At 28.1% G+C, this 57,671-nt stretch carries 54 protein-coding genes and 1 riboswitch (1 of these 55 running past the window's edge); of the genes, 51 read left to right on the top strand and 3 right to left on the bottom strand.

Going from position 1 to position 57,671, the window contains the following annotated elements:
- The 4 genes from ACEXNK_RS15355 to ACEXNK_RS15340 all read left to right on the top strand — a co-directional run.
- Positions 1-172, top strand: the 3' portion of a protein-coding gene (locus ACEXNK_RS15355; protein WP_373600065.1) for a tyrosine-type recombinase/integrase. 737 nt of this gene lie to the left of the window's left edge; 172 of the gene's 909 nt are visible here — the last part of the coding sequence; its start codon lies beyond the left edge, outside the window; it ends in the stop codon at positions 170-172.
- A gap of 69 nt (positions 173-241) precedes the next feature.
- Positions 242-1,684 (top strand): adenylosuccinate lyase, encoded by a 1,443-nt coding sequence (purB, locus tag ACEXNK_RS15350; RefSeq protein ID WP_373599964.1) that lies wholly within the window; start codon positions 242-244, stop codon positions 1,682-1,684.
- A gap of 476 nt (positions 1,685-2,160) precedes the next feature.
- On the top strand, positions 2,161-3,702 hold the full coding sequence (yjeM, locus tag ACEXNK_RS15345; protein ID WP_373599965.1) for a glutamate/gamma-aminobutyrate family transporter YjeM: 1,542 nt from the start codon (positions 2,161-2,163) through the stop codon (positions 3,700-3,702).
- A 186-nt stretch (positions 3,703-3,888) separates the two neighbouring features.
- Positions 3,889-4,764 (top strand): hypothetical protein, encoded by an 876-nt coding sequence (locus ACEXNK_RS15340; RefSeq protein ID WP_373599966.1) that lies wholly within the window; start codon positions 3,889-3,891, stop codon positions 4,762-4,764.
- A gap of 34 nt (positions 4,765-4,798) precedes the next feature.
- Here ACEXNK_RS15340 and aspD read toward each other — a convergent pair whose 3' ends face one another.
- Positions 4,799-6,418 (bottom strand): aspartate 4-decarboxylase, encoded by a 1,620-nt coding sequence (aspD, locus tag ACEXNK_RS15335; protein ID WP_373599967.1) that lies wholly within the window; start codon positions 6,416-6,418, stop codon positions 4,799-4,801.
- Positions 6,419-6,736: 318 nt separating this feature from the next.
- Between aspD and ACEXNK_RS15330 the strand changes: the two genes are divergently transcribed.
- Together ACEXNK_RS15330 and ACEXNK_RS15325 are read left to right on the top strand one after the other, a co-directional pair.
- Positions 6,737-7,882: a sensor histidine kinase gene (locus ACEXNK_RS15330; RefSeq protein WP_373599968.1), complete on the top strand. Its 1,146-nt coding sequence runs from the start codon at positions 6,737-6,739 to the stop codon at positions 7,880-7,882.
- A gap of 99 nt (positions 7,883-7,981) precedes the next feature.
- Entirely contained in the window at positions 7,982-9,841 is a 1,860-nt protein-coding gene (locus ACEXNK_RS15325) for a sensor histidine kinase (RefSeq protein ID WP_373599969.1), read from the top strand.
- 30 nt (positions 9,842-9,871) lie between these two features.
- Here ACEXNK_RS15325 and ACEXNK_RS15320 read toward each other — a convergent pair whose 3' ends face one another.
- The gene (locus tag ACEXNK_RS15320) at positions 9,872-10,420 is read right to left on the bottom strand and encodes a metal-dependent hydrolase (RefSeq protein WP_373599970.1); all 549 of its coding nucleotides are present in this window, start codon (positions 10,418-10,420) and stop codon (positions 9,872-9,874) included.
- Between the two features lie 198 nt (positions 10,421-10,618).
- Here ACEXNK_RS15320 and ACEXNK_RS15315 point away from each other — a divergent pair, with 198 nt between their 5' ends.
- The 23 genes from ACEXNK_RS15315 (at position 10,619) to ACEXNK_RS15205 (ending at position 37,960) form a co-directional block, all read left to right on the top strand.
- Positions 10,619-12,187 (top strand): ClC family H(+)/Cl(-) exchange transporter, encoded by a 1,569-nt coding sequence (locus ACEXNK_RS15315; RefSeq protein ID WP_373599971.1) that lies wholly within the window; start codon positions 10,619-10,621, stop codon positions 12,185-12,187.
- Between the two features lie 73 nt (positions 12,188-12,260).
- Positions 12,261-13,820 (top strand): oligosaccharide flippase family protein, encoded by a 1,560-nt coding sequence (locus ACEXNK_RS15310; protein WP_373599972.1) that lies wholly within the window; start codon positions 12,261-12,263, stop codon positions 13,818-13,820.
- Positions 13,821-14,015: 195 nt separating this feature from the next.
- Entirely contained in the window at positions 14,016-15,641 is a 1,626-nt protein-coding gene (locus ACEXNK_RS15305) for an ABC transporter substrate-binding protein (protein WP_373599973.1), read from the top strand.
- 77 nt (positions 15,642-15,718) lie between these two features.
- Positions 15,719-16,711 (top strand): ABC transporter permease, encoded by a 993-nt coding sequence (locus tag ACEXNK_RS15300; protein ID WP_373599974.1) that lies wholly within the window; start codon positions 15,719-15,721, stop codon positions 16,709-16,711.
- Positions 16,711-17,580, top strand: a complete 870-nt coding sequence (locus ACEXNK_RS15295; protein ID WP_373599975.1) for an ABC transporter permease — start codon at positions 16,711-16,713, stop codon at positions 17,578-17,580. The genes ACEXNK_RS15300 and ACEXNK_RS15295 overlap by 1 nt, the downstream gene beginning before the upstream one ends.
- A gap of 10 nt (positions 17,581-17,590) precedes the next feature.
- Positions 17,591-18,523 carry an ABC transporter ATP-binding protein gene (locus ACEXNK_RS15290; RefSeq protein WP_373599976.1) on the top strand — a complete coding sequence of 311 codons (933 nt, stop codon included), beginning with the start codon at positions 17,591-17,593 and terminating at the stop codon, positions 18,521-18,523.
- Positions 18,513-19,133 (top strand): ABC transporter ATP-binding protein, encoded by a 621-nt coding sequence (locus ACEXNK_RS15285; RefSeq protein ID WP_373599977.1) that lies wholly within the window; start codon positions 18,513-18,515, stop codon positions 19,131-19,133. The genes ACEXNK_RS15290 and ACEXNK_RS15285 overlap by 11 nt, the downstream gene beginning before the upstream one ends.
- Before the next feature lie 180 nt (positions 19,134-19,313).
- Complete coding sequence (locus ACEXNK_RS15280) at positions 19,314-20,696, top strand: tryptophanase (RefSeq protein WP_373599978.1); 1,383 nt, start codon at positions 19,314-19,316, stop codon at positions 20,694-20,696.
- 134 nt (positions 20,697-20,830) lie between these two features.
- A complete protein-coding gene (locus ACEXNK_RS15275) occupies positions 20,831-22,207 on the top strand; it encodes an aldehyde dehydrogenase (protein WP_373599979.1) in 1,377 nt (458 codons plus the stop codon).
- Positions 22,208-22,297: 90 nt separating this feature from the next.
- Positions 22,298-22,486 (top strand): hypothetical protein, encoded by a 189-nt coding sequence (locus tag ACEXNK_RS15270; RefSeq protein WP_373599980.1) that lies wholly within the window; start codon positions 22,298-22,300, stop codon positions 22,484-22,486.
- A 288-nt stretch (positions 22,487-22,774) separates the two neighbouring features.
- Positions 22,775-24,400 carry a Na/Pi cotransporter family protein gene (locus tag ACEXNK_RS15265; RefSeq protein ID WP_373599981.1) on the top strand — a complete coding sequence of 542 codons (1,626 nt, stop codon included), beginning with the start codon at positions 22,775-22,777 and terminating at the stop codon, positions 24,398-24,400.
- 345 nt (positions 24,401-24,745) lie between these two features.
- The gene (gene deoD, locus ACEXNK_RS15260; RefSeq protein ID WP_373600066.1) at positions 24,746-25,456 is read left to right on the top strand and encodes a purine-nucleoside phosphorylase; all 711 of its coding nucleotides are present in this window, start codon (positions 24,746-24,748) and stop codon (positions 25,454-25,456) included.
- A 176-nt stretch (positions 25,457-25,632) separates the two neighbouring features.
- A riboswitch (cobalamin riboswitch) is annotated at positions 25,633-25,807 on the top strand.
- A 13-nt stretch (positions 25,808-25,820) separates the two neighbouring features.
- Positions 25,821-26,843 carry an ABC transporter substrate-binding protein gene (locus ACEXNK_RS15255; RefSeq protein WP_373599982.1) on the top strand — a complete coding sequence of 341 codons (1,023 nt, stop codon included), beginning with the start codon at positions 25,821-25,823 and terminating at the stop codon, positions 26,841-26,843.
- A gap of 18 nt (positions 26,844-26,861) precedes the next feature.
- Complete coding sequence (locus tag ACEXNK_RS15250) at positions 26,862-27,959, top strand: FecCD family ABC transporter permease (protein WP_373599983.1); 1,098 nt, start codon at positions 26,862-26,864, stop codon at positions 27,957-27,959.
- Complete coding sequence (locus tag ACEXNK_RS15245; protein WP_373599984.1) at positions 27,959-28,747, top strand: ABC transporter ATP-binding protein; 789 nt, start codon at positions 27,959-27,961, stop codon at positions 28,745-28,747. Before ACEXNK_RS15250 ends, ACEXNK_RS15245 begins: the two co-directional genes overlap by 1 nt.
- Positions 28,748-29,173: 426 nt before the next feature.
- Complete coding sequence (locus tag ACEXNK_RS15240) at positions 29,174-30,673, top strand: aminotransferase class I/II-fold pyridoxal phosphate-dependent enzyme (RefSeq protein WP_373599985.1); 1,500 nt, start codon at positions 29,174-29,176, stop codon at positions 30,671-30,673.
- A 30-nt stretch (positions 30,674-30,703) separates the two neighbouring features.
- Positions 30,704-31,129, top strand: a complete 426-nt coding sequence (speD, locus tag ACEXNK_RS15235; RefSeq protein WP_373599986.1) for an adenosylmethionine decarboxylase — start codon at positions 30,704-30,706, stop codon at positions 31,127-31,129.
- Positions 31,130-31,276: 147 nt separating this feature from the next.
- Complete coding sequence (speE, locus tag ACEXNK_RS15230) at positions 31,277-32,128, top strand: polyamine aminopropyltransferase (RefSeq protein ID WP_373599987.1); 852 nt, start codon at positions 31,277-31,279, stop codon at positions 32,126-32,128.
- Positions 32,118-32,999: an agmatinase gene (gene speB / locus ACEXNK_RS15225; protein ID WP_373599988.1), complete on the top strand. Its 882-nt coding sequence runs from the start codon at positions 32,118-32,120 to the stop codon at positions 32,997-32,999. Before speE ends, speB begins: the two co-directional genes overlap by 11 nt.
- Positions 33,000-33,017: 18 nt before the next feature.
- Positions 33,018-34,208 carry a methionine adenosyltransferase gene (metK, locus tag ACEXNK_RS15220; protein WP_373599989.1) on the top strand — a complete coding sequence of 397 codons (1,191 nt, stop codon included), beginning with the start codon at positions 33,018-33,020 and terminating at the stop codon, positions 34,206-34,208.
- A 278-nt stretch (positions 34,209-34,486) separates the two neighbouring features.
- Entirely contained in the window at positions 34,487-35,929 is a 1,443-nt protein-coding gene (locus tag ACEXNK_RS15215; protein WP_373599990.1) for a metallophosphoesterase, read from the top strand.
- A gap of 178 nt (positions 35,930-36,107) precedes the next feature.
- On the top strand, positions 36,108-37,001 hold the full coding sequence (locus ACEXNK_RS15210; RefSeq protein WP_373599991.1) for an FUSC family protein: 894 nt from the start codon (positions 36,108-36,110) through the stop codon (positions 36,999-37,001).
- Between the two features lie 26 nt (positions 37,002-37,027).
- Positions 37,028-37,960 (top strand): LCP family protein, encoded by a 933-nt coding sequence (locus ACEXNK_RS15205; RefSeq protein ID WP_373599992.1) that lies wholly within the window; start codon positions 37,028-37,030, stop codon positions 37,958-37,960.
- Between the two features lie 162 nt (positions 37,961-38,122).
- On the opposite strand, the gene ACEXNK_RS15200 is transcribed toward ACEXNK_RS15205, so the two are convergent.
- Positions 38,123-38,986, bottom strand: coding sequence for a potassium channel family protein (locus ACEXNK_RS15200; RefSeq protein ID WP_373601611.1), 864 nt, complete (start codon positions 38,984-38,986; stop codon positions 38,123-38,125).
- Between the two features lie 514 nt (positions 38,987-39,500).
- Here ACEXNK_RS15200 and ACEXNK_RS15195 point away from each other — a divergent pair.
- From ACEXNK_RS15195 to ACEXNK_RS15090, 22 genes are all read left to right on the top strand, one after another.
- A complete protein-coding gene (locus ACEXNK_RS15195) occupies positions 39,501-41,210 on the top strand; it encodes an AbgT family transporter (protein ID WP_373599994.1) in 1,710 nt (569 codons plus the stop codon).
- Positions 41,211-41,327: 117 nt separating this feature from the next.
- On the top strand, positions 41,328-42,851 hold the full coding sequence (locus tag ACEXNK_RS15190) for an FAD-dependent oxidoreductase (protein ID WP_373599995.1): 1,524 nt from the start codon (positions 41,328-41,330) through the stop codon (positions 42,849-42,851).
- Positions 42,852-42,993: 142 nt separating this feature from the next.
- Positions 42,994-44,010 (top strand): asparaginase, encoded by a 1,017-nt coding sequence (locus ACEXNK_RS15185; RefSeq protein WP_373599996.1) that lies wholly within the window; start codon positions 42,994-42,996, stop codon positions 44,008-44,010.
- 2 nt (positions 44,011-44,012) lie between these two features.
- On the top strand, positions 44,013-44,732 hold the full coding sequence (locus ACEXNK_RS15180; RefSeq protein ID WP_373599997.1) for a gamma-glutamyl-gamma-aminobutyrate hydrolase family protein: 720 nt from the start codon (positions 44,013-44,015) through the stop codon (positions 44,730-44,732).
- 320 nt (positions 44,733-45,052) lie between these two features.
- Positions 45,053-46,051: an aspartate-semialdehyde dehydrogenase gene (locus ACEXNK_RS15175; protein WP_373599998.1), complete on the top strand. Its 999-nt coding sequence runs from the start codon at positions 45,053-45,055 to the stop codon at positions 46,049-46,051.
- A gap of 18 nt (positions 46,052-46,069) precedes the next feature.
- A complete protein-coding gene (dapA, locus tag ACEXNK_RS15170) occupies positions 46,070-46,948 on the top strand; it encodes a 4-hydroxy-tetrahydrodipicolinate synthase (RefSeq protein ID WP_373599999.1) in 879 nt (292 codons plus the stop codon).
- 9 nt (positions 46,949-46,957) lie between these two features.
- The gene (dapB, locus tag ACEXNK_RS15165) at positions 46,958-47,704 is read left to right on the top strand and encodes a 4-hydroxy-tetrahydrodipicolinate reductase (protein WP_373600000.1); all 747 of its coding nucleotides are present in this window, start codon (positions 46,958-46,960) and stop codon (positions 47,702-47,704) included.
- A 13-nt stretch (positions 47,705-47,717) separates the two neighbouring features.
- Positions 47,718-48,431 carry a 2,3,4,5-tetrahydropyridine-2,6-dicarboxylate N-acetyltransferase gene (dapD, locus tag ACEXNK_RS15160; protein WP_373600001.1) on the top strand — a complete coding sequence of 238 codons (714 nt, stop codon included), beginning with the start codon at positions 47,718-47,720 and terminating at the stop codon, positions 48,429-48,431.
- A gap of 154 nt (positions 48,432-48,585) precedes the next feature.
- Positions 48,586-49,251: a lytic transglycosylase domain-containing protein gene (locus ACEXNK_RS15155; protein WP_373600002.1), complete on the top strand. Its 666-nt coding sequence runs from the start codon at positions 48,586-48,588 to the stop codon at positions 49,249-49,251.
- A gap of 49 nt (positions 49,252-49,300) precedes the next feature.
- The gene (locus ACEXNK_RS15150) at positions 49,301-50,605 is read left to right on the top strand and encodes an EAL domain-containing protein (RefSeq protein ID WP_373600003.1); all 1,305 of its coding nucleotides are present in this window, start codon (positions 49,301-49,303) and stop codon (positions 50,603-50,605) included.
- 20 nt (positions 50,606-50,625) lie between these two features.
- Positions 50,626-51,051, top strand: a complete 426-nt coding sequence (locus ACEXNK_RS15145; protein ID WP_373600004.1) for a YaaR family protein — start codon at positions 50,626-50,628, stop codon at positions 51,049-51,051.
- Between the two features lie 21 nt (positions 51,052-51,072).
- Entirely contained in the window at positions 51,073-51,396 is a 324-nt protein-coding gene (locus ACEXNK_RS15140) for a FliM/FliN family flagellar motor switch protein (protein WP_373600005.1), read from the top strand.
- A 23-nt stretch (positions 51,397-51,419) separates the two neighbouring features.
- A complete protein-coding gene (gene flgM, locus ACEXNK_RS15135; RefSeq protein ID WP_373600006.1) occupies positions 51,420-51,680 on the top strand; it encodes a flagellar biosynthesis anti-sigma factor FlgM in 261 nt (86 codons plus the stop codon).
- A 12-nt stretch (positions 51,681-51,692) separates the two neighbouring features.
- Positions 51,693-52,106 carry a flagellar protein FlgN gene (locus tag ACEXNK_RS15130; RefSeq protein ID WP_373600007.1) on the top strand — a complete coding sequence of 138 codons (414 nt, stop codon included), beginning with the start codon at positions 51,693-51,695 and terminating at the stop codon, positions 52,104-52,106.
- Between the two features lie 16 nt (positions 52,107-52,122).
- Positions 52,123-53,397 (top strand): flagellar hook-associated protein FlgK, encoded by a 1,275-nt coding sequence (gene flgK, locus ACEXNK_RS15125; RefSeq protein ID WP_373600008.1) that lies wholly within the window; start codon positions 52,123-52,125, stop codon positions 53,395-53,397.
- A 14-nt stretch (positions 53,398-53,411) separates the two neighbouring features.
- Positions 53,412-54,344: a flagellin N-terminal helical domain-containing protein gene (locus tag ACEXNK_RS15120; protein ID WP_373600009.1), complete on the top strand. Its 933-nt coding sequence runs from the start codon at positions 53,412-53,414 to the stop codon at positions 54,342-54,344.
- 14 nt (positions 54,345-54,358) lie between these two features.
- Entirely contained in the window at positions 54,359-54,757 is a 399-nt protein-coding gene (gene fliW, locus ACEXNK_RS15115) for a flagellar assembly protein FliW (protein WP_373600010.1), read from the top strand.
- Positions 54,741-54,953 (top strand): carbon storage regulator CsrA, encoded by a 213-nt coding sequence (csrA, locus tag ACEXNK_RS15110; protein ID WP_373600011.1) that lies wholly within the window; start codon positions 54,741-54,743, stop codon positions 54,951-54,953. Before fliW ends, csrA begins: the two co-directional genes overlap by 17 nt.
- 19 nt (positions 54,954-54,972) lie before the next feature.
- Positions 54,973-55,356: a flagellar export chaperone FliS gene (gene fliS, locus ACEXNK_RS15105; RefSeq protein ID WP_373600012.1), complete on the top strand. Its 384-nt coding sequence runs from the start codon at positions 54,973-54,975 to the stop codon at positions 55,354-55,356.
- 11 nt (positions 55,357-55,367) lie between these two features.
- Positions 55,368-56,942: a flagellar filament capping protein FliD gene (fliD, locus tag ACEXNK_RS15100; RefSeq protein ID WP_373600013.1), complete on the top strand. Its 1,575-nt coding sequence runs from the start codon at positions 55,368-55,370 to the stop codon at positions 56,940-56,942.
- Between the two features lie 16 nt (positions 56,943-56,958).
- The gene (locus tag ACEXNK_RS15095; RefSeq protein WP_373600014.1) at positions 56,959-57,279 is read left to right on the top strand and encodes a hypothetical protein; all 321 of its coding nucleotides are present in this window, start codon (positions 56,959-56,961) and stop codon (positions 57,277-57,279) included.
- Positions 57,280-57,389: 110 nt separating this feature from the next.
- Positions 57,390-57,671, top strand: a 282-nt coding sequence (locus tag ACEXNK_RS15090) for a flagellin N-terminal helical domain-containing protein (protein WP_445013624.1), incomplete at its 3' end; no start/stop codon positions are given.

Genomic DNA, 57,671 nt, shown 5'->3' with positions numbered 1-57,671 from the left:
ATTCGCAGCGATAAGTTTAAGGCTTGGAGCTAAGGATGAAGAAGTTAAAAATCAACTTGGATGGTGTGATAAATACTATGCAATTAGATATAAATATGTAGTAAATTTTGTAGATAGTGATAGTATAGATTATATTATAAGCAGTGATAAGATGAACATAAATAAAAAATAGCTTGTTATTGTTCGTTAAATTATATATAATTAATTTATAAAATAAAGACACAAGGAAGGTGCTAATTAAATGGAAAATAAATATAGTACATATGCAAATCCATTAATAGATAGATATTGCAGTAAAGATATGAGTTATGTATTTTCTCCACAATTTAAATTTTCAACTTGGAGAAAATTATGGGTTGCATTAGCAGAATCAGAAAAAGAATTAGGTCTAAATATAACTGATGAACAAATAAATGAATTAAAAGCTAACATAAATAATATAAACTTTGATGAAGCTAGAAAAATAGAAAAAGAAGTAAGACATGACGTTATGAGCCATGTAAAAGCTTATGGATTACAATGCGATAATGCAAAAGGGATAATACACTTAGGTGCAACTAGTGCTTATGTTGGTGACAATACTGATGTAATACAAATGACTGAAGCATTAAAACTTATAAGAGTTAAATTAGTTAACTTAATAAGTAATTTAAAAGAATTTGCAATTAAAAATAAAGATATACCAACTTTAGGATTTACACATTTCCAAGCGGCTCAATTGACTACTGTAGGAAAAAGAGCATGTTTATGGGCACAAGATTTAATAATAGATTTAGAAGATTTAAACTTTAGAATAGAAAATATGAAACTAAGAGGTGTTAAAGGTACAACTGGAACACAAGCTAGTTTCTTAAGTTTATTTGAAGATGATGATAAAAAGGTTAAAGAATTAGATAAATTAGTATGTGAGAAGATGGGATATAAAGCATCATATGCAGTAAGTGGACAAACATATACTAGAAAATTAGACTACCAAGTAATATCTATATTATCAGGAATAGCACAAAGCATGCATAAAATGACTAATGATATAAGATTATTACAAAGCTTAAAAGAAATAGAAGAGCCATTTGGTAAAAATCAAATAGGGTCATCTGCTATGGCATATAAGAGAAATCCTATGAGAAGTGAAAGAATTGCATCTTTATCTAAATTTGTTATAGCTGAAAGCTTAAGTCCAGCGCTTGTACAAGCAACTCAATGGTTAGAAAGAAGTCTAGATGACTCAGCTAATAAAAGACTTGCTATACCACAAGCATTTATGGCAGTAGATGCTATACTTGAAATAGGTATAAATGTTACTGATGGACTTGTAGTTTATGAAAATATAATAAATAAGCATATAAATGAAGAACTACCTTTTATGGCTACAGAAACAATACTTATGGAAGCTGTAAAAAGAGGTGGAGATAGACAAGAGTTACATGAAGTAATAAGAGAGTATTCTATGGAAGCTGCAAAAAGAGTAAAACAAGAAGGTAAAGATAATAACTTACTAGAATTAATTTTAATCGATTGTGATACGTTTAAAATGAGCAAAGAAGAAATATTATCAATAATGGACCCTAAAAACTTTGTTGGAAGAGCTCCACAACAAGTTGTTGAATTTGTTGAAGAAACAGTAAATGCAGCAATAGATGAATATAAAGATTTAATAGGAATGAAAATAGACTTAAATGTATAAAAAAGAGGCGAGAGCCTCTTTTTTTACGCTTAAGGGATTTATGCTTAACGAATATCTGTTGATAACTTATAAATTATAGTTATATCAATACTTTGCTGAAAGTAAAAAAGAACATTTTGAGCAACGGACGAAGTCGTTGGCGACAGGAGCGAAGCGACTTTTTTATTTGAAAAACCACAAATAATAATAAAACACAGAAAATAAATTAGATTTTAAATGTGAAAATTTTAAAAATAATTATTAAATTAAAATAGAGTTTTGATAAAATGCAATTTTAATTTCTACAAAATATTTCAAAAAATCATTTTTTTAAATTGTTTATAAAATCTAAAGATTTAATTAAATTTAAAATGTATTGGAAAATTTGTAGAAATATGATATTATGTGTAACGTGGAAAAGGTTAATCTTTTGTAATATGAATTAAATTAACCTTAAATGTAAAAAGTATTTATATACTTTAAGAGGAGGAAAACAAATGGCAGGTAATAACAACAATGCTAAAAAATTAACATTAGTTCCTTTAGTACTTATGATATTTACATCAGTATTTGGGTTCGCTAATATGCCAAGAGCCTTTTTCCTAATGGGATATGCAGCTATACCTTGGTATATATTAAGTGCAATTTTATTTTTCATACCATATGCATTCATGATGGCTGAATACGGAGCTGCATTTAAACATGAATCAGGAGGAATGTACTCTTGGATGGAAAAATCTGTAGGTCCTAAGTATGCATTCGTAGGAACTTTCATGTGGTATGCATCTTACATTGTTTGGATGGTAAACGTTGCTTCAAGTTTATGGATACCATTATCAAATGCAATATTTGGATATGATGCTACATCAACTTGGTCTTTATTTGGATTAACTTCAGTTCAAACACTAGGAATACTAGGTGCTTTATGGATAATATTAGTTACTTATGTATCTACTAAAGGTATAGAAAAGATAACTAAGGTTACATCTATAGGTGGTACTGCAGTTGCAGCATTAAACTTAGTTTTACTAATAGGTGGGGTTGCTGTTGTAGCTCTTAATAAAGGACAATTTGCAGAGCCTGTAAGCGATGTTGTAAAAGCGTTTACGAACTCTCCAAACCCAGCATATCAAACACCATTAACTGTATTATCATTCTTAACATTTGCAATATTTGCATTTGGTGGATTAGAAGTTTTAGGTGGATTAGTTGACCAAACTGAAAATGCTGAAAAAACTTTCCCTAAAGGACTTACTTTAGCAGCTATAGTAATATCTGTAGGATATGCTGTAGGTATATTTGCTTGTGGTATGTTTACTAACTGGGGTGATATATTATCATCAAGTGATGTAAATATGGCTAACGTTGCTTATGTATTAATGCAAAACTTAGGATACCAATTTGGAGTTGCTGTTGGAGCTAGTGAAGCTACTTCATTAGTAATGGGAGCTTGGGTTGCTAGATTCGTTGGATTATCAATGTTCTTAGCATTATCAGGAGCTTTCTTCACATTAACTTACTCTCCATTAAAAACTCTTATAGAAGGTGCACCTAAAGAGGTTTGGCCTGGTAAATTAGGAGAAATAAAAAATGGAATGCCTATAGAAGCAATGAAATGGCAAGCTATAGTAGTTGTAGCTATGATACTTTTAGTTTCATTTGGTGGTAAGAGTGCAAGTGAATTCTTCGCATTATTAGTTCTTATGACTAACGTTGCTATGACTATACCTTATTTATTCTTATCAAGTGCATTCCCTGCATTTAAGAAAAAGCAATTAGAAGGTAAAGTTGAAAAACCATTCGTAGTGTATAAGAGCCTTGGAATGGCAACTACTTTCTCTGTAATAATAGGCATATTAGTTGGATTTGCTAACGTGTTTACTGTAATAGAACCATCATTATCATCTCCAGCAGGAATAACTAAATCATTAACTATGATAGGTGGACCTGTTGTATTTGGATTAGTAGGATTCTTCTTATATAGTAGATATGAAAAGAAGCATGGGAAAAATGCTAATAACGATAAAAAAGCAAGTTAATAATTAAAATCAACATAAATAAACACCTGCTAAAATTTAGCAGGTGTTTTTAAATTATATATAAAAATATACATGTTTATGACAAATAAGTATATTTTTATATATAATTTAACAAATATTTAGTATACTATAAGAGTACTTATAGCTAATCAGGGGGATTAGACAAAAGATTTAGGAGGAACAAATTTGTTAAAGAAATTATTAAATTTTATAAAAGTTAATAAAGACGATAAGCAGACAAAAGAAGAAGTTAAAGATGTGAAAATTGAAGTTGAAAAAATAAAACCTCAAGAAAATTTACAGCAAGATGAAAGTGATATAGCTGATGATATTGATGAAAATCAAGTTGAAAATGAATATGATCAAGACGAAATAGAAGAAAAAACAACAATAGAAGACGAGAAATCTTGTGAATTAATAAATGAAGAAGATGAAAAATTTAACGAATTGACAGACGAAGAAAAAGAATATATAAAATTAGCTAAAATTCAAAGAGGAAAGAAAATAAAAGCTATAGATGTTTATTCTAATGAAGAATTTACATTTGAAACTCATAAAGAATGTAGTAAAAAATTAGGCGTGCCTATAGAATACATAAAAGAAAATTTACAATATGGATATACTGATTATTTTGGAGAGGCTATAAAATTTTTAAGTAAAAAGTTAAAAGTAGATATAAGTCCTAAAAAGATAGGAAATAAAAATATAATAGAAGTATTTAATCTTTTACATGAAGAACTTTGGAATAAAGAAATATCTGAAGAAAAAAGAGAAGAAATATTATCTAGTAATAATATAGATGCCATACATATGCATTATAAGTTTGAAGATTTAGACAAAGAATATGATGAATACTTTAAAAAGTATGGAAAAATTATTAGACGCGGTGGAAAAAAGAGAATAGAATTAATAGATAAAAAACAAGAAGTTATAGAAGTATTTAAATCTATAGATGATTGTGCTAAATTTTTCGATAAAAATAAAAGTGAAATAACTAATAGACTAAAATTAGGTGAATGTAAAATTGGTAGATATGAAATTAAATATAGTTTAAGACGATAAAATAAAAGTAGCTTCTATATAGAAGCTACTTTTGTTATTTTCTTTTCCATGTATAAACATAAAAACTTAATACTTCTTTTATTGCATTTCCTATAAATACATAAGACTCATCATCTAAGTTTGCAAGAGATACCCTTACAGACCACTCAGGACCATAGAATCCATGTCCACTTAAAAGAACAATAGAGTAATTATTAGCTAACTTAAATAACATATCAGCTGGCTTATAATTAGTTTTTATAAAATCAGCAAAATCTTCTCCATAATTATTAGTTGCCCATTTTATAATATCAAATATAACATAATAAGAAGCATCGTTATTATCTTTTCTTAACTCAACACCTAAAGCATCATAGAATAGTTTTTGTCTACGTTTACAGATAGACATATTTACAGCTTTATAAGAGTTTTCTTTATCTATTAGTGCAAAAGCAGAGAAAAATGCCATTTGAACTTGCTGTGGAGTAGATAAACCTGCTGTATGGTTTAGAGCTACAAGTCTACTGTCAGCTACTATTCTATCCATAAATGATATACTATCAGGATTTAAACTCATATCACTATAACGCTTGTCTACAGAAGCCTTTAAATCCTCAGGAAGTTCATTTATAAGTTTATCAAAAACATTATTTTCATGAAGCGCTAATGTACCTAAACGCCATCCAGTTACTCCAAAATACTTAGAATAAGAATAAGCACCTATTGTATTATAAGGTAAATTTGCCATTATAGATTTAAATCCATTAACAAATGTACCATAAACATCATCAGAGATTATCATTAAATCAGGGTGATTGTTTTTTACTACATCTATTAAATTATCACTACTAGTTTCATCTATAGCTATAGAAGCAGGGTTATTAGGATTAACTAAAAATAAAGCTTTTATAGATTTATCAGAAAGTTTTTCTAATTCTTCTCTTGAATATTGCCAAGTATGACGGTTATTTTCATCAATTTCATCAGCATTTATATATACTACATCAAAATTGTATCTTGGAAGATGTGGTATTTCTAAATAAGGTGTAAATATAGGAGTCATAATAGCTATTTTATCACCTTTTTTAAGCAATTCATTAGCCATTAGAGAATCAAATATATAACACATTGCAGCTGTAGCACCTTCAACTGCGAATATACTTAAAGGGCCACCTAACTTAGTGTCATATTTCATTTCCTTTATTAAATATTTTTTAACTATTACTTCTATGTGATTAAGAATTCTGTCTGGAGAAGGATAATTGTCACCTATTATTCCATCGGCTAATTCAAACACCCAAGAATCTGGATCAAAATCAAATTCTTCTATACCATAATCAACAATTTCTTTAGCTAATTTAGCACCAGGCATATTTAAATTATCATAAATATATTTATAAAAACGCGTAGCTATCCCTTCTTTTTTTGGCATTCCAGCTAAATCACCTTCATCCCATGTTCTACGAGTTTCATTTACTGCAAATTGACCAAATGTAAAAAATGCTTCACGAGGAGTTGCAGCTGTCCAGTTAGGATTACCACGACCAGCATCTAAAACCCTTCTACCACTTTCCATGGCTCTAAACTTCGCTAATTTTATTAGTTTATCTTTAAATTCAAAAGGACTAATTTTTCCATACATGTCGTTAATTTCTTTAAAATTATATCTACGCATAAATACACACTCCTTTATTATTTACAATTAATATCTATAAAGTAACAAAATATTAAGTAATTTATACAATTAATTATCTATTATATTATAATAAAAATTATGAAAAATAAAGTGTAAAATAAATTTATAGAAAATTTTATAAAGTTCAAATAAAATAAAAGTAAATAAAATAAAGATATAGTACGGAAAAACTTTAAAAATATATGTTTTAAATAAAATGTCTAAAAAAAATATGAAAATATGAAAGGAAATCATTAGAAGTAAATAGAAATTTTAATATAATTATTTTTTAATTTGTTTTAGAGGTGGGGGAGTAAAATGAAGTCCAATTGTTTTGAAGAAAATGCGTTAGAATTATCGCCTATTCCATATGTATTTGGCGAATTAATAAAAATAGAAAATGAAAAATATTCCTTTATAGTAAAAAGCGTAAATAATTCTTTTGAAGAAATTTTGGATATAAATAGAAAAGAATTAATTAATAAGGATATATATGAAATTTTAGGCATTGATGATATAACTGAGAAGCTAGAGTGGGTTGTGGAAGGGAAAAATAAAACTATAAATTTAAAGAAAGTAAAAAAAAGTTACGAATTAATTTCTAAACATATAAATGAAAATAAATATTCTATTTGGTTTATAGATAAAAATAAGGAATTAGAATATGAAAAGACTAATAAGATAAGAAATGAATTTTTTACAAATTTATCACATGAATTACGAACGCCCTTAAATTTAATATTTAGTTCATTGCAAGTATTAGATTTAAAAATAAAAAATACAAATGTAAGTGAAGAACAATTTATTTCAAAATACATAAATATGGCAAATCAAAATACATATAGACTATTGAAGTTAGTAAATAATATAATCGATTCTAATAAAATAACATCAGGTTACTTTGATCATAATCCTCAAAACTATGACATAATAAATTTTATAGAAGGCATATGCATGTCCGTAGTAGATTTTGCTAGCCATAAAAACATAGATATAGTATTTGATACTGAAATGGAAGAAAAAGTCATAAGTTTTGATCTTGACCAAATGGAGCGTATAATTCTTAATCTATTATCTAATGCAATAAAATTTAGTAAAGACAATGGAAAAATAAAAATTTATATAAAAGAAGAGAATAATATGATAGAAATAAGTATATCTGATAATGGGATAGGTATACCAAAACATAAATTGGAATCTGTATTTGATAGATTTAAACAAGTAGATAACAATGTAATAAGAAGAGGAGAAGGTAGCGGAATAGGACTTTATCTAGTTAAGTGCCTGATAGATATGCATGGAGGTAGTATACACGCTGATAGTGAACTAGATATAGGAACGACATTTAAAATAAGAATTCCAGACAAAATGGATAATGAATGTGAGTATACAATAATAGAAAAAAACTTACAAAATTCGTATATAGAAAAGATAAAAGTTGAATTTTCTGATATATATGCATAAATAAAAATCTCGATTATAAAATATAATCGAGATTTTTGTATTTATTTGTTATAATTATAATAATGTGAAAATAGGTATAAAGAATAAGGGGAGATGGGTTTGGGAGTACACAAATATAAAAATATATTAGATATGTGTCCAATACCTTATATATGGGGAAAACGTATAGATGAGGGTGGAAATATACGATATATAGCTAAGGGAAGTAATGATTTATTAATTAGAAAATTAGAATTAAAAGATGAAAAAGACATAATAGATAAAAGTGTAGAAGATATTTTGGGAATATCTATAAATGAAATAAAAAAATTTTCTAAAGTCAAAGAAAATAGAATTATAAAATATCAATATATAAATACAATGCAAAATATATATAAAATAATTTTAAACTTTGATGATGAAGATGAATTTTATATATGGTTTGAGGCTTACCATATAAGTAATAACTACAACTTGGCAATACAGAATGACTTAAAAGCTATTATATGGATAAAAGATATTAATGGTAGATATATACAAGTAAATAGAAATTTCGAGAAAATAATGAAAGTAAAAAGTGTAGATGTAATTGGAAAGAAAACTTCAGAGACAAGTATATATGAAGAATTTGAATATATAGAAGAATATGAACAACTTATTTTAAGTAAAGATGAAGATATTGTAGAAAAAATAATATATGAAGATGGAAGATGGGTTAGTATATTTATTTACCCTATGTTTGATGAAGATAAGTACATTATAGGTACATATGGATATAAAGTATATGACTATGTAAACTCTAAAACACCAATAGGTATAGAAAATAGAAATAAAATGTTAGAGATAATAGTAGATAATTTACCAGTACCTATTTTTTATAAAGATACACAAGGCGTATATCTTTATTGCAATGAAGCTTTTGAGGAATTGCTTGAGGTTGATAGAAATAAAATTATAGGTAAAAAAGATTATGATTTAAGCACTAATGATTATAATATAAATATTTACAAAGAGGCTGATAACAAAGTTATAAAACACAAACTAACAACTGTTGATGAAATATATTTAGAGAGAAGAGAAGATGATAAGTATATAGAAATAACAAAGGTACCTTTATGGGACTATAAAAAGAAAGTTACAGGTATAATAGGTATAGTAATAGATTTAACTGAGAAAAAAGCAACAGAAAGAGAATTAGAAAAACTGAGGTTAGATTTTTTCTCAAACTTAACACATGAATTTAGAACTCCATTAAATTTAATATTTTCATCTGTGCAATTAATAGATCAAAGCATATCTAAAATAAAACAGGGAGATATAAATGTACTTATAAGATATCTAGGTATAATAGAACAAAATGGAATGAGACTTTTGAAATTAGTTAACAATTTGATTGATTCTACGAGAATTGATTCTGGATGTTTAGATTATATTCCTAAAAATCAAGATATTATAAGTTTTGTTGAAAACATATGTGATTCAGTTGTAGAGTTTAGTAAATTACAAAATATAGAGCTTACATTTGATACAGATAAAGAAGAAAAAATAATTGCTTTTGACGGTGATAAAATGGAAAGGATAATATTGAATTTACTATCTAATGCTATAAAGTATAACAAAGATACAGGAAATATTGATGTAAATATAAATTGTAATGATGATTATATAGATATAAAAGTAAAAGACACTGGTATAGGTATACCGAGTGATAAACTAGAAGATATTTTTGAAAAATTCAAACAAGTAGATAATAGATTAACTAAAGTTAGTGAGGGTAGTGGCATAGGATTATCTATTGTAAAATCTCTAGTAAATTTACATGACGGTATAATAAGTGTAAATAGTAAGATAGGATTAGGGACAGAGTTTAAAGTAAGTATACCTAATAAAACTATATTAAATCAAAATTTAAATATAGTGCAAAACGAATCTATAAATATGGATAAAAAAATTCAAATAGAATTTTCTGACATATATTAAATATAACTCCTAACAAATATTTGTTAGGAGTTATATTTTTAGTTCTAGTAAAATATATAAGTTATAAAGTATCAAGTTAATAGATATAAATTTCAGTATTTTATAGATATACTTTTCTCCTTTAGAGCTAGTTTTTAATCTTGAAAGTTTTAGATTAAAACCAAGTGGGAAAAATAAATCAACACCCTCATATGTAAAAGCATCCAATACTATATGGGATGTATATCCTATAAAAACTCCATAAGACATACAAATTAAAATTATATTACCTTCTCCAATTAAAACTATAAATTTAAAAAGTTCTGATAATACTATTAAAAATAATAAACTGTGGGTAAAACCTCTATGCTTACATCGTTTTGAAATAAACTTAGATAAATAAGGCCATTTTTTGCTCATATAAGATTTTCTAGTATCCAAATCAGGAAGCAAAGACCCTAAGTTAGAGCATTGGAAAAAAATCGCACAAAGCATTAATTTATATAAAATATTATAACTACCTAAATAAATGGAACTAAAGGTAGGAAATATTAGCGCTGCAAACAAATATCCTCCAGATGAATGTGTTTCTTTTGTCATTAAAATACCCTTTCTAATAGTTGGTTATTTAAAATTTATTATATATTAAAAAAAATAAATATGGAATCGAACATAGCTAAAATATAGAAAGTATATAGATAAATTTAAAATAAAATAAACTTTACATATTGTATACAATTCAAAAAAGTTAGATTTAGTAGTATAATATATAGTGACTATAAAAAAGGAGGATTTTAGATGGAGAAAGAAAGAACTTGCAATTTACTAAGACATACCAAAAATCTGAAATTTAAGCTTATATTAGAAAGTGCTATAATAGGAGCTTTAGTAGGATTTACAATAGTAATTCACAGAATATTATTAGAAAAACTATCTTCTGTGTTTATGGGATTTTATGATAATAGTAGAGGTAGTACTCTTGGAATTGTACTATTATTTGCTCTTTTAATAATAGGTGGATATTTAGTTGCCCTTATGGTAAAAAAAGAACCTATGATAAGTGGAAGTGGTATACCTCAAGTTGAAGGTATATTAATGAAAAAGCTAAAAGGAAGCTGGTTAGGAATACTAATTTATAAATTTTTAGGAGGACTTATAGCTCTAGGAGCTGGATTATCTCTAGGTAGAGAAGGCCCTTCAGTTCAAATGGGTGCAAGTATAGGTGAAGGATTTGCGAAAGTTTTTAAAAGAGTAAGTGTAGAAGAGAAATACTTAATAACAAGTGGTGCTAGTGCTGGTCTAGCAGCAGCTTTTAATGCGCCTATATCTGGAGTTATGTTTGCTTTAGAAGAAGTTCATAAAAACTTTTCACCATTGGTTTTATTATCAGTTATGTCATCTGCATTAATGTCAGACTTTGTTACTAAGAATATTCTAGGTGTTGGAAAATCTCTAAGCTTTGTAGGTGTTAGGCCTATGGATTTAAAATATTACTGGGTTTTAATAATACTAGGAGTATTAGTTGGGATAAGTGGAGTTATATTTAACAGTGGTATCTTAAAAACTCAAGCTATTTTTAAAGAATCTAAGTTAAGTACAGAGATAAAAGTAATAATCCCATTTTTAATAACAGGAGTTATAGGTCTAACAGCACCTATATTATTAGGTGGAGGACATGAACTTATAATGTCTTTAGGACATGATTCTATAACATTGAAAATGCTATTATTATTTTTATTAGTTAAGTTTGTATTTACTTTTGTTAGTTTTGGATCAGGAGTTCCAGGAGGAATTTTCTTCCCACTATTAGTTCTAGGTGCATTAATAGGAAATATATTTGGAATTATAGCAATAAACATATTTGATATACCAAGTATTTATTTATTAAACTTTATAATACTTGCTATGGCAGGACATTTTGCTTCTATAGTAAAAGCTCCTATAACTGGAATAATATTAATTTGTGAAATGACAGGAAGTTTTGATCATTTGCTTGCATTAGCTATAGTGTGTGTAATTGCTTATATAACATCTGATTTACTTAAATCAGAACCTATATATGAAAGTCTTCTTGAAAGATGGATAGAAAAGGATGCTCATAAGTTTAAGCCTAATCCTGTAAGAAAAAGTCTTATAGAAATTGCAGTTCAAATAGGATGTGAAATAGAGCATAAACAAATAAAAGATATAACTTGGCCGGAAAATTGTTTAATAGTTTCAATAACTAGAGGTGGAAAAGAAATTATTCCTAAAGGAAACACTGTATTATTAGGTGGAGATTATTTAACCATAATGTCAGATGAAGAAAATTCAGCATGCGCGCTAGATTATGTAACTGAATTAACATCAAACATAAATATATTATAGAATTTTATTTAATGTAATCACATATATATTAAAAGTATAAAAAATATAAATTTAAAATATAATAGGTGATTACATGAGAAGAAAGAAACTTATAATAAATGCACTTATAATGACCTTTTCTACAATTATATTTGGATTTATAGCTATGTTTTTTAGAGTTTATTTATCCAAAAAGATAGGACCAGAAGGTATGGGGTTATATCAACTTATAATGTCTGTATATATTATGGCTATTACTTTCTCAAGTGCAGGGGTTAGGATAGCTATAACCAGACTTGTAGCAGAACAAGTGGGAAGAGGAAATAAAAAAGCTATAAGATCTATAGTAAATAAGGGGTGTATCTATAGCTTATTTTTTAGCATATTAACTTCTATGATGCTTTTTTACGGGGCAGAATACATAGGAATGACACTATTAAAAGATGAGAGAGCTATTATATCACTAAAAATATTATCATATAGTTTACCGTTTATAGGTATATCATCTTGTCTTAGTGGTTATTTTTATGGAGCTAGAGAGGTAGTTAAATCAGTATCAGCAGAAATTATAGAGCAATTGATAATGATGGCTATAGTAATAGTATCTATTAATGTATTTATAGATACTAATGTAGAAAAGATATGTGCATTAATATGTGTAGGAATGGCTGTAGGAAATATAATATCTTGCATATATGCATATCTTTTATGTACATATAAAACAAAAACTTTGAGCAGAAATACATCGTGTAGTAGTTACAATAGATGTAAAATGATAGATATTACTAAGATTGCATTACCTATAGCTTCTAGTTCATATATACAAAGTGGACTTAGAACTGTAGAAGACATATTAATACCAAATGCACTTAGAATGTCTGGAACTTCTGTAATAACTTCTTTATCAATTTTCGGTATGATAAAGGGGATGGCACTACCTATAATAAATTTTCCAGCTGTATTTTTAAGTTCCTTTGCAACTTTGATAATACCAGAAATAGCAGAAGCACACTCGTTAAATCGTAATAAATTAGTTAATTTTATAATTTCAAATGTATTTAGAGTAACATTTATAATATCAGTTTTTGCATCAGGAGTATTTATTGCATTTTCTAATGATATTGGATGGGTTGTTTATTCTAATAAAGAAATAGGTATAATAATTAGAGTTTTAGCTCCGATAATACCTATAATGTATTTAGAACGTATTATGGATGGAATTCTGAATTCTTTGAACAAACAAGTAACACTGTTAAAAATAAATTTAATAGACATGATAATTAGAATACTTATTATATATTTTATAATACCTACAAAGGGCATAGAAGGTTTTATAATAGTGATATTTGTAAGTAATATTTTTAACTTTACTTTAAATATGTATAATGTATTAAAAACAACTAAATTGGAGTTTAAAATATTTAACTGGGTAGTAAAGCCAATAATATGTGTAAGCATAGCAGTTTTAATATCTAGTTACATAGGAAGTAATATTATAGAACAGACAATAATTTCTATGATTATATATTTTATAATGTTAATTTTGACAGCATGCATAAAAATTAAAGATTTTAATTGGATAATTGATAGTTTTAAATTAGTTAAAGATATAAACTTAGATAGTATTAAGTTATATAACGATAGATACTTGTAAATGAAAATTGTATAAAACAAAAAATATTCAGAAATTATTGAATATCAAATAATATATAGCTATAATTAACTTGTAATAAAACTATAGTTTATATGAAATAAAAAACCATGAAGGTTTAATTTGCTAATAGGCAATAAACTTTCGTGGTTTTTTTGTATAAAGATAAGTTTAAAAAACAAGGGGGATAATAAGGAGATGAAGTTAAAAAAAGCTATATCTGTAGGATTTACTATTATGTTAACAATAGGTGCATTAACAGGATGTTCAGAAACAGAGGAAAGTAAAAATACAGATGTAAAAGGATCGACTAATAACAGGATAGAGAATAATGAACTTGTAGCAGCTGTAGCATATGAGCCTGAAGCGGGATTTGATGCTACAGTAGGTGGACATGGATCTATGACAAGAGTGTTTTTTTCAACATTATTTAAAAGAGATAAGCAATTAGGAATGGAAAATGATTTAGCAACAGGGTATGAAGTATCTCCAGATAGATTAACTTGGACAGTAAAAATAAGAGATGATGCAAAGTTTAGTGATGGAGAGAAATTAAGTGCAGAAGATGTTGCTTATACATATGAAAAAGCAAAAAATAGTGGATCAAGTATAGATTTAACTTCATTAGATAGTGTAAAAGCAGTTGATGAATATACTGTGGAGTTTAAATTAAAAGAACCTCAATCTACATTTATAGAAAAAATGGCATCTATAGGAATAGTTCCAAAGCATGCACATAATGAAGATTTTTCAGAAAATCCAATAGGTTCAGGGCCGTATGAATTTGTACAGTGGGATAAAGGGCAACAAGTTATTGCGAAAGTAAATGATGATTACTATGGAGATAAGCCAAATATAGAAAAATTAACAATGGTATTTCTAGAAGATGATGCGGCATATGCAGCCGTAAAATCTGGAGAAGTTGATATAGCATCGATACCTGGAGCTTTTGCAAAAAATGATGTGGAAGGTAAAAAAATTATAGAGTTAGACAGTATTGAAACTTATGGGATAGAGTTTCCAATGCAAAAGAGTGGAGAAAAAAATAAAAATGGATATCCTGTAGGAAATGATGTTACTAGTGATAAAGCTATAAGAGAGGCATTAAATTATGCTATTAATAGACAAGAGTTAGTAGACGGAGTACTAGAAGGATTTGGGGAAGTGTCTACAACAGGACTTGAAAAGATGCCATGGCTTAATGAAGAAACTAAACTAACAGGAGATGCAGACATAGAAAAAGCTAAAAAGATTTTAGCTGATGGAGGATGGAAAGATACAGACTCTGATGGTATTTTAGAAAAAGATGGGACTAAAGCAGAATTTAAACTTCTTTATACTGATGGAAAGTATAGACAAGAACTAGGGCTAGCTGTAGTTGAAGTAGCAAAACAAATAGGAATAAAAATAGATTTAGAAGCTAAAACGTGGGATACTATAGAACCTGAAATTAATTCACAGCCAGTTTTATTTGGATGGGGATCAGGAGATCCATCTGAACTTAATTATCTATATAGTAGCGATGTTATAGGTGTTGGAGTTCCATGGAATAATGCTGGGTATTATAAAAATGAAAAAGTAGATAAAAATATAAAACAAGCATTACAAAGTGAAGATGAAAAAGAAGCAATAGAATTTTGGAAGAAGGCTCAATGGGATGGAGAAACAGGATTTTCAACAAAAGGAGATTGTACATACGCATGGCTTGTAAATGCTGGACACTTATACATAGCAGATGAAAAGTTAAATATAGGTACTCCTGTAGTTCAACCTCATGGAGGAAGAATGCTTGATAACATAACTGAGTGGAAATGGGATAAATAAAAATAAAAGGGCTATTTCAATATTTTGGAATAACCCTTGTTTAGATACAAGACTAATTTTAGTGAGGTATATTTAAAATGTATAACTTGAAAAGTATATGTATGTTTTTGGCTAAAAAAATTATAAAACTAATGACTTTATTAGTAGCTGTATGTGCTCTTACATTTTTATTAATGGAAAAATCTCCAATTGACCCTATAAAAGCATATGTAGGTGCTGATTTAAGTGTAACTCAAAGTCAAAGAGAAGAAATAGAAAAGCATTGGGGATTAGATAAACCACCACTTGAAAGATTTGCTTTATGGTTTAAATCTATATGCGAAGGTGATTTGGGAACTTCTATGATATATAGAAGACCAGTTATAGATGTTATAAGTGAAAAATTTATTGCATCTCTTGCACTTATGGTAGTTGCCTGGACCATTTCTGGAGTATTAGGATTTATAATGGGAGTTGTTTCAGGAGTTAATGAAGGAAAGCTAATAGATAAAATAATTAAAGGCTATTGTTATGTCTTAATTTCAACCCCTACTTTTTGGTTGGGAATTCTATTGATTATGATTTTTTCAGTTAAATTAAAATTATTTCCAATAGGATTAGGAGTTCCAATAGGGGTAGTAGCTAGTGAGGTTACGTTAAAAAGCTTAGCAAAGCATATTATATTGCCAGCATTAACGTTAAGTGTTTTAGGAGTAGCTAATATTTGCTTACATACAAGAGAAAAAGTTATTGAGATTACCAATAGTGATTATATAGTTTTTGCAAAAGCTAGGGGAGAAAGCAAAAAAAGTATAATTTTAAATCATGTTATAAAAAATGTAGCGCTTCCTGCTATAACTCTTCAATTTTTATCTTTTAGTGAGTTATTTGCAGGAACTATATTTGCAGAACAAGTTTTTTCATACCCAGGACTAGGTCAAGCTACAGTAGATGCAGGAATAAAAGGAGATTTTCCTCTTTTGATGGGGATTGTGATAATAAGTTTGATATTTGTATTTACAGGAAATTTAATAGCAGACGTTCTATATAGATTTATAGACCCTAGGGTTAGGGAAGGGAGTATTGAGTAATGGATCAAAGTCAAATCATGGAACAAATAGATAGAAAAATTATTAGATTTAGGATAGGCGCAAGAGAAAAAATATTATTGTCCTTAGTTTTATCTATTATTTTTTTTACAGGAATATTAGTATATGGAAGTTTAATATCAGACGAACAAATTGCCATAAATTTAGCTAATAAAAATTTACCACCAAGCTTAGAATATATATTCGGTACAGATTGGATGGGTAGAGATATGTTTTACAGAACTGTAAAGGGACTTAGTTTAAGTATGAAAATAGGGGTGATAGCATCATTAATAAGTGGAGGTATAGCTTTGATACTTGGTCTTATGGGAGCTGTAATGGGAAAAACAGTAGATAATTTTATTACTTGGATTATAGATTTATCACTTTCAGTTCCTCATGCTATAGTAATAATACTTATATCAATAGCTCTTGGAGGAGGATTAAAAGGAATTGTTATAGGTGTGGCACTTACTCATTGGCCATCACTTACAAGAATAATAAGAGCTGAAGTTTTACAAATAAGGAATTCAGAATATGTAAAAGTGTCTAGGAATTTTGGAAAATCTAACTTATATATTTCTATAAATCATATTTTACCTCATATAATTCCACAACTTTTAATAGGAATAGTACTTATATTTCCACATGCTATATTACATGAAGCATCTATAACATTTTTAGGGTTTGGGCTTGAGCCCCATGAGCCAGCTATTGGAATAATACTGTCAGAAGCTATGAAATATTTAAGTAGTGGTAGATGGTGGCTTGCATTTTTTCCTGGACTTAGCTTAGTGTTAGTTTCATTAATGGTTGATAACATAGGAAAAAATATAAGAAAAATTATAAATCCGAGTCTTATGAATGAATAGGAGTAATGATATGAAAGAGCCAATATTAAAAGTTAAAAATTTAGGGGTTAGTTTTTCTCAATATACAAAAGGATTAAGAAAAAGCAATTTAAAAGTAATAACTAATTTAGATATAGATTTATATAAGGGTGAAATAGTAGCGGTAGTTGGTTCAAGTGGTTCAGGGAAAAGTTTATTAGCACATGCTATTTTAGGAATACTTCCTAAAAATTCTACAACTGAAGGAAGTATAGTTTATGAGAATCAAGAATTAGATAAAAAAAGAAAAGAAAAGTTAAGAGGAAAAGAAATTGTATTGATTCCTCAATCTGTTAATTATTTAGATCCATTAATGAAGGTTTCAAAACAAGTAAAACTTTCTATAGATAACAAAAAAGAAGCAGATAAAATACAGAGAAATATTTTTTCTAAATATGGTTTAAGTAAAAAAGTAGATAGTATGTATCCTTTTCAATTATCTGGAGGAATGGCTAGAAAAGTATTATTGTCAAGTGCTTTAGTTAGCAATACAAAAGTAATAATAGCAGATGAACCGACACCTGGACTAGATGAAATATCTTTAAATGAAGCATTAGGTCATTTTAGAGATCTTGCTAATATCGGGTGTGCTGTACTTATGATAACTCATGATATTGAAGCTGCTTTAAAAGTTGCTGATAAGATTGCTGTATTTTATGCGGGTACAACTTTAGAAATTGCAAATGTAGAAGATTTTAAAGATGGAATTGAAAATTTAAGGCATCCATATACAAAATCACTTTATAAAGCTTTACCTCAAAATGAATTTAAGGGGATAAAAGGATCGCAACCTCAACCTAATAAACTTCCAGAAGGATGTTTATTTTATGAAAGATGTGATATTAAAACAAAAGAATGTAGCTATAATAAACCAGAAATGAAGTCATTAAGAGGTGGAAAGGTGAGATGTATTCATGCAACTTAAAGCTAGTAATATAAGTTTTAAATATAAAAATAGTGAAAAATATATTTTAGAAAATATTGATTTTGAAATAAATAGTGGAGAAATAGTGGGACTTATTGCACCAAGTGGATTTGGAAAAACTACTTTTGCAAAAATACTTTCAGGATATGAAAAAAATTTTAGTGGAGATATAAGTATTGATGGGAAAAAAATAAATAAATCTTATAATCCGATTCAACTTATATTGCAACATCCAGAAAAAGCTGTTAACCCAAAATGGAAGATGAGTAAGATTTTAAAAGAAGCCTTCAATCCATCAAAAGATTTACTAGATAATATGGGAATAAAAGAAGAATGGCTAAATAGGTGCCCAAATGAATTGTCTGGTGGGGAATTACAAAGATTTTGTGTTATAAGAGCATTGTCAAAAGAAACTAAATTTTTAATAGCTGATGAGATGACGACTATGTTAGATGCAATAACCCAAGCTCAAATTTGGGATGTAGTATTAGATTATGCTAAAAAGAATAATATAGGAATTATTGTTATAAGCCATGAAAAATTTCTAATAGATAGGATTTGTGAAAGAGTAGTAAATTTAGAAAAGTTTAAAGTTAAAAATTCCAATTAAATATGCACTTTAATTAAATGCTATATTGAATTTTTTATGGAATATATTTTTGCATATATGTTGATACTTAAATATTTATTTGATAAGATTTAAGTTAGAAATACATATCAAAATCATTTCAATGACATTTTAAATACATCATAAATAAAGTTAAACTATTAAAAAGTGGGGGTCTTTATTATGAGTAGAAAATATGTAGCAGAACCATTTAAAATTAAAATGGTGGAACCTATCAAAATGACAACAAGAGAAGAAAGAGAAGAAAAAATAGCAAGTGCAAATTACAATTTATTTTCATTAAAAGCAGACGATGTATACATAGACTTATTAACAGATAGTGGAACAGGTGCTATGAGTTCTAAACAATGGGCAGCAGTTATGTTAGGAGATGAATCTTATTCAGGTGCAAGTAGCTACTTTAAGCTAGTAGATGCAGCCAAAGATATATTTGGATATGAATATATACAACCTGTTCATCAAGGAAGAGCTGCAGAAAAAGTATTGGTGCCTTTATTTGTAGAAACTGGTAAATACGCAATTTCAAATATGCATTTTGACACAACGAGAGCACATGTTGAACTTACAGGTGCAAAGGCTATAGACTGTGTAGTTCCTGAAGCTTTAGATACAGTAAAGTATGCTCCATTTAAAGGAAATATGGATGTTAATAAAATGGAAGAACTTATAAATGAGTTTGGAGCAAGAAATGTAGGAGTTATAATAATGACTGTTACAAATAATACAGCTGGTGGGCAGCCTGTATCTATGCAAAACATGAGAGAAACATATGAAGTTGCTAAAAAATATAATATACCAGTTCTTATAGATGCAGCTAGATATGCAGAAAATGCATATTTTATAAAAACTAGAGAGCCAGGATATGAAGACAAATCTATAAAAGAGATAGTTAGAGAGATGTTTAGTTATGGAGATATGATGACTATGAGTTCTAAAAAAGATGCCATAGTTAATATGGGAGGACTTATAGGCATAAAAGAAAATGAAGAGTTATATGACAATATAAAAGCTCGTACAATATCATTTGAAGGATTTGTATCTTATGGAGGATTAGCAGGACGTGATTTAGAAGCTTTATCTGTAGGTTTATATGAAGGTATAGACTATGACTATTTAAAATATAGAATTGGACAAATGGAATATTTAGCAAGCAGACTTGATGAAGCTGGCATAGCTTATCAATCACCAGTTGGAGGGCATGCAGTATTTATAGATGCTAAAAAATTATTGCCTCATATACCGTATTATCAGTTTCCTGCTCAAGCATTAGCTATAGAATTATATAAAGAAGCTGGAATAAGAACTTGTGATATAGGATCATATATGCTAGATAATGACCCTGTTACAGGAGAGCAACGTCAATCAGAGCTTGAACTAACTAGACTTGCTGTACCAAGAAGAGTATATACCCAAGCTCACTTAGATGTTATAGTGGAAGCGCTTATATCTATAAAGGAAAGAGCAAATGATATAAAAGGATATGAAATAACTTGGCAACCAAAAGTTTTAAGACACTTTACATCAAAACTTAAGCCAGTAAAATAATAATAAATAAACATAAAACAGGCATAATGTAATTTTGCATTATGCTTGTTTTATGTTTATTTTGGGTAAATATCTGTATAAGAAAAGAAAATGATATATAATGAAGTTATTAATATTTAATTGGAGATGATAACTTGAAAGCGTACAATGATATATTAGAAAATCAAAGTCAATACATAAATTCAGTTGGAATTATAGAAGTAGAAGACAGAATAAAAGCCTTAAGAAATTTAAAAGATACTATAAAAAAATATGAAAAAGACATATTAGATGCATTATATAAAGACTTAGGAAAATCTGAGTTTGAAGGATATACAACAGAAGTGGGATTTATTTATAGGTCTATAAATCATACATTAAAAAATATTAGAAAGTGGAATAAAATAAAAAGAATAAAAAATGATATAGCTCAAATTCCTGGTAAATCTTATGTATATAATTGTCCTTATGGAAATGTTTTAATAATAGGACCGTATAATTATCCATTTCAACTTACAATTGAACCGCTAATAGGAGCTATTGCAGGAGGGAATACTGCGGTTATAAAACCTTCAGAATATACGGTAAACGTTGAGGCGATACTAGTAAAAATTATTAAAGAATGCTTTGAATCTAAGTATATAGATATTGTAATAGGAGATTATACTGTAAATAGTAAATTATTAGATTTAAATTTTGATTATATATTTTTTACAGGAAGCGTCAATGTAGGAAAAATTGTGATGGAAAAAGCTAGTAAGAACTTAATTCCTATAACTTTAGAATTAGGAGGAAAGTCTCCTACGATAGTAGATAAAAGTGCAAAATTAGATATAAGTGCTAAACGTATAGTTTGGGGTAAGTTTACTAATGCAGGTCAGACTTGCGTTGCACCAGATTACCTATTAGTACATGAAGACATATATGATAAGTTTATAGATACACTAAAAAATACAATAAATGAATTTTATGGTAATGATATAAAAGGAAATAAAGAATTTGGACGTATAGTAAACAGTCGTCATATGAACAGGTTAAAAAATATATTAGATAAAGATAAAGAAAAGATAATATTTGGTGGAGATATAGATATGAAAGATAGATATATTTCACCTACTATATTATCTAATGTTAATTACAATGATACTGTTATGGAAGATGAGATATTTGGACCAATAATGCCTATTATAAAATATAAGGATATGGATGATATTAGGTTTTATATGAATTTATATCCTAATCCATTAGCACTGTATGTATTTAGTGAAAATAAAAGTTTTAGCGAATATGTTATAAAGAATTTTACATTTGGAGGAGGATGTATAAATGATACTATAACTCACGTTGCTTCTACAAATATTCCTTTTGGAGGAGTTAAAACTTCTGGAATAGGAAGATATCATGGTTACAATAGTTTTAAAACTTTTACATATGAGAAAGGAATAGTAAAAAGAAATAGCAAAATAGATATAAGTTTAGTTTTTCCACCATATAAAGATAAAATAAAATTAATTAAAAAAGTTATGAAATAAGATTTAATGTAAAAAACTAACTGTATTTGTTTTTAAAATAAGAGAAAACTAAAAGTGATTATATATAAATTTTAGTTGGAGGTGCTTATTTTGAAAAATAATTCATTTTTAAGCGGTGTAAAGGGATTGTTCAAAGAAATGCTTTATATGGAAAGCGAAAATACAAATACAGATAGAGAGAAGATAGTTGAAGTTGATAAATATGGAAATAAAACTACTTACTATAAAGCAGGAGCAGGACCTGATAAACCTAATGATATGAATAATACATTTAAATAATAATTTTAATAAAGAACCATATTTAAACAAATTACAATTTATTTAAATATGGTTCTTATTTTGTAAAGGTATATAATTTACGAAATATTAACTAAAAAAGTCTTATTTTAACCATATTTTAATTAAAAAATAACAGTTAACATTCTCTTAACAATATATTAACACTTAGTTAACAGAAACTTACATTTCTTAACATTCGCTTAACTAAAATTAACAAAATATTTGGTAAAATTAAATTAACAAATGAGTTAACAAAAGAAACAGTGGATTTATAAGGAGGAAAAATAAGTGGAATTAGCAATAAATCTAATGGGAGGATTGGGGCTTTTCTTATATGGTATGAACCTTATGGCAGATGGGCTTCAAAAATCAGCGGGAGATAAATTAAAGAAAATAGTAGGAATGTTAACTAGTAACGTCCTAATGGGAGTTCTAGTAGGAGCAGTTGTTACAGCAATTATACAAAGTAGTAGTGCGACTACAGTTATGGTAGTTGGGTTTGTTAATGCAGGAATTATGACATTACCTCAAGCAATAGGGGTTATAATGGGTGCTAATATAGGAACAACTATGACAGCACAATTAGTTTCATTTAACTTAGAAGGTATGGCGCCAGTTGCGTTAGGTATAGGTATAATAATATATTTATTTTCAAAGAAAGAAAAAAGCAAGACAATTGGTGAAATATTAATAGGATTTGGTATATTATTTACAGGTATGGAGTTCATGAAAGATGCAGTAGGTCCTTTAGCTGAATATAAAGGATTTACAGATGCGTTAGTTAGCTTTGGTCAACATCCAGTACTTGGAGTATTAATGGGATTCGGTATAACAGCAGTTGTTCAAAGTTCAAGTGCTTCTATGGGTATGTTACTAGCACTTGCATCTCAAGGATTAATACCATTAACAGCAGCATTACCGATACTATATGGAGATAACATAGGTACTTGTGTAACTTCTTTATTATCTAGTATAGGTGCGAGTAGAAATGCAAAAAGAGCAGCATTTATGCATTTAACTTTCAATGTTTTAGGTACTTTAATATTTATGGTATTCTTAACAAAACCTATAAGTATGCTTGTAACTAGTTGGGACCCAACAGATGTAAGTAGACAGATAGCTAATGCACATACATTATTTAATGTTATAAATGTTATAATATTACTTCCATTCTCTAAATTAATAGTAAAACTTACTATGAAACTTATACCAGAAAGAGAAGAAGAAATAGAAAAAACAAAAACTGTTCATTTTATAGATGAAAGAATGTTAGAAACTCCATCAATAGCATTATCAAATACGGTTAAAGAAACTTTAAGAATGGGTGAAAAAGCTAAAGGGTCTTTAAATAATGCGATGGAAGGATTTTTAGAAAAATCAAGAACTAAAATAGATAGTTCTTTTGAAGAAGAAAAGGTAGTAAATAGTTTACAAAAAGGTATATTAAACTACCTATTAAAACTATCTAAGACATCATTAAACGATGATTCAAGAGAAAGTGTAGACTTATTATTTAACACTGTAAATGACATCGAAAGAGTTGGAGACCATGCAGAAAATATAGCAGAATTAGCTACAAAAGTTATCGATGGAAACTTAACTATGTCTAAAGAAGGTGCTAAGGAATTAAATGAAATATATCAAAAGGTTATAGAAACATACAGTAGTGCATTATCATGTATGGAAAACTCAGATGTAGACTTAGCTTGTAAAGTTATAAAAATGGAAGAACAAGTAGATATGATGGAAAAAAGCTGCAGAGCTAATCATATGAGAAGATTAAATGAAAGTTCATGTAATGTAGATGCTGGAGTTATATACTTAGACTTAATAAGTAATTTAGAAAGAGTATCTGATCACTCAGCTAATATTGCTCAACAAGTAATAAAAGCAAACAATAAAAACTTCGCATAGTATGTATAAAAATAAAGTCCCCGGTAAAAATAAAGGGACTTTATTTTTATTTATTTAAAATTAAACTATAAAAAATATTAAAATTTAAAATAAGTATTGTATTATTAAGTAAAAAAATGTAAAATATACACATAATATAGTGTGTATTAAATTAATAAAGTATGAACTAAATATATAGTTAATGTGAATATAAATATATACTTATAAAAAAATATATATGTAAGGAATAAATAGTATATCAGTTATATACACATATAAACTATTCAATAATATGAAAATAAGAAATTACTAATAAAAGTATAGAAAAATAAAAGTCGATAATTAAAGGAGATTATTATTATGTCAATGGGAGCACCAACACCACATAACAATGGAAAATTAGGAGATATAGCAGAAACAGTACTATTACCAGGAGATCCATTAAGGGCTAAATTTATAGCTGAGAATTTTTTAGAAGATGTAGTTCAATATAATACTGTAAGAGGAATGAATGGATATACTGGATATTACAACGGGAAAAAAATATCTGTACAAGGAACAGGTATGGGATGTCCATCTATAGGAATATATACATATGAATTAATACATTTTTATGGAGTAAAAAATCTTATAAGAATAGGTTCTGCAGGAGCGTTACATGAAGATTTAAAAATGCATGATATAGTTATAGGTATGGGATCATGTACAGATTCTAACTATGCATCACAATACAATTTACCTGGAACTTTTGCACCAGTAGCTAGTTACGAGTTACTTAGCAAAGCTGTAGAAGTTGCTAAGAGCCAAGGTGTTGAACCTAAAGTTGGTAATATATTATGTAGTGATGTTTTCTATGGAGATGAAGGTTTAGACTCTTTAGCAAAATGGACTAAGATGGGAGTTTTAGCAGTAGAAATGGAATCAGCTGCACTTTATATGAATGCTGCAAGAGCTGGAGTGAATGCTCTTTGTATATTAACAATATCTGACTGTCCTTTTAAAGGAGAGGCTACAACTGCAATGGAAAGACAAACTGCATTTACAAGAATGATGAATATAGCTTTAGAATTAGCTTAATAATATAAAGAAAAACTCCGATTTACATGTTATCATGTAAATCGGAGTTTTTTATGTTTAAGGAAATTAAGATTAAAAAATAATATTTTTGAGCAATGAGTGAAGTCGTTGGAGATGGGAGCGAAGCGAATTTTTTACTTGTAGAATTATGGAAATAATTATGCTAATATTATACTGATGAATAATTAAATCTAGGTTTTATAATTAAAAGGGAATGATGTGGAAATCATCAACAGCCCCCGCTACTGTAAATATGGACGAGTCTTTAATAACCACTGAGGTTTTGCTTTGGGAAGGGAAAGATGAGGATGAAATATAAGTCAGGAGACCTGCCTAGATTAAGAACTTTCGGAGGGAGAGCAAGATGAAAATATCAAAAAAAATAAAGTTAGGTTTGCTTAGTTTATGTATAGGGCTAAGTATTGTAGGGTGCAGCAATGTGGATTCTACTAAACAAGAAAATAAGGAAAATAGTACGAAGAAGCAAGTCAGTGAAAGTGATGGCTATTATCCAGTGACTATAACTACTCATAATTATAATAAAGATGAGGTTAAAATTACTATAAAAGAAAAACCTAAGAAAGTATTAGCGGTCTACCAAGATTCTGTAGAAACTATGTTAGCATTAGGGCTAGAAGACAATATGGTTGCGGCAGCAGGATTAGACCATAAAGTGAAAGAAGAATACAAAGATGGATTTAGCAAAGTTAAATATCTAGATGAATTTACACCATCTAAAGAAACTGCAGTAATGTTACAACCAGACTTAATACTAGGGTGGTATTCTTTATTTTCTGATAAAAATCTAGGAGATGTAAGTTACTGGCATGATAAGGGTGTAAATACATATATGGCTATAAATAGTGGGGCTGTTGAACCCAAAACTATAAAAAATGAATGTGATGACATATTAAACATAGGTAAAATATTTAATGTTGAAGATAAAGCTCAAAAGATTGTTGATAATATAAATAATCGTGTTAAAGAAGTTGTAGATTCTGAAAAGGGAAAAAAACAACCTACAACTGTAATTGTAGAATTTTATGATGACAAAATAAATGGATATGGAAAAAGCACATTAGGTGGAGATATGGTAACTAAGCTTGGAGCAAAATTATTAAATGAAAAAGGTAATTCTCTAAGTAAAGAAGACTTAATAAATCTAAATCCAGATAGTATATTTGTAGTTTATATGGATAGAGGAGATAAAAATGTACCTAAAGAAACTAAAGATTTAATAATGAAAGATAATACACTAAAGAGTTTAAATGCTGTAAAAAATAATAGAGTATATCCTATAGAACTAGGGGAAATGTATTGTAGTGGTATAAGAACGATAGATGGAATAGAGACTTTTGCAAATGGACTTTATCCAAGTGACAAATAGAAGGAAGGATATTAACATATGCAATCAATAAAAAAAATAGAACAAAATAATGATGATATAGGCTTTGTAAAAACAAAGCCTATATATATTGGAATTATAATAATGCTTCTTATAGCTTTGGTAGTATCTATTTTTATTGCTGTAACTATAGGTAGTAGTGATATTTCGATAAAAGAAGTATATGAAATAATAACATTTAGATTATTTAATATTGGGGATGCAAAAGTTTTATCTAATGGAGCTATTCATGATGTAGTGTGGTTAATTAGATTACCTAGAATAGTTCTTGCTATATGTGTAGGTATAGGACTATCTGTATCAGGCGTAGTAATGCAGGCGGTTGTTAAAAATCCATTAGCAGATCCATATATATTAGGCGTTTCATCAGGAGCATCATTAGGAGCTACGATAGCTATAATGCTTGGCTTTACAACAATATTAGGAAGTAATTCTATAGGGATATTTGCATTTATCGGAGCGTTTTTAGTTTCTATGTTAGTTTTAATAATATCTAACACGGGAGGTAGGTCGAATTCTACTAAGTTACTCTTGGCAGGAATGGCATTAAGTTCTGTATGTAGTGCATTTTCTAGTTTTATTATATATTTAAAAAATGATGCAGAAGGAATGAAAAATATTACATTCTGGCTTATGGGAGGCTTAGGAGGAGCTAAGTGGGATGAAATTGCTTTTATACTTCCTTTAATGATAATAGGGACTATATTCTTTATAAGTCAATATAGAATACTTAATTTGATGTTGCTTGGAGATGAAGTATCTGTAACATTAGGAACAGATTTGCATAAATATAGACAAATATATCTTATAGTAACATCTCTTATAATAGGGCTAGTAGTATACTCATCAGGAATGATAGGATTTGTAGGATTAATTATACCTCATATAGTTAGAATATTTTTTGGGACAGACCATAAAAAAATATTACCTATATCAGCATTAACAGGTGCTATATTTTTAATATGGGCAGATGTATTATCAAGAATAGTTATAAAAAATGCTGAATTGCCAATTGGGATTTTAATATCTATGATAGGTGCACCTTGTTTTGTTTATTTAATGATAAAAAAATCTTATGGATTTGGAGGTGTTAATTAATGGAATTGAAAACTAAAAATATTGGATTTGAGATAGATAAAAAAGAAATATTGAAAAATATAAATATAGATATTGGAAATAAAGAATTTGTTGGTATAATAGGACCTAATGGGAGTGGTAAATCAACTTTACTTAAGTGCATATATAGAAATTTAGCACCTAGCAAAGGAAGTATATATATTGATGAGAAGAATCTTATGGATATGAGTATGAAGGAGAGTGCTAAAAAAATTGGAGTTGTGTCTCAACATAATTACCACAGTTTCGATTTTAGTGTCTTGGATATGGTTCTTATGGGAAGAGCTCCCTATAAAAAACTTATGGAACGAGATACGAAAAAAGATTTTGATATAGTATATGAAGCTATTGATAAAGTTAATATTAGACATTTGATAGATAGAAGTTTTAATAGCTTATCTGGAGGAGAACAACAAAGAGTTATATTAGCAAGAGCATTAGCACAAAGTACAAAATGTTTAATATTAGATGAACCAACTAATCATTTAGACATTAAGTATCAATTGCATCTTATGGAAATTGTTAAAAGTTTAAATATAGAAGTTATAGCAGCTATACATGATTTGAATATAGCGGCGATGTATTGTGATAAAATATATGTTTTAAAAGATGGCAATATAGTAGATTATGGCACACCTAAAAATGTTCTAACAAAGAAATTAATTAAAGACGTGTATGGTGTAGATGCTAAAGTTATTGAAGATGAAGAAGATAATACTATAAATATTATGTATAAAACAAAAAAATTAAATTTAGAAAGTTTATTATAAACAGCAAATGAAAAAAAGAGTTATGAATAATATTAATTATTCATAACTCTTTTTTATATTTTAAAAAAAGTTTAGCGTACATATACATGCAAGATTGATTTGATTAAATAAAAGTGTTGGAAAAACTTAAAAATAGAGTTAGTTATACTAAACTAACAAAAAATTAATATAAACAAAAGATTAGTTATACTAAACTGATAGAAAATTAATATAAACAAAAATAGAAGGTAAGATATATAACTATTGAAAATACTTGAACTGAAAAGATTGATAAAAAATATAAAAAAATATAAAAAAACACTTGCAAAAAAATGAAAACTTAATATAATAAATATTGTGAGTTTAATAAAACTAAATTTTATAAATAGAAATAATAATCTTTAAGTTGTGGATTAAATATATAGATAAATAGAAAGGAGGATTAAATTGGAAGCTATAGGCAAAAAATTAGATAGTGAATTTATAGATTCATCTAAGTTAAGTCATAAGCAAGTACCACTTTTAAGTTCACTAAAAGATTATTCTAAAAAAGATATAGCTTGCTTTGATGTACCAGGGCATGTTAGAAATCAAGGTGTAGAAATATTAAATGAATATTATGGAGAAGATTTAATGAGAATGGATATAAACTCATCTCCATTAATGGATAATGTATCTAATCCTAAAGGAGTTATAAAGTCAGCTCAAGAACTACTTGCTGATGCATATAACTGTGATGATGCTTTTTTTATAACGAATGGAACTACAGGTGCTATACATGCAATGATTTTAAGCGTTATAAAACCAGGAGAGAAACTACTTCTTCCAAGAAATATTCATAAGTCAGTTATAAACGCACTTATAATGAGTGGGGGAGAACCGGTATTTATACAACCTGAATTTGATAATAATTTAGGTATAAGTTTAAATATAAAACCTAAAGATGTAGAATATGCACTTAAAGAAAATACTGGTATAAAAGCGTTATTCTTACTTAATCCTACTTACTATGGAGCATGTAGTGATTTAGCTGAAATAATTAAGGTATGTCATAAGGAGAATGTTTTAGTGCTAGTAGATGAAGCTCATGGAGCACATTTCCCGTTTCATGAAGACTTACCTCCATCGGGGATGGAGTTAGGAGCAGATATGTCAGCAGTAAGTATACACAAAACTGGAGGGGCATTAACTCAAGCATCAGCATTACTTTTAAATAATGATAACATAAGTTCATGTAAGGTACTTCAAAGTATAAACATGTTACAATCTACATCAGCATCATATATACTTATGAGCAGTATTGATGGGGCTAGATCTAATTTAGTATTAAATGGTGAAAAACAATTGGCGAAGGCTTTAAATCTTTCGAGATATGCAAAGGCTAGGCTTAATAAAATAAAGGGTATAAAAGTAGTTTCAACTGAAAACTTACACAGAGACAGTGTTAAATTTATAGATGAAACTAAGCTTTGTATAAATGTAAGAGGACTTAACTTAACAGGACTTGAAGTTTATGATTTACTGTACAAAGAGTTTAAAGTTCAAGTAGAACTAGGTGATTTATACAATATATTAGCGCTAATATCTATAGGAACTACAAAGTCAGATATAGATAGACTTATAGACTCATTAGAAATAATAGCAAAGTTACATAAGAAAAATCGAGAAATAAAAAACATAAAAATAAAACAGATAAATCCAATATTAAAGTTTAATCCAAGAGATGCTTTTTATAAAGAAAAGGAAATGATTTTGATTGATGAATGTATTGGAAAAATATCAGGAGAATCTATAATGGCATATCCACCTGGAATTCCGATTGTAACTCCTGGAGAAGAGATAACACAGGAAATTATAGATTATATAAAAATATTAAAATATAATAATGCATATTTAAGTGATATGCAGGATAAAGAATTAAATTATATATTAGTTATAAAAGATTAAATTCAAATTTAAATAGGGAGAGTGACAGAAATGAAATTTGAAACTTTAGGAAGACACATACTAGTGGAGTATTATAATTGTGATGAAGAAATACTTAGAGATCCTAGACTTATAGAAAAATATATGAACGATTCAGCGTTAAATGCAAAAGCAACTATAGTTGATTCAGTATTTCATCATTTTAACCCATGGGGAGTTTCTGGAGCAGTTATAATAGCAGAATCTCACTTAACTATACACACATGGCCAGAATATGGGTATGCAGCAGCAGATTTCTTTACTTGTGGAGATATAGATCCATGGAAAAGTTTTGAAATGTTAGAAGAATTATTAAAAGCTGAAAGAAGTGAATCTACAGAAATACCAAGAGGATTAACTTCTAAAATACAAAAATACGCAAAAAAAGATTTAGGTAATATTACTCATAAGCCACAAGACGAACAAGAAGCTATATAAATAAAAATCACCTAAATAAAAAATAAATAAATAAAAAATTAAATTCAGAAATAAGTATAACATACAAATATAAAACAGTCAAAAAACGACAAAAAAACCAAAAACATATAAATAAAAAATTAAATTCAAAATACGGAGGACTAGACTATGGAACTTTGGTATACAGAAGAGTGGACAGATAATGTTCGTTTCTCAATAAAGGTAGATAAACATCTTTTCAGCGATAAGTCTGATTTTCAACAAGTAGATGTATTTGAAAGCAAGGAATTTGGAAAGTTCTTAACTTTAGATGGACTTATGATGGTAAACTACAAAGATGAGTTTATATATCATGACATGATAGTTCATACACCGATGGCTACTAATATGAATATAAAAAATGTATTAGTTATAGGTGGTGGAGATGGAGGAACAGTAAGAGAACTTACTAGATATCCTCAAATAGAAAAAATAGATATGGTTGAAATAGATAAAATGGTAGTAGATGTATCTAGAAAATATATAGATATATGTGCATGTAAATTAGATGATCCGAGAGTAAATTTATACTTTGAAGATGGAGTTGCTTTTGTAAAAAATTCAAAAGATAAAAGCTATGACTTAATAATAGTTGATTCAACAGACCCTATAGGACCAGGAGAAGGACTATTCTCTATCGATTTTTACAATGATTGCTACAGAGTATTAAGTGATGAAGGTATACTTGTTAACCAAAATGAAAGTCCATATTTTGACTTTAACGCTAAAGAAATGAAAAGAGCTAATGAAAAAATAACAAACTTATTTCCAATAGCTAGAGTTTATCAAGCGCATATACCAACTTATCCATCAGGACATTGGTTATTTGGATTTGCCTCTAAAAAATATGATCCAATAAAAGACCAAAATAAAGAAGCTTGGGAAAAATTAAATCTAAAAACTAAATACTACAATAGTAACATACATCAAGGTGCATTTATGTTACCTCAGTATGTAGTGGATATGTTAAATGAAAAATAAATTTTTTAATACACCTACATTCATGTCTATGGATGATAGTTATGAAGAAAGTAATTTAGTAGTATTTGGAGCTGGATTTGATGGAACAACTTCAAATAGACCAGGAACTAGATTTGCAAGTACAGCTATGAGACCAGAGTTTTATGGACTTGAAACTTATAGCCCTATACTTAATTTAGATATGGATGATTATAAAATATGTGATATTGGGGACTTAGAACTTAGTATAGGAAATACTGATATTGTTTTAGATGAAATATATGAAGGTACTAAACAAATTGTAAAAGATAATAAGGTACCATTTATGATAGGTGGGGAGCATTTAGTAACATTACCTGCATTTAAAGCTGTACATGATAAATATAAAGATATTTATGTTTTGCATTTTGATGCACATACAGATTTAAGAGATGAGTATAATAATAATAAAAACTCACATGCTACAGTTATAAAACGTATTTGGGATATTATAGGGGATAATAAAATATATCAATTTGGTATAAGATCGGGAACTAAAGAAGAGTTTGAGTTTTCTTTAAAAGATAAACATACATACATGGAAACTCATACTATAGATACATTTGAAGAAATAATTAAAAGCTTAGATGGGAAAAATATATATCTAACTATAGATTTAGATGTACTTGACCCATCAATATTCCCTGGAACTGGAACTTTAGAACCAGGAGGAATTACTTACAAAGAATTTGAAAGTATATTTAAAATACTTAAAAATTCAAATATAAATTTAGTTGGATGTGATATTGTAGAACTTAGTCCAGACTATGATAATACTAGTGTTTCTACAGTTACAGCATGTAAAATTTTAAGAGAATTAACACTTGTTATAAGCGATAAAATAAATAGATAAACTCAGGAGGAAAATTAAATGGCAAAACACTTATTTACTTCAGAATCAGTTACAGAAGGTCATCCAGATAAAATATGTGACCAAATATCTGATGCTATATTAGATGCACTTTTAGAAAATGATCCACAAGCTAGAGTTGCTTGTGAGACTACAGTTACTACAGGACTTGTATTAGTTGCCGGGGAAATAAGTACTAATACATATGTAGATATACCTAAATTAGTTAGAGAAACAGTAAAAGAAATAGGATATACAAGAGCTAAGTATGGATTTGATGGAGATACTTGTGCTGTTATAACTTCTATAGATGAACAATCATGCGACATAGCTATGGGAGTTGATGAAGCTTTAGAAAATAGAAGCGGAGAATTAACAGAAGATGAAATAGAAAAAATAGGAGCTGGAGATCAAGGTATAATGTTTGGTTTTGCATGTAATGAAACTGAAGAATTAATGCCACTTCCAATATCTCTTGCTCATAAATTATCAAGAAGATTAACAGAAGTTAGAAAAAATGGAGAGTTAGATTATCTAAGACCTGATGGAAAAACTCAAGTAACTGTTGAATATGATGGAAATAAAGCAGTTAGAGTTCATACAGTTTTAATATCTACACAACATAGTGAAGATGTAGATAATGAGACTATAAGAAGAGATTTAGTAGAAAAAGTTATAAAGGCAGTTATACCAGCAGAACTTTTAGATGAAGAAACTATGATTTATATAAATCCAACAGGAAGATTCGTTATAGGAGGACCTCAAGGAGATACAGGTCTTACAGGAAGAAAAATAATAATAGATACATATGGTGGATACTCTAGACATGGAGGAGGAGCTTTCTCAGGAAAAGACCCTACAAAAGTTGATAGATCAGCAGCTTATGCAGCTAGATATGTTGCTAAAAATATAGTAGCAGCAGGACTTGCAGATAAGTGTGAGATAGAGTTAGCATATGCAATAGGTGTTGCAAGACCATTATCTATATTTATAGATACATTTGGAACTGGAAAAGTAAGTGAAGAAAAACTTGTTGAATTAGTAAACAAAAACTTCGACTTAAGACCAGGAGCTATAATAAGAGATTTAGATTTAAGAAAACCAATGTACAAAAACGTAGCAGCTTATGGACATTTTGGTAGAACAGATTTAGATTTACCATGGGAAAGAACTGATAAAGCTGATACTTTAAAAGAACAAGCAAATATGTAGAACTTATATATAAAATAAGAAGAACTATATCTAAATGATATAGTTCTTCTTATTTTAGAATTGAAATTTAGCATAGTAAGTTAAAAATAAAAATGCAATAAAAAAATCTATATTATCAAAATATAGATTTTTTTATTGCATTTTACGGTAGCTAAATTTCCATATATTGGTATAATTTAAATTGGGGCTTGAATGATATAAGGTAATTTTATACAAAAAATAACTTTATATCATGTTTTGTTTTTAAATTAAGAAAATATTAAAGGGAGAAAATGTTTATGAAAAAAATTATATTATGGGGAGTGCTAAGTGTAATTACATTATTTATAGTAGGGTGTACATCGACGAAAACTGTAGATGTAAATGTACTTGCAACTACCGATTTGCATGGGGTAATACCGTATGACTTAGTTTCGTATGTAAAAAAAGAAAAAGAGAAAGATGAAAATGTGACCTTGGTAGATGCAGGTGATTTTTGTGGTTCTGAATTTGGATCATCTGAAGATATGGATAAGTTTTGGAAACAGCATTATGAAGATGTGGAAAAAGGCGATGTAGAATATAGAGAAATACCTCTTGCTAAAGAAATAAAAGAAGCAGGCTTTGACACAGTAACTTTAGGAAATCATGAATTTTTAAATAGTAAAGAAGAGTTAGACAATATGATTTCTGACTTTGAAAAGCAAGGCGTAAGTGTATTATCTGCAAATACATATAATCAAAATGGAAGTAGCTATACAAAACCATACATTATAAAAGAAATTGAAACTCCTGAAGGAAATGTAAAATTAGGAATACTAGGACTTACAATTAAAGAAGTTGGAGAAAGTAGAGAATGGGTAGATGATAAACTAGTAAAAGCTAAATCTTTAGAGCTTAAAGATCAAAAAAGTTACAAAGGTGAACTTTACATGAATGATTTAATAGAAGATGCTAAAAAATGGGTTAAAACAATGAAAGAAAAGGACAAGCCAGATGTTATAATAGCTGTTGCACATACTGGTGAAAAACCTAAAAAACCAAGACATCCAGGAAATAGAATTCAAGATTTAGCTACTCAAGTTGACGGAATTGATGCTATTGTAGCAGGGCATAATCATGTTCAAATAAAACAACATGACTATGAAAATAAATCTGGAGAAAAAGTTATAGTTACAGAACCTGGAAAACATGGAGAATGTATATCTAAAATTAATTTAAAATTAGAAAAAGATAAAGATAATTGGAAAGTTATAGATAAATCAAGTGATATAGTTCAATTTGAAGAAAGTGAAAAAAATATAAATGAGTTATGTGATAATGTAGGTATGTTTGGAGTAGGTATATATGAAAATGCAGATAAGATAGGAGAAAAAGTAAGCTTAAGTAAAATAACACCTTTTAAGTGGGATAAGATGTATGTATTTAAAGTTGGAACTCCTAGAGATAAAATTTATGATAAAGCAGGATATAAATTTTTAAATATTACTGAAAGTGAAACTATTAATCAATATATACTTATGGATGGCAAAAAAGTAGTTTATTATTCAGGTTTTGAAGATGAAATGGTACCATATCGTTTAAAGTTTAATAATGCTAAATTTAAAGATGATATGTTTACTATAGAACCTGGAAAAAATGATTATTTTATAATTAATAAAAGTAAAAGAATTTTAATTTTCAATGTGGAGGAAAAGGAATTAAAGGAGGAAACAATAGATTTAGATTATGTAGTTAATTAACAAAATTTAATAATAATATAAAAAGGAGTATTGCTAAAAAGCAATGCTCTTTTTTACTATAGAATAATTAAATGGGAAAAATTTAGGGTATACAATAATAGTTAAAATATTTATAATAAAATATTATGTATAGATAAATACAGTAAAAAAATGCAATATGCACTAGGAGATGATAGACTTGAAACCTACAAAACTAGGAATGAGAACAATCAAAACGGGTATTGCGGTAATGTTTTGCGTATTATTGGGAACTCATGCTATCGTACAAAAACCATTTTACTGTGCTATAGCGTGTGTAATATCGCTTCAAGACACTGTAAAAGGGTCTATGAAAGTTGGGTTTAATAGAGTGAAAGGTACTGTCGTAGGGGGAATAATAGGATTTTTATTTGCATTAATACAGCCAGGAGAACCTATTTTATGTGGGATAGGTGTAATACTTACAATTTATATATGTAATAACTTAAAGATAAGCTCTGTAGTTGTGTCTTGTATAACATTTTTAGCGATACATTTAGGTGTTGGAACATATAATCCAATGTATTACTCTATACACAGGGTTATAGACACATCAGTAGGGGTTACAATAGCTGTTACTATAAACTATTTAATAGCTAGACCTAACTATATGGGTAAAACTATTGATGAATTTAAAAATATAGAAAAAGACACAATAAATTTTATAGAGTCTAAGATTTTAAATAGAGAAAAGTTAAATATAGAATTACTAAAAAAAGATATACAAAAGCTAGAGAAAATATACTCAAAGTTATATGGAGAGTTAGCTTATAATCCTAGTCAAAAAGATTCTATAGATATAGAAAGATTTGAACAAATATTAGATACATGTAGAGAAATATATTTTCATATGCAATCTATAGAATTACTTGAAAAAGAGTTATACTTAAGCGAAAGAAACTATGAAAGATTAAAAGAGTTATACGATGTAGAGGAAATTAACTTTAGTGTTGAAAATGAAAAAAGTCCTGTATTTAACTATCATTTAGGCAAAATAATAGAACTAGTAGAAACTCTTAAAGAATTTAATGAGTTAAATGTATGTGCTGTATAAAGTAATGAAGAAATAGGAGTAAACATATGAAGTTTTTAAAGAAAAAAACAAGTATAGTTATTTTAATGATTGTACTTTTATTTATATTTTTATTAGGGTTATTAATAAAAAAAACTAATGAAAATTATGAAAAGAAAAATGCAAATAAAACTAATATAAGTGAGAATATAGATAACAATAAAACGATAAATATAGCACTATTCGGACTAGATAGAAGACATGAAAATGAAAGTGCAAGATCAGATTCTATAATGATTGCAAACATTGATTTTAAAAATAAAACCATAAATTTAGTATCATTATTAAGAGATACTTTAGTTGATATAAAAGGGCATGGCAAAGATAAGTTAAATCATGCTTATGCCTATGGGGGACCTGAACTGGCTATTGAAACTATAAATTCAAACTTTGATCTTAATTTAGATAAATATGTAAGTGTAGATTTTTATAGTTTAGCAAAAGTTGTAGATATAGTTGGAGGTGTAGAAATAAACCTTAAAGACTATGAAGTAGATCAAATAAATAATAACTTAGTAGAAATAAATAATATAGAAAAATTGCCTGAAGGAACTGATTATATAGACGGTAGGGGAATTAAAACTTTAAATGGAAGACAAGCTGTAGCTTACTGTAGGATAAGAAAAGAAGGGAATGGAGATTATGAAAGAACAGAGAGACAAAGAGCTGTTCTAAAAGGGTTAATAACTAAGTATGAAAAACTAGATTCAGGTAAAAGGTTTGAAGTATCTATGGAAATGATAAATCAAGTTGAAACTAATATACCTATAAATGATATAAAGAAATTAGAAAATGAAATTTTAAATCAAAAGGATTTTACTATAAATCAGAAAATGATTCCGTATGAAGGAAGTTTTAAAACGGATACAGTTGATGGCATGTGGGTTATAGAAGCTAATATGGAAGATAATATTAAAGTATTACATGAATATTTAAAATAACAATTTAATTTATTGCAAAAAAAGAAGCGAGTGTCAGTGGGGCACTCGCTTCTTTTTTTAAAAGGAGAAATAAGTATAGTATAATCTTAATATAATTTAATTATACTAAGATTATATACATAAATTAAAATTATATACATAAAATACAAAAAATTTTAATAATCATTTATCCTTTAGTGAAGACAATACACTACACATTGTATTTATATCTTCCTTACTTAAATTGTCAAAGTTTTCTAGTCTGTTTACAATATCTAATATAACCATATCTTTGTATTCATCTTTACTAAATCTAGCACCTATAAAAACATCTTTAATGCTGTCTTCTAGAATTGAATAATTATTTTTATGTTTACTATTATGGTGTCTTATATTTTCCTTTTTTATAAAATATGTAGATAAAGTAGATGTTAAAGAACCTATAAAGCCAATTCCAAATATCATAAGAATAGCAGCTACAACTCTGCCTGAAAAAGTTTTAGGGCAAATATACCCATAGCCTACTGTTGTAACAGTAACTATACTCCACCAAAGTGAATCACCTATGCTCCAATGCTCAAAGTAACTCATAGCAACAGAACTTAAAAAAATCATGACTAATGTAATAAATAAGGTGTAGCTGAAATTATTAGTCCTCATAAATCTATAAAAATTGCTATTACTTCTTTTAACAATAGCTATAATTCTTAAAACCATTACTAACTTAAGTAAAATTACATACTTTCCAATGTGTAATATACCTAAGTTTGATAACAATATAAAAAAAGTATGAAAAGGTATAATTGATATTAAATCTATAACATTATTTTTTATAAAGTTTTTTTTATTAGAACTTAAAGCAAATCTTACTACATAATCCAAAACAAAAACTAACCAAATTATATAAGCCATATTAGATAAAATTAGCTCAGTATTAGGTTTTAATTTTAAAGTTAGTTGTACTACTAAAATAGTAGCTATTGTAAGAGCAAGAAATGCCATAATAAAATTATAAAAAGTACGTGTTCTCCTTGATATAACTAACAAAATACATATCTCCATTCTATTAACTTATTTTCACAATAAATTTTAGAACAAAATCATAATTATGTCAAAAAATGTAGTAAATACTGAATATGCATAATACATAGATTTTAAAGTAAGAACTGATTTAGATTATAAAAAATATAAGAAGATGATTTATAAATAATAAAATTTATTTAAATAAAACTGTTTAAGATTATATAAGTTGGTTATATATATAATATCATAAGATTTTCTGCCATAGAATTTAATGTAAAATTTATTTCAAGCGCATAAAACAAGATGCTGGTTAACCCTTACTAGCATCTTGTTTTATTTTGTAGAAAAATAAAAGACCGTATAATCAAATTTAAATAGCACAAATTTTTAAATTAAATCGACATTAGACCTCGAAAAATAGGGAAAAGTTTTAAAAATGAAAATATTCTAAATTGTGGAAAAAATTAAATATATATAGTATAATCTTTTTAAGAAAACGGATTCATATGTATAAAATTTTTTTCAGGGGGAATTATTAATGGAATTAAATGTGTCGAGTAAAGCTCAAAAACAGTCTAAACTTCAATCGTGTATGGCTGTTATTGAAAAAGTAGGAAACAAATTACCAAGTCCAGCTCTATTATTCGTTTATATATCAGTAGCTGTACTTATACTTTCAGCAGTATTGGGTATGATTGGAGTAGTAGCAGAAACAGAACTTGGGAGCTTCCCTATAAACAACTTATTAGGGCAAAATCCAATAGAAGTTTTAAAAGTTACAGCAGGAGGAACGGCAGTAGCAGAAACATACTCTAATGGTTTATCTTATATAATAGGCTCTGTAATAAAGAACTTTATGGGAATGAGTGCTTTAGGAGCAATACTTATTATAATGTTAGCGATAGGTGTTATGGAACAAAGTGGATACTTATCAATAGGTATACAAAGTATAGTTAAAGCTACACCTGCTAAGCTTGTAACACCAGTTGTTATATTCTTAGGAGTTATGTCAAACGTTGCATCTGATGCAGGATATGTTGTACTTATACCTCTTGCAGCATTGGTTTATTATACATTAGGAAGAAATCCTATGGTAGGTCTTGCAGCAGGGTTTGCTGGGGTTTCAGGTGGATTTAGTGCTAACTTACTTATAGGTTCATTTGATGCTTTATTAATACCGTTTACACAAGCAGCAGCAGAAACAGGAGATGCTCTAGTTGGGACAAGCTTCGCACCTATGTTAAAATCTACTGCAAATATGTTTTTCTTAATGGCATCAACATTTATAATAGTTATAGTTGGAACTCTTATAATAGATAAAATAGTTGAGCCAGGTATGGAAAAGTATGATAAAAGTGAAGCTGATGTTGTTGAAAAAACAGGGGATTTAACACCAAAAGAAAAGAAAGCATTTAAAGCTGCTAATATGAGTTTATTGGGAGTAGTAGCTTTCATATTATTAACAGTTTTACCAATAGATAAAAATAATGTTATACCAATAGTTGGAGATTTATCTACTTCAGTTCCTATGACGAGTATAGGTGCTGATGGAAAAATGGTAACAACAGGAGTTGGAAGTTTCTTAGATTCTATATTCTTTAGTGGAGATATGATAATGATGTTAATGTTTATCGTATTCTTAGTTCCAGGTATGGTTTATGGATTTAAATCAGGAACATTTAAATCTAAGGATGATGTTATAGGTGCAATGGTTACATCTATGAAGAGTATGGCTTCTATAATAGTTATATTATTCTTTGTTGCACAGTTCTTAAACTTCTTCAATGATTCACATTTAGGTATATTGATAGCACATTTAGGTGCAATGTTAGTTGCTAAAATACCAACAGACAATACTTTTATGGCTATGATGCTAATGGTTGCATTTATATGGTTTACTGCAATAGTTAACTTATTTATAGCTGGAGGTACTTCAAAATATGGATTATTAGCTCCAATATTTATACCAATACTTATGAGTGCTGGATTCTCTCCTGCTGGAGTACAGTTAATGTATAGAATAGGAGATTCATCTACGAATATAATTTCACCGCTTATGAGTTATATGGGAGTTATAGTAATATTTGGACAAAAATATAAGAAAAACTTTGGTATAGGAAATTTAATGGGAATGATGTTACCTATATCTATAGGATTCTTAATTGCATGGACTGTGTTTGCAGTAGCGTGGGCTCTTTTAGGATTCCCTATAGGACCAGGAGAGTTCTTCTTTATAAATCAATATTAAAGATAAACAATTAGACTAGGCTTATGCCTAGTCTTTTTTAATATAAATAATAATAATATATGAAATAAATGGAGAAAATACCAATATAATAAAGTCTATGTAAAAAGGAGATATAAAATGAACGAATCATATTGGATATTAAGCTCAGAAGGACAAAGATTTAAAAAGCTAGAAGAAGACTTGGAGATAGACACCCTTATAATTGGTGGTGGAATAGTAGGGGTAACGACGGCGTATTTATTAGCTAAAAAAGGAATACAAACAGCTATTGTAGATGCAAATAAAATAGGATATGGAAGTTCTGGAAGAAATACAGGTAAAATAACATCACAACATGGAATTATATATTCTAAAATAAGTGAAAAATATAATTTAGAAAGTGCAAAGCTATATTATGAAGGAAATAATAGAGCTATAAATTTGATAGATGAAATAGTAAGAGAAAATAATATAGATTGTAATTTTGAAAGAATATCATCATATATATTTACGGAAAATGAAAATTATTTACAGGAATTAAAAGATGAATACGATACATGTAAAAAAATTGGAGTTGAAAGTGTTTACTATGATAATTTAGATATACCATTTAATGTAAAAGGCGCTATAGAGTTTGTAAATCAAGCTCAGTTTAATCCTAAAAAATATATAGATTCTTTGTTAAACATATGTATAGATTTAGGTGTCAAAGTGTATGAAAATACACCTATAGTAAACTATGAAAAAGATGATAAGTATGAATTGAAAACTAAGGAGCAAAAATCAATAAATGCTTTAAATGTTGTACTGGCAAGCCACTTTCCTTTTTATGATGGACTTAATTTATATTTTTCTAAAGAAAAAGCAGATAGATCTTACTTAGTATGTGGAGAATATAATTCTAAAATACCAAGAGGTATGTATTTAAATGTAGATGAATCGGGAATTACTTTTAAAACATATGAAGAAGGTAATAAAAAGTTAATAATAGCAGGAGGTGGAGATCATAAAGTAGGGCAGTGCAAGGATGAAGGTGAAATATATCCTAAGTTGGAAGAGAAATTTAAAGAAAAATTTAATGTAGAAAAATTTGATTATAGATGGTCAGCACAAGATTATATTAGTTTTGACAATGTACCATATATAGGTTATATAAATAAAAATGAGGATAACATATATGTTGCAACTGGATTTTGTAAATGGGGTATGAGTAATGGAACATTAGCAGCTATGATTATAAGAGATTTAATATGTTATCGAGAGTCTAAGTATGAAAAGTTATTTAATCCATCTAGAAAGAAAAACTTATTAACTACTGAATTTTTTATAGAAAATATAAATGTAGTTATGAATTATATAGAAGGAAAAATTCAAATAGAAGACGAAAAATTGCCTATTATAAAAGGTGAAGGTAAACCTATAAAAATAAAAGGAAAAAGATATGGAGCTTATAGAGATTACGATGATAATATATATATATTAGATATTACTTGTACTCATTTAGGCTGTGAATTAAAATTTAATTCAGCTGAAAAAACATGGGATTGTCCTTGTCATGCATCAAGATTTGATTATAAAGGAAATGTAATAGAAGGACCTGCATTGAGGAACTTAAAACTTTATGGTAAGGGAAAAAATGATATAGATCCTAAATTAATATAAAAGTATAACTGCCAAATAATTTTACTATTAAATATTATTTGGTAGTTTTTTTATATTAAGCAAATTTTATAAAAATAGAAGGATTAATTTACAAAAAAATAAATATATATTAGGGTAGAGAAAATTTATTAGGGGGATGCTTATGAATAAAGCAATAGAAGTAACAAGAGGAGATTTAGTAGAATGCACTCATAGTGCTCACATAGCAGTTGTGAATTCTAATGGAGAACTAATATACTCATATGGAAATCCTACAAAAGTAATTTATGCAAGATCATCAGTAAAACCAATACAAGCTATTCAAGTTTTAGAAACTAAAGCGACCGAAAAATATAAGATAACAGATAGAGAAATATCTTTTATGTGTTCTTCACACTCAGGAGAACCATATCATGTTGAATGTACTAGAGAAATATTAAAAAAAGCTGGTATAGGTACAGATAAACTAAATTGTGGTATACATGTTCCGGGAAATAGTCAAATATATAAAGAGTTAATAGAAAGTGGAGAAACTTTAACTCAAGAACATAACAATTGCTCTGGGAAACATAGTGGAATGTTAATATCGGCTAAAAATCTAAATGAAGATTTAGATACGTATCTAGATATAAATCATCCTGTTCAACAAAGAATATTAGAAAATATAGCTTATGTATGTGGTTATAACAAAGAAGATATAAAAATAGGGATAGATGGATGTGGGGCACCTGTTCATGCTATGCCGTTAGAAAAATTTGCATATGGATTTGCAAGATTGGCAGATTACGAAAAGTTAGGGTATAAAGGGGTATATGCACAGAAAATAACAGAATCTATGATGAAATATCCTGAGATGGTTGCAGGTAGAGATAGATTTTGTACTGCGCTTATGAACGTATGTGGTGATAGAATATTTGGAAAAGCAGGAGCGCAGGGTGTTTATTTAGTAGGAGATAAGAAAAATAACATAGGAATAGCTGTTAAAATTGACGATGGTTCAGGTCAGGCAACAGCATGTGCAACAATGGAGGTTTTAAGACAACTAAATTTAATAAATGAAGAAGAATTAAAAGAACTTAGCAAGTTTTCAAATCCTAAATTATTAAATGCAAGAAAAGATGTAATTGGAGAAATGAGACCTAAATTTATTTTAGAAAATTTAGTGAAGGTAGGGGGATAATTATGAAACCTTTAATAGGAATATTAGCTAACTTAGCTACTATAGATTCAGGCGTTTTTAACGGGCTAGAAAGAGTACATTTACCTAATGCATATGTACATGCTGTAGAAAAAGCAGGAGGGGTGCCGGTTGTTATACCTGTAAATACTAATAAAGAAAATATAAAATATCAGATAGCAGCTATGGATGGAATATTAATATCAGGAGGCGAAGATGTAAATCCTATCGTATACAAAGAGGAACCATCAAGAGAACTAGGGTATGTACATCCGGTGATAGATGAATTTGATATAGAAGCTATAAAAATAGCTTTGGAGTTGAAGAAACCTATATTAGGAATATGTAGAGGTTTACAAATATTAAATGTAGCCTTAGGTGGAAGTTTATATCAAGACTTAAAATATATAAAAGGTAGTTATATAAAACATAGTCAAGAAGCAAAAACATATACTGGTACACATTACATAAATATAAAAGAGAGTTCTATACTTTATAATATTATTAAAGAAAAAACTTTAGTTAATAGCTACCATCACCAAAGTATTAAAACATTAGGAAGCAATTTGAAAGTTATAGCTTATTCTAGTGATGGAGTAATAGAAGCTATACAAAAAGAAAATGAAAAGTTTGTAGTTGGAGTACAGTGGCATCCTGAATTGATGGTTGATCATGATACAGGTATGCTTAACTTATTTAAAGAATTTATAGTCAATTGTGTATAATTTAGAACAAATAAAAACCGATAGATTATTGCTAATCTATCGGTTTTTATTTGGTGATGGTATTCAAATTACATGAATTATATCATAGTTGTAATTTAATTGCAAGTTTATAAGTAATTATAATTAAATCACTAAAAATATAAATATATCATAATATATAATATAGATATTTAGATATGGATATTAATGCTTAAATTATTAAAACTATTGCGATTAATGCCATGTTTATCTAGGTTTATTGATATTTAATCTCATATATACTAGAATTACGTATATAATTGGATTAAAAGATGATTTTAATTGATTCGAGGAGGATAGATATGAAAAAAGTAAACGTTGCTATAGTTGGAGCTACTGGTATGGTAGGAAGAACTTTCTTGAAAGTTTTACAAGATAGAAATTTTCCAATAGATAACTTATACCTGTTTTCTTCAGCTAGATCTGCTGGTTCTAAAATAGAATTTGCGGGTAAAGAATATATAGTAGAAGAGCTAAATGAAAATTCATTTGATAGAGATATACAAATAGCACTATTTTCAGCAGGTGGTAGTGTGAGTGAAAAGTATGCACCAATAGCTGCATCAAAAGGTGTTATTGTTGTAGATAACTCAAGTGCATGGAGAATGGATGAAAAAGTACCTTTAGTTGTACCTGAGGTTAATCCAGAAGCAGTTAAAGAACACAATGGTATAATTGCAAATCCAAATTGTTCTACTATACAAGCTATGGTTCCATTAAAGCCTCTTCATGATAAATATAAGATAAAAAGAATTGTATACTCAACATATCAAGCAGTATCAGGATCAGGAGTAAAAGGTACTAAGGACTTAGAAGATGGAATAAAAGGAGTGCCTAATAGTTTTTATCCTCATCCAATAGCGTATAACTGCTTACCTCATATAGATGTATTTATGGAAAATGGATACACAAAAGAAGAGATGAAAATGATAAATGAAACTATGAAAATTTTAAATGATTATAACTTGAAAATTACAGCTACAACAGTAAGAGTACCTGTTGTAAATGGCCATAGTGAATCTATAAATGTTGAGTTTGAAAATGATTTTGATATAGAAGAATTAAAAAATATATTATCTAATTCTGATGGATTAGAAGTGATGGATGATCCATCAAACAATATATATCCTACAGCTTTTGAACTTAGTGGAAGAGATGAAGTTTTTGTAGGTAGAATTAGAAAAGACTTTAGTGTTGATAGTGGAATAAATATGTGGGTAGTAGCTGACAATATAAGAAAAGGTGCAGCAACTAACACAGTTCAAATAGCTGAGCTTCTTTTAAAATATAATTTAGTATAAAATTAGGAGGAAAAGAGTATGTTATTTAAGGGTTCTGGAGTTGCATTAGTTACTCCTTTTAATGAAAATGGTGTGGATTTTGAAAAACTTGGAGAGTTAATAGAATACCATATAGAAAATAAAACAGATGCATTAATAGTTTGTGGTACTACAGGTGAGTCTACAACTATGAGTGATGAAGAACAAGCATCAGTTATAGAATATACTGTAAAAAAAGTTAATAAAAGAATACCTGTAATAGCTGGAACTGGTTCAAATGATACTAAACACTCTATTGAGTTAAGTCAAAAGGCTGAAAAGTTAGGTGCAGATGGGCTATTAGTTATAACTCCTTACTACAATAAAACTAATGCAAGAGGACTTAAACTTCATTTTGAAGCTATAGCTAAAAGTACAAAATTACCTATTATATTATACAATGTTCCAGGAAGAACAGGTGTTAATATAAAACCAAGTGTAATAGCAGAACTTGCAAAAATAGAAAATATAGTAGCTGTTAAAGAAGCTAGTGGAGATATAGCGCAAGTAGCGGAGATAGCTAGATTAGTTCCAGAAGATTTTGCAATATATTCAGGAAATGATGATTCAATATTACCTTTATTATCTCTAGGTGGAGTCGGAGTTATATCTGTTGTTGCAAATATATGCCCTAAAGAAACTCACGACTTAGTAGATAAGTTTTTAAATGGAGATGTTAAAGGATCAAGAGAATTACAACTTGGTATGAAAGCATTAATAGATAAATTATTTATAGAAGTTAATCCTATACCAGTAAAAACAGCTATGAATATATTAGGATTTGAAGTTGGAGATTTAAGATTACCACTTGCTCCTATGGAAGAAAACAATTTAAATGCTTTAAAAGATGAACTTGTAAATTACGGATTTAAATTATAGGAGGGTACAATGATAAAAGTCATAGTAAATGGTGCATTAGGTAAGATGGGAAAAGTTCTTACTAGATGTGTAAATGAAGATAAAGATTTAGAATTAGTTTGTGGATGCTCTATGCCAACGGGAGAAACACCTGACTACAAACTATATACTAAAATGAGTGAAATAAAAGAAGAAGCTGATGTTATAATAGATTTTTCGCACTTCTCAGCTCTTGATGATGTTTTAGGTTATGCACTTAAAACAAAAACACCTTTAGTTATAGCTACAACAGGGTTTACAAAAGAACAACTAGAACAAATAAAAGAAGCTTCTAAAATAATACCAATATTCCATTCTTCTAATATGTCTTTAGGTGTTAATGTAATGCTAAAACTTGTAAAAGAAGCAGCAAAAGCATTAAAGGGATTTGATATAGAAATAATAGAAAAGCATCATAATAAAAAAGTAGATGCACCAAGTGGAACAGCTATAATGGTAGCTAATGCAATGAAAGAAGTTTTACCAGAAGCTATTTATAACTATGGAAGACATGGTAGAGATGCTAAAAGAGTTGAAAATGAAATAGGTATACACGCTATAAGAGGTGGAACAATAGTAGGAGAACACGAAGCTATATTTGCAGGATTAGATGAAGAGGTTATGATAAGTCATAGAGCTCAATCTAAAGATATATTTGCAAATGGAGCAATAACAGCAGCTAAATATTTAGCTAATAAAGAAGCTGGATACTATAATATGGATGATATGTTAAATTAATAGGAGGACACAAATGATAAACTTAAATGACGCATATGAAATAGCAAGATATATAAAAACAGTAGAGAAAAAGACACCTGTAAAGGTTTATGTTAATGGAGAGTTAAAAGCTAAATCAACAGAAGATTATAAGGTGTTTGGAAACAATGGATCATACACTATAATAGGTGATTATGAAGCTATAAAGACAGTTTTAGAAAATGAAAAAGAAAATTTAATTGATATGCATATAGAGTATGATAGAAGAAACTCTGCTATACCAATGTATAACTACTTACATGAACATGCAAGAATAGAGCCAGGTGCTTATATAAGAGACATGGTTACTATAGGTAAAAATGCTGTAGTAATGATGGGAGCGGTAATTAATATAGGTGCAGTAGTTGGAGAAGGATCTATGGTAGATATGAATGCTGTAATAGGTGCTAGAGGAACTTTAGGTAAAAATGTTCACCTTGGAGCTGGAGCAGTAGTAGCTGGTGTATTAGAGCCACCTTCAGCTGACCCTGTTATAGTAGAAGATAATGCTATGATAGGTGCTAATGCAGTTATACTTGAAGGTGTTAGAATAGGAGAAGGAGCAGTAGTAGCTGCAGGATCTGTTGTTACAGAAAATGTTCCTGCTGGAGCAGTAGTAGCTGGATCTCCTGCTAAAATAATAAAAATGAAAGATGAAAAAACAGCAGATAAGACTAAGTTAATGGATGACTTAAGAAATTTAGATTAATATACATTTAATATAAAAATAAGGCTATATATATGGCCTTATTTTTTTATGTAAAGCGAATTTTTTGCATTAATTAAATATAATAGTGTAAAGGACTTAAGTATTTAATAAAAAGGTCGTATTATTAATAGAAGTATATATTAGAGGTGACGATATGATTGATAATATAGAATTGTTAGCAATGACAGCTTTAATGTCTAATAATAGTTATAATAGCTGTAAATGTAATAGTAAAAATAAAGGATTTGATATGGTAATGATAAGTTTATTAGAAGCAATATCAAATAAAAATAAGATATATAATTCTAATAACATAGTTAATCAAAGTAACTATAATGATAATTTTTATGATATAAATACTGTGAATTCATCTCACAATAGCAATAAAATAGAAGTAGAAGCTAAGAGTGAAGATGTAAGCGCTAGAATAGAAAATGCTGTAAAAATATCATCACAGAAATATGGAGTTGATGAAAACTTAATAAAGTCAATAATAAAAGTAGAATCAAACTTTAATCCAAATTGTGAATCATCAGCAGGGGCAAAAGGGTTAATGCAACTTATGCCAGAAAACTGCAGAGATCTTGGGATTACAGATCCATTTAATATAGAACAAAATATAGATGGGGGAACAAGACATATTAAAGAATACTTAGATAGGTATGATGGTAATGTTGAAATGGCACTAATGGCATATAATGGAGGTCCGACTAGGATGATGAGAAGAGGAGTTAAATCTCTTGAAGATATATATTTAATGCCTAAAGAAACACAAAACTATGTTCCTAAAGTTATGAAATACTATAAAGGTGAAGCTTAATAACAATTTCTATATATTTTTATATATGTTTATATAGGGAGAAAAGAATATGAATTATAGGCAATTAAAAGGAATAAAAGAAAATTTACGATTGAAAATGGAAATGAAGGATCTTTTAACGGGAGCATATAAGGAAGAATACTTTCTACAGTATCTAAATAATAAGTCTAATGGATCTATAATTAAAATCAAGATAGATGGGATAAACTTTATAAATATCAATTATGGAAGTGAAAAAGGTGATAGATTATTAAGGTTAATAGCTAGAAGATTAAATTATAGTTATGATAATATAGTATTAGCAAGATTATCTAAATTTACGTTTCATTTATATACACCAACTATAAAAAGTGAAATAATAAGAGACTCTATATCGAAGATGTTGGATACAATAGTAGATGAAATAGTTGGAAGATATAAAATTCATGTTCAGTGTAATGTGGCTGCAGTTATATATGATGATGGGGATTTAAATATTGAAGATGCTATAAGCAAGCTAGAAGTTTGTATGTCTAGATTGAATAAAAAAGGGAATGGGTTTGAAATATATAATGAAAATCATGAAAATTATATAAGTGTAAAATCTATAGAGAAAGCTATAGAAAAAAATGAAATCAAATTATACTATCAGCCTAAAATCAATTTAAGAAGTGGTAAAATAACGGGTGTAGAAGCTCTTGTTAGGTGGTTTAGTAAAGAACATGGATATATACCTCCTGATAAACTGATAAACTTTTCTGAAGAGTATGGATATATAAATGTACTAGGAAAGTGGATATTAGAAAGAGCTTGTAAAGATATTAAGTATTTAAATAACACATTGAATACATCTATAGATGTTGCTGTTAATATATCTCCAAGTCAATTAGAACATGGACATTTTACTCAGGACTTATTTAACTGTATAGAAAAATTGGATTTTAATCCAAAACTATTAAAGTTAGAGATAACAGAAAGTGAAAATATAGAAGATATCATAATAATAAATGAAATAATAGATGAAATAAAAAGAAAAGGCATAAAAATTGCAATAGATGATTTTGGTAAAGGATTTAATTCTATTAATTATATAAAAAACTATAATGTAGATGAAATAAAAATTGATAAAACTTTAGTAGAGTACATGAGCGAAAATCCAGTATTTATTGAGAGTTTGATAAAAATGATTCATTCAACAGAAACAAAAGTAGTAGCTGAAGGTGTGGAAACTGAATTTGAATACAATAAATTAAAAAGTATTGAATGTGATTTAGTTCAAGGTTATTATTGCCATAAACCAATGGATATTTACAAGTTAATAGATATTATAGGACGAGAAAAATACATCATTAATAAAAAACTAGGAGCAATTTAGCTTTATTTAGAGGTTAAGATATGAAGATAAGAGATTTTAACATTATAAGTGGAAGTAATAGTATAGACACAAAAGTAAAAAAAGCTGTGAATAGCTTTGATGATAACTTTAAAAAAATTAATATATTAAAATCAAAAGAAGAAATAGAAAACTATATAAAGCAGATAAAGGATATAGGTAGAGATTTAGTTATAACTAAAGGATATAATGAAGTTCTTAAATATAAACAAGTTATACAAAAATATTTAAAGTCAGTAGTGGATTATACGTATGAAATAGATAAAAAGGATAGCTTTTGGAACAATAACTATTTTAAAACTGTAAACGTAGTAAATGAAAAGCTTGATAGTATAACTAGAAAATTCTTTGAAGAAGAAAAAGAAAATATAGATATTGCATCTCAGGTAGACGAGATAAACGGACTATTAATAGACTTATATTTATAATATACAAAGGAGCGATTAAGAATGGAAAATAATAAAGATATACAAGAAGTTTATGAACCTAAATTTGAACAACTTATACCAGGAGAACCACAACCATTGAATGCGGTAGAAGCTGTTTCAGGAGCTGAAATGGAGTTAGAAGTTGTAGTTGGTTCAACTCACGAAAAAATAGGTAAAATAGTGAACTTTAAAGTAGGAGAAGTAATAGAACTTAAAAAGAACTTAGAAGAACCTTTAGATATAAATATAAATGGTGCTAATATAGCAAGTGGTGAAAGTGTAATAATGCAAGATAGAATCGCAGTAAGATTATCTAAAGTAAAAACTACGCAAGAAGAATATTAAAAATTCTTAGGGAGGGAGTTATTTTGAAAATTAATAATAATACAAAAATAACATTCAATAATATATACAAAATAGATAAATTAAAAAATCAAAACTATAGCAATAACAGAGCTAATAAAGATAGGGTTGAAATATCAGAGTTAGGAAAATATTTAAGCAAAGTAAATTCAAATGAAGAATCTATGGATATTGAAAAAGTTAATAGATTAAAAAAACAAATTGAAAGTGGTACATACAAAGTAGATTCAAGAGAATTAGCTAAAAAGATAATAGAAAAACTTTAGGAGGAGAAAAACTTGAATCCAGAATTAAAAGTTATAATATATGAGCAGAAAAATTTATTTAAAAAATTAATTAAATTATTAGATGAACAATATGAGTTTATAGTAAATAAAGAAGTAACTAAAATGGATAAAATAGCTAAGGATTTAGAAGGTTTATCTAGAGATATAGCTAAATTAGAGATTCAAAGAAGAAACTTAGTAGGGGCTAATGTGAAAATGTCTTCATTGGTAGAAAGATGTGATGATGACAAAGTTAAAGAAGCATATGAAGAAATAAAAGAAAATATAAAAATGATAGAGATACAAAAGGAAGCTAATCAAATGCTTCTTAAACAAAGATTATTTTTTACAAAAAAAATGATGAATGTTATAAAACCGAATCAAGGAGTAGGAACTTATAACTCTTATGGACAGGTAGGAAAATAGTATACGGAGGTAAGATATGTCAGGATTATTTGGTACTTTACAATCAGCAAGATCGGGAATGAGTGTAAATCAAGCATCGATACAAACTGCTTCACATAATATAAACAATATGAATACACCTGGGTATTCAAGACAAAGAGTAGAACAAAAGGCAAAAAGTGCATATAGCTATCCTGGGTATAATAGCAAATTAGGAGCAGGTCAATTAGGTACAGGAGTTGAAGCTACTGATATAGTTAGAATAAGAAACTCATTTTATGATTTTCAATTTAGAAATGAAAGTCATTCGTATGGAGAAATAAGTGTTAAATATGAACATTACAGCACAATGGAAACTATATTTAACGAACCTTCAGATACTGGAATATCAGCATCTATAAATAATTTCTTTTCAAGTTGGCAAGAACTTTCTAAAAACCCTAATGATGCAGGTGCCAAAGATATAGTTATACAAAATAGCGAGTATTTAGCAAATGGTATAAGTCAAGTATACAAAAAATTAAATGAATTAGGTAATGCTGCTCAGAAAAAATTAGATGATAATATCAAAGATATAAATAATAACTTAAAACAACTATCTGAAGTTGAAAAGCAAATAAAGATAGTTGAAGGTAGTGGGAAAACTCCAAATGATTTATTAGATGAAAGAGATAGAATACTAGATGATTTAAGTTTTAAAATGAATATTCAAGATGAAAATGTTCAAAATCTGTTAAAAGATAAAATGGCAAATGGGACTGAAATAACAGAAGCAGACCTTAGAGGATTAGCTAATGTATCTGGAGAAATTAAAGGTTCTTTTGAAATGATAGATAAGATAAAAGGATATCAAGGTGATTTAAAGGAATTAGCAGATGGAGTTAAAAAAGGCGTTAATGATACTTTAGGATTTGATTTATTTGAAACAGGTACGGATCCGATATTAAAAGTCAAAGATGATATAGTAAATGGTACTACTGAACTTAATGTAAGTGCAGAAATAGCAGAAAAAATGTATAAACTAAAAGATGAAAAGGTAAGTATAGGCGGAGAAGACATCACTATAAATAATTTTTATAACAATATAATTCAAAGACTTGGAAACGAAACTCAAGAAGTTAGAAGAAATGAAAAAAATCAAAGTGCTATTTTAAAGGATGTAGATAACTCAAGGCTTAATGTATCTGGAGTATCATTAGATGAAGAGATGATAAGCTTAGTGCAATTCCAACATGCATACAATGCAAGTGCTAAAGTTGTAGCTACGGTAGATTCATTATTAGATGTTGTAGTAAATGGACTAGTAAGATAATTTAGGAGGCAGAAATGAGAATAACAAACACTTCAATGATTAGAAATCATATGTATGACACTCAACAGGGATTACAAAGAATGAACACTATAAATGAACAACTTAATTCTGGGAAAATGATAAATAGAGTGTCTGATGATCCGCACAAAGCTATAAAAATTATGAATTTAAACAACGAAATAAAATTTACAGAAAAATATAATCAAAACATAGACGAAACTGTAGGTTGGATGAATAACACGGATGCATCATTAGAACAATTAGGAACTGTATTAGGAGATATAAAACAAGATATACTTAAAGTTGGAAATGGAACTTATACAGATGAAGAGATGAAAGCTATACAAGCTGAGATGAATGAAAAAATCAAAGAATTAGGAGAAACATTAAATGCTAGTCATGGAGGAAGACATATGTTTTCAGGTACAGCAGTTGATGAAAATCCTATAATAATAGAGGAAAAAGATGGAGTTGTAACATTAAGTTTAAATCCAGCGATAAATAGTGAAGATTTAAGAGCTGATATATCTGATGGGATTAATGTAGATTACAATGTTTCAGCAGAAGAAATATTCACAGGAGATGGTAAAAATTATTTAGATGCAATAAACAATGCTTCTAAAATTATGAATGACATAGCAAATGGGAAAGATGTAGAGAAAAATAAAGAAGAACTGTTGGGTAATGTAAAAGATGATATAGATTCGTTTTTTAATCATTCTGTAGATGTTAGAACTACTTTTGGAGTTAGAGTAAGTACTGCAGAAAAGGTAAAAGATCTAAATGATGAAAATATTTTAAATATGAAAGGTGTATTATCATTGACTCAAGATGTTGATTATGTAAATAAATTCATAGAATATAAATCAGCAGAAATGATTTACAATGCATCAGTTCAAGTAGGGGCCAAACTTATACAACCTAGTATAATGGACTACCTAAGATAATTTAGGAGGTAACTATGAACGTAACATTTGAAAAAGGTCTTCCAGGGTTTGAGACATACAAAACTTTTAAAATTGAGGAGATAGATGGAAATTCGAAATTTAAATTAATAAATTCTATTGAGGATGAAAATGTAGGGTTTATAGCTATATCTCCGTTTGAAGTAAAAAGTGACTATGAGATAAGATTAGATGATGAAACAATAAAAAATTTGGACGTAAAAGATCCAGAAGATATATTAGTTTTAAATTTGATAACTCTAGGAAGGACATTAAAAGAAAGTACTGTTAACTTAAAAGCTCCCATAATAGTAAATATAAAGAATAAAAAAGGTAAACAATTAATATTACAACACGATAAATATGAAATAAAAGAACCTTTAAGTGGGAGTGATAAAAATGCTAGTAATTACTAGGAAAAAAAATGAATCTATATTAATAGGTGATGATATAGAAATAAAAGTAGTTAAGCTAGAAGATGGAAGTGTTAAATTAGCTATAGATGCACCTAAAGATAAGGTGATACTTAGAAAAGAAATTTATGAAAATGTAAAAGATGAAAATTCAAAAGCTATAGCAAATATAAATGACATTTCCAAGTTATTTAAGTAAATTAGTGAGGGAGAAATTTATGTATACGGCAAATCCATATAATACATATAAGCAAAATTCTGTAAACACAGCATCTAAAGAACAATTATTACTGATGTTAGTTGATGGTGCGGTTAAATACACAAAAATAGCTAGATTAGCTATAATGGAAAAAAACATGCCAAGAGCTCATAAAGAACTAGTTAGAGTTCAAGATATATTTTTAGAACTTATGATAACAATGGACAAGAGTGCTGGCAAATACATGGAAGATTTATATAATCTATATGATTTTATAAAAAATGAGTTAGCTAAAGCTAATATTAAAAAAGATGTAAAGATAATAGATGATGTATTGCCTTTAATAGAAGAAGTTAGAGATATGTGGCATGAGGTTGATCGAAAAATAAAGACTGCTAGATAGGGGGAATTGAGATGACTAGTGTAAATACTATAAGACTACCAGGGTTAGCAACTGGTATGGACACAGACACTATGGTGAAAAATATGCTATCAGGAGAACAATCTAAAATAGATAGAGTAAAGCAAAAAGAACAAACTATAAAATGGCAACAAGAATTATATAGAGATATTATAAAAGATATAAAAGATTTTAAAGAAAATTATTTCTCTGTGACTTCGCCTAATTCGATAGTAAGTACTAGTGCTTGGAATACATTATCTATAACTAGTTCTAATGAAAATGTTATAAGTGCGACTGGAAGTGCTGGAGCTAGCAATATAAATTATAACTTTGATGTTGTGAAACTAGCGGACTCTGCAAGTGCAACTTCATCAAAACAGATGAATAGGGATAGTAAGCTTGTTGACGACTTAGGAGCTAATGTTGGAGATAAATTTAAGATAGCTATCGGTAAAGATGAAGCTGGAAATACTCTATACTCTGATAGTATAACTATAGAAAGTACAGATACAGTAGATTCTTTAGTAACAAAAATAAATAATAGTACTAATGGAAAAGTAAAGGCCTCATATAGTGAAATGACAGGGAAATTTACTATTGAGTCTAGTGAAACTGGTAAAAATAGTTCTCTTGAAATAGTTACTGAATCAGGAACAGGAGCATCAACAGATGCTTTAGGATTTTTAGGATTAAAAAGTAAAGAATATGAATATGATACAAATGGAAATTTTGTGCTAGATACAAATGGAAAACCTAAATATACAGAGGTGAATTTTACTGGAAGTGTCAAAGGAAGTGACTCGATAGTAAACGTATCTGGGGAAGATGGATTTAAAAAGACTTTAAATGAAGAGTCTAACTCATTCAAAATAGATGGAATAAGCTATACTGTCAATTCTGTAGGGACAGCTCAAATGACTTCTAAGCAAGATGTTCAACCTGTTGTTGACAATATGAAAAAGTTTGTAGAAGACTACAATAAAATAATGGATGAAATGTATGGGTTAATAACTGAAAAGAAAAAAACTGATTATCCTCCTCTTACTGAAGAACAGAAAAAAGATATGGAAAAAGAGGAAATAGAAGCTTGGGAGAAAAAAGCAAAGGTTGGATTGTTAAGAAATGATTCAGAAATGAGAAGTTTTATGGATCATATGCAAACAGCTATATTTGGAGAAAATGCAGACTTTTTAAGAGAAGCTGGATTAACAACTAATGAAGATTATACAAAAAGAGGGCAATTATCTTTAAATGAAGATAAGTTTAAAAAAGCTTTAGAAACAAATGGAGATAAAGTGTATAAAACTTTTAATGGTGAGAATGGTATGTTAGAAAAGATGAATGATACTATGTATGATTATGTAGGGAGTTCATCATCTGTATTTGCTAAAAAAGCTGGATTAGAGAAAACTGCATCAGCGACTAATAACTTTTATTCTGAACAATTAAAGAGGCAAGCTGATACAATAAAGAATCTTCAAAGAAAAATGGATAATAAAGAAAATCAGCTATACAAACAATTTGGTCAATTAGAGGCGAGTATGAATAAATTAAATTCTCAAATGAATTATTTTATGCAAATGTAATTTAGGTGAAGGAATTATGAAAAAAACTACCAATGAGTATAAAGAGATATCATTAGAATTAATTGAAAAATTAAAATCTAATGACGTAGATAATATAAATGAAATTTTAGATAAAAGACAAGAAATAATAGAAAATGTAAGTGATGAAAAAATATTTAAAGATATTCTTATTAAAGATGGAATTAAAGATATTGATAATCAAATACATCTATTACTAGAAGAAAAAATTACTGAAATAAAGCATAGAATTAAAGATCATAATAAATCAAAACAAGCTAATGACTTTTATATGAATTTTAATAAAGATAAATTAAATATTTTTAATAAAAAAGTATAAAGTTTTAAGAATATATTCCGATAAGTATTATATGAAAAGTACTTGGCCGAGTATGATTTTATATAAACAAAAAAGACAAGGATGTCGAAAAAACTAAGGAGAGTATTAAAATGAGAATAAACACTAATATGAACGCTATGATAGCGACTAACCAAATGGCAAAAAATACTGCATTATCAGGAAAATCTATGGAGAAATTATCTACAGGATTAAGAATAACTAAAGCTGGAGATGACGCTGCAGGATTAGCAGTTTCTGAAAAGATGAGAGCTCAAATAAGAGGTATGGAGCAAGCAGATAGAAACGTACAAGATGGTATATCAATGGTACAAACTGCTGAAGGTGCTTTAGAAGAAGCAGGAAACATAGCTCAAAGAATGAGAGAGCTTGGA

It is taken from the genome of Paraclostridium bifermentans (genome assembly GCF_964259345.1).
Classification (GTDB): domain Bacteria; phylum Bacillota; class Clostridia; order Peptostreptococcales; family Peptostreptococcaceae; genus Paraclostridium; species Paraclostridium bifermentans_B.
This window is presented reverse-complemented; position numbering and strand designations above follow the sequence as displayed.

Coding starts and splice junctions, on each gene's coding strand:
- purB (WP_373599964.1), top strand. CDS start 242: ATGGAAAATAAATATAGTACATATGCAAATCCATTAATAGATAGATAT.
- yjeM (WP_373599965.1), top strand. CDS start 2,161: ATGGCAGGTAATAACAACAATGCTAAAAAATTAACATTAGTTCCTTTA.
- aspD (WP_373599967.1), bottom strand. CDS start 6,418: ATGCGTAGATATAATTTTAAAGAAATTAACGACATGTATGGAAAAATT.
- ACEXNK_RS15330 (WP_373599968.1), top strand. CDS start 6,737: ATGAAGTCCAATTGTTTTGAAGAAAATGCGTTAGAATTATCGCCTATT.
- ACEXNK_RS15320 (WP_373599970.1), bottom strand. CDS start 10,420: ATGACAAAAGAAACACATTCATCTGGAGGATATTTGTTTGCAGCGCTA.
- ACEXNK_RS15315 (WP_373599971.1), top strand. CDS start 10,619: ATGGAGAAAGAAAGAACTTGCAATTTACTAAGACATACCAAAAATCTG.
- ACEXNK_RS15310 (WP_373599972.1), top strand. CDS start 12,261: ATGAGAAGAAAGAAACTTATAATAAATGCACTTATAATGACCTTTTCT.
- ACEXNK_RS15305 (WP_373599973.1), top strand. CDS start 14,016: ATGAAGTTAAAAAAAGCTATATCTGTAGGATTTACTATTATGTTAACA.
- ACEXNK_RS15300 (WP_373599974.1), top strand. CDS start 15,719: ATGTATAACTTGAAAAGTATATGTATGTTTTTGGCTAAAAAAATTATA.
- ACEXNK_RS15295 (WP_373599975.1), top strand. CDS start 16,711: ATGGATCAAAGTCAAATCATGGAACAAATAGATAGAAAAATTATTAGA.
- ACEXNK_RS15290 (WP_373599976.1), top strand. CDS start 17,591: ATGAAAGAGCCAATATTAAAAGTTAAAAATTTAGGGGTTAGTTTTTCT.
- ACEXNK_RS15285 (WP_373599977.1), top strand. CDS start 18,513: ATGCAACTTAAAGCTAGTAATATAAGTTTTAAATATAAAAATAGTGAA.
- ACEXNK_RS15280 (WP_373599978.1), top strand. CDS start 19,314: ATGAGTAGAAAATATGTAGCAGAACCATTTAAAATTAAAATGGTGGAA.
- deoD (WP_373600066.1), top strand. CDS start 24,746: ATGGGAGCACCAACACCACATAACAATGGAAAATTAGGAGATATAGCA.
- ACEXNK_RS15255 (WP_373599982.1), top strand. CDS start 25,821: ATGAAAATATCAAAAAAAATAAAGTTAGGTTTGCTTAGTTTATGTATA.
- ACEXNK_RS15250 (WP_373599983.1), top strand. CDS start 26,862: ATGCAATCAATAAAAAAAATAGAACAAAATAATGATGATATAGGCTTT.
- ACEXNK_RS15245 (WP_373599984.1), top strand. CDS start 27,959: ATGGAATTGAAAACTAAAAATATTGGATTTGAGATAGATAAAAAAGAA.
- speD (WP_373599986.1), top strand. CDS start 30,704: ATGAAATTTGAAACTTTAGGAAGACACATACTAGTGGAGTATTATAAT.
- speE (WP_373599987.1), top strand. CDS start 31,277: ATGGAACTTTGGTATACAGAAGAGTGGACAGATAATGTTCGTTTCTCA.
- speB (WP_373599988.1), top strand. CDS start 32,118: ATGAAAAATAAATTTTTTAATACACCTACATTCATGTCTATGGATGAT.
- metK (WP_373599989.1), top strand. CDS start 33,018: ATGGCAAAACACTTATTTACTTCAGAATCAGTTACAGAAGGTCATCCA.
- ACEXNK_RS15215 (WP_373599990.1), top strand. CDS start 34,487: ATGAAAAAAATTATATTATGGGGAGTGCTAAGTGTAATTACATTATTT.
- ACEXNK_RS15205 (WP_373599992.1), top strand. CDS start 37,028: ATGAAGTTTTTAAAGAAAAAAACAAGTATAGTTATTTTAATGATTGTA.
- ACEXNK_RS15195 (WP_373599994.1), top strand. CDS start 39,501: ATGGAATTAAATGTGTCGAGTAAAGCTCAAAAACAGTCTAAACTTCAA.
- ACEXNK_RS15190 (WP_373599995.1), top strand. CDS start 41,328: ATGAACGAATCATATTGGATATTAAGCTCAGAAGGACAAAGATTTAAA.
- ACEXNK_RS15185 (WP_373599996.1), top strand. CDS start 42,994: ATGAATAAAGCAATAGAAGTAACAAGAGGAGATTTAGTAGAATGCACT.
- ACEXNK_RS15180 (WP_373599997.1), top strand. CDS start 44,013: ATGAAACCTTTAATAGGAATATTAGCTAACTTAGCTACTATAGATTCA.
- ACEXNK_RS15175 (WP_373599998.1), top strand. CDS start 45,053: ATGAAAAAAGTAAACGTTGCTATAGTTGGAGCTACTGGTATGGTAGGA.
- dapA (WP_373599999.1), top strand. CDS start 46,070: ATGTTATTTAAGGGTTCTGGAGTTGCATTAGTTACTCCTTTTAATGAA.
- dapB (WP_373600000.1), top strand. CDS start 46,958: ATGATAAAAGTCATAGTAAATGGTGCATTAGGTAAGATGGGAAAAGTT.
- dapD (WP_373600001.1), top strand. CDS start 47,718: ATGATAAACTTAAATGACGCATATGAAATAGCAAGATATATAAAAACA.
- ACEXNK_RS15155 (WP_373600002.1), top strand. CDS start 48,586: ATGATTGATAATATAGAATTGTTAGCAATGACAGCTTTAATGTCTAAT.
- ACEXNK_RS15150 (WP_373600003.1), top strand. CDS start 49,301: ATGAATTATAGGCAATTAAAAGGAATAAAAGAAAATTTACGATTGAAA.
- ACEXNK_RS15145 (WP_373600004.1), top strand. CDS start 50,626: ATGAAGATAAGAGATTTTAACATTATAAGTGGAAGTAATAGTATAGAC.
- ACEXNK_RS15140 (WP_373600005.1), top strand. CDS start 51,073: ATGGAAAATAATAAAGATATACAAGAAGTTTATGAACCTAAATTTGAA.
- flgK (WP_373600008.1), top strand. CDS start 52,123: ATGTCAGGATTATTTGGTACTTTACAATCAGCAAGATCGGGAATGAGT.
- ACEXNK_RS15120 (WP_373600009.1), top strand. CDS start 53,412: ATGAGAATAACAAACACTTCAATGATTAGAAATCATATGTATGACACT.
- fliW (WP_373600010.1), top strand. CDS start 54,359: ATGAACGTAACATTTGAAAAAGGTCTTCCAGGGTTTGAGACATACAAA.
- csrA (WP_373600011.1), top strand. CDS start 54,741: ATGCTAGTAATTACTAGGAAAAAAAATGAATCTATATTAATAGGTGAT.
- fliS (WP_373600012.1), top strand. CDS start 54,973: ATGTATACGGCAAATCCATATAATACATATAAGCAAAATTCTGTAAAC.
- fliD (WP_373600013.1), top strand. CDS start 55,368: ATGACTAGTGTAAATACTATAAGACTACCAGGGTTAGCAACTGGTATG.
- ACEXNK_RS15095 (WP_373600014.1), top strand. CDS start 56,959: ATGAAAAAAACTACCAATGAGTATAAAGAGATATCATTAGAATTAATT.